General features: G+C 66.5%; 47 protein-coding genes. 22 read left to right on the top strand and 25 right to left on the bottom strand.

What is annotated here, in order from left to right:
- Nucleotides 1-344: 344 nt before the first annotated feature.
- The 6 genes from ACFOLG_RS07985 to ACFOLG_RS07960 all read left to right on the top strand — a co-directional run bounded on the left by ACFOLG_RS07985 (nt 345) and on the right by ACFOLG_RS07960 (nt 6,896).
- Nucleotides 345-1,034 (top strand): energy transducer TonB, encoded by a 690-nt coding sequence (locus ACFOLG_RS07985; protein ID WP_386090505.1) that lies wholly within the window; start codon nt 345-347, stop codon nt 1,032-1,034.
- A gap of 2 nt (nt 1,035-1,036) precedes the next feature.
- Nucleotides 1,037-1,711, top strand: coding sequence for a MotA/TolQ/ExbB proton channel family protein (locus ACFOLG_RS07980; protein ID WP_386090502.1), 675 nt, complete (start codon nt 1,037-1,039; stop codon nt 1,709-1,711).
- A complete protein-coding gene (locus ACFOLG_RS07975; RefSeq protein WP_386090499.1) occupies nt 1,698-2,108 on the top strand; it encodes an ExbD/TolR family protein in 411 nt (136 codons plus the stop codon). The genes ACFOLG_RS07980 and ACFOLG_RS07975 overlap by 14 nt, the downstream gene beginning before the upstream one ends.
- Before the next feature lie 93 nt (nt 2,109-2,201).
- Nucleotides 2,202-4,445, top strand: coding sequence for a TonB-dependent receptor (locus tag ACFOLG_RS07970; protein WP_386090497.1), 2,244 nt, complete (start codon nt 2,202-2,204; stop codon nt 4,443-4,445).
- A 147-nt stretch (nt 4,446-4,592) separates the two neighbouring features.
- Complete coding sequence (locus tag ACFOLG_RS07965; protein WP_386090494.1) at nt 4,593-5,273, top strand: Fe2+-dependent dioxygenase; 681 nt, start codon at nt 4,593-4,595, stop codon at nt 5,271-5,273.
- A 729-nt stretch (nt 5,274-6,002) separates the two neighbouring features.
- Nucleotides 6,003-6,896, top strand: a complete 894-nt coding sequence (locus ACFOLG_RS07960) for a LysR substrate-binding domain-containing protein (RefSeq protein WP_386090492.1) — start codon at nt 6,003-6,005, stop codon at nt 6,894-6,896.
- 71 nt (nt 6,897-6,967) lie between these two features.
- Here ACFOLG_RS07960 and ACFOLG_RS07955 read toward each other — a convergent pair whose 3' ends face one another.
- The 3 genes from ACFOLG_RS07955 to ACFOLG_RS07945 form a co-directional block, all read right to left on the bottom strand.
- Nucleotides 6,968-10,054: an efflux RND transporter permease subunit gene (locus tag ACFOLG_RS07955; RefSeq protein ID WP_386090489.1), complete on the bottom strand. Its 3,087-nt coding sequence runs from the start codon at nt 10,052-10,054 to the stop codon at nt 6,968-6,970.
- Nucleotides 10,054-11,310: an efflux RND transporter periplasmic adaptor subunit gene (locus tag ACFOLG_RS07950; protein WP_386090487.1), complete on the bottom strand. Its 1,257-nt coding sequence runs from the start codon at nt 11,308-11,310 to the stop codon at nt 10,054-10,056. Before ACFOLG_RS07950 ends, ACFOLG_RS07955 begins: the two co-directional genes overlap by 1 nt.
- A gap of 193 nt (nt 11,311-11,503) precedes the next feature.
- The gene (locus tag ACFOLG_RS07945; RefSeq protein WP_349591046.1) at nt 11,504-11,683 is read right to left on the bottom strand and encodes a hypothetical protein; all 180 of its coding nucleotides are present in this window, start codon (nt 11,681-11,683) and stop codon (nt 11,504-11,506) included.
- Nucleotides 11,684-11,874: 191 nt separating this feature from the next.
- Here ACFOLG_RS07945 and ACFOLG_RS07940 point away from each other — a divergent pair, with 191 nt between their 5' ends.
- Entirely contained in the window at nt 11,875-12,270 is a 396-nt protein-coding gene (locus ACFOLG_RS07940; protein ID WP_386090484.1) for a YidB family protein, read from the top strand.
- A gap of 103 nt (nt 12,271-12,373) precedes the next feature.
- On the opposite strand, the gene ACFOLG_RS07935 is transcribed toward ACFOLG_RS07940, so the two are convergent.
- The 4 genes from ACFOLG_RS07935 to ACFOLG_RS07920 form a co-directional block, all read right to left on the bottom strand.
- Entirely contained in the window at nt 12,374-12,883 is a 510-nt protein-coding gene (locus ACFOLG_RS07935; protein WP_386090481.1) for a DUF1993 domain-containing protein, read from the bottom strand.
- A gap of 98 nt (nt 12,884-12,981) precedes the next feature.
- Complete coding sequence (locus tag ACFOLG_RS07930; protein ID WP_386090478.1) at nt 12,982-13,698, bottom strand: GntR family transcriptional regulator; 717 nt, start codon at nt 13,696-13,698, stop codon at nt 12,982-12,984.
- A gap of 167 nt (nt 13,699-13,865) precedes the next feature.
- The gene (locus tag ACFOLG_RS07925; protein WP_386090476.1) at nt 13,866-15,293 is read right to left on the bottom strand and encodes an aldehyde dehydrogenase family protein; all 1,428 of its coding nucleotides are present in this window, start codon (nt 15,291-15,293) and stop codon (nt 13,866-13,868) included.
- A 134-nt stretch (nt 15,294-15,427) separates the two neighbouring features.
- Nucleotides 15,428-16,330 (bottom strand): dihydrodipicolinate synthase family protein, encoded by a 903-nt coding sequence (locus tag ACFOLG_RS07920; protein ID WP_386090473.1) that lies wholly within the window; start codon nt 16,328-16,330, stop codon nt 15,428-15,430.
- 314 nt (nt 16,331-16,644) lie between these two features.
- Between ACFOLG_RS07920 and ACFOLG_RS07915 the strand changes: the two genes are divergently transcribed.
- The 5 genes from ACFOLG_RS07915 (at nt 16,645) to ACFOLG_RS07895 (ending at nt 22,474) form a co-directional block, all read left to right on the top strand.
- Complete coding sequence (locus ACFOLG_RS07915; RefSeq protein ID WP_386090471.1) at nt 16,645-17,646, top strand: 4-hydroxyproline epimerase; 1,002 nt, start codon at nt 16,645-16,647, stop codon at nt 17,644-17,646.
- Nucleotides 17,646-18,914 carry an NAD(P)/FAD-dependent oxidoreductase gene (locus tag ACFOLG_RS07910; RefSeq protein ID WP_386090469.1) on the top strand — a complete coding sequence of 423 codons (1,269 nt, stop codon included), beginning with the start codon at nt 17,646-17,648 and terminating at the stop codon, nt 18,912-18,914. The genes ACFOLG_RS07915 and ACFOLG_RS07910 overlap by 1 nt, the downstream gene beginning before the upstream one ends.
- A gap of 216 nt (nt 18,915-19,130) precedes the next feature.
- A complete protein-coding gene (locus ACFOLG_RS07905; protein WP_386090466.1) occupies nt 19,131-20,279 on the top strand; it encodes a branched-chain amino acid ABC transporter substrate-binding protein in 1,149 nt (382 codons plus the stop codon).
- A gap of 270 nt (nt 20,280-20,549) precedes the next feature.
- Nucleotides 20,550-21,479: a bifunctional Delta(1)-pyrroline-2-carboxylate/Delta(1)-piperideine-2-carboxylate reductase gene (gene lhpI, locus ACFOLG_RS07900; RefSeq protein ID WP_386090463.1), complete on the top strand. Its 930-nt coding sequence runs from the start codon at nt 20,550-20,552 to the stop codon at nt 21,477-21,479.
- Nucleotides 21,476-22,474, top strand: coding sequence for a proline racemase family protein (locus ACFOLG_RS07895; RefSeq protein ID WP_386090461.1), 999 nt, complete (start codon nt 21,476-21,478; stop codon nt 22,472-22,474). The genes lhpI and ACFOLG_RS07895 overlap by 4 nt, the downstream gene beginning before the upstream one ends.
- A 121-nt stretch (nt 22,475-22,595) precedes the next feature.
- Here ACFOLG_RS07895 and ACFOLG_RS07890 read toward each other — a convergent pair whose 3' ends face one another.
- The 5 genes from ACFOLG_RS07890 to ACFOLG_RS07870 form a co-directional block, all read right to left on the bottom strand.
- The gene (locus tag ACFOLG_RS07890; RefSeq protein WP_386090458.1) at nt 22,596-23,012 is read right to left on the bottom strand and encodes a hypothetical protein; all 417 of its coding nucleotides are present in this window, start codon (nt 23,010-23,012) and stop codon (nt 22,596-22,598) included.
- A gap of 115 nt (nt 23,013-23,127) precedes the next feature.
- The gene (locus ACFOLG_RS07885; protein WP_386090455.1) at nt 23,128-23,505 is read right to left on the bottom strand and encodes a hypothetical protein; all 378 of its coding nucleotides are present in this window, start codon (nt 23,503-23,505) and stop codon (nt 23,128-23,130) included.
- Nucleotides 23,506-23,942: 437 nt separating this feature from the next.
- Nucleotides 23,943-25,664, bottom strand: coding sequence for a thiamine pyrophosphate-binding protein (locus ACFOLG_RS07880; RefSeq protein WP_386090452.1), 1,722 nt, complete (start codon nt 25,662-25,664; stop codon nt 23,943-23,945).
- Nucleotides 25,665-25,817: 153 nt separating this feature from the next.
- On the bottom strand, nt 25,818-28,862 hold the full coding sequence (gene ydiJ / locus ACFOLG_RS07875; protein WP_386090449.1) for a D-2-hydroxyglutarate dehydrogenase YdiJ: 3,045 nt from the start codon (nt 28,860-28,862) through the stop codon (nt 25,818-25,820).
- 183 nt (nt 28,863-29,045) lie between these two features.
- Entirely contained in the window at nt 29,046-30,092 is a 1,047-nt protein-coding gene (locus ACFOLG_RS07870) for a DUF1338 domain-containing protein (RefSeq protein ID WP_386090446.1), read from the bottom strand.
- 150 nt (nt 30,093-30,242) lie between these two features.
- On the opposite strand from ACFOLG_RS07870, the gene gcvA reads away from it, so the two are divergent.
- Complete coding sequence (gene gcvA / locus ACFOLG_RS07865) at nt 30,243-31,151, top strand: transcriptional regulator GcvA (protein WP_386090443.1); 909 nt, start codon at nt 30,243-30,245, stop codon at nt 31,149-31,151.
- 177 nt (nt 31,152-31,328) lie between these two features.
- On the opposite strand, the gene ACFOLG_RS07860 is transcribed toward gcvA, so the two are convergent.
- The 9 genes from ACFOLG_RS07860 to ACFOLG_RS07820 form a co-directional block, all read right to left on the bottom strand.
- On the bottom strand, nt 31,329-31,676 hold the full coding sequence (locus tag ACFOLG_RS07860) for a hypothetical protein (protein WP_386090440.1): 348 nt from the start codon (nt 31,674-31,676) through the stop codon (nt 31,329-31,331).
- A gap of 140 nt (nt 31,677-31,816) precedes the next feature.
- Entirely contained in the window at nt 31,817-32,098 is a 282-nt protein-coding gene (locus tag ACFOLG_RS07855) for a hypothetical protein (protein ID WP_386090437.1), read from the bottom strand.
- A gap of 66 nt (nt 32,099-32,164) precedes the next feature.
- The gene (locus ACFOLG_RS07850) at nt 32,165-32,665 is read right to left on the bottom strand and encodes a GNAT family N-acetyltransferase (protein WP_386090434.1); all 501 of its coding nucleotides are present in this window, start codon (nt 32,663-32,665) and stop codon (nt 32,165-32,167) included.
- 571 nt (nt 32,666-33,236) lie between these two features.
- The gene (gene astD, locus ACFOLG_RS07845; RefSeq protein ID WP_386090431.1) at nt 33,237-34,703 is read right to left on the bottom strand and encodes a succinylglutamate-semialdehyde dehydrogenase; all 1,467 of its coding nucleotides are present in this window, start codon (nt 34,701-34,703) and stop codon (nt 33,237-33,239) included.
- Nucleotides 34,704-34,761: 58 nt separating this feature from the next.
- Nucleotides 34,762-35,787, bottom strand: coding sequence for an arginine N-succinyltransferase (astA, locus tag ACFOLG_RS07840; RefSeq protein WP_386090429.1), 1,026 nt, complete (start codon nt 35,785-35,787; stop codon nt 34,762-34,764).
- A complete protein-coding gene (locus ACFOLG_RS07835; RefSeq protein ID WP_386090426.1) occupies nt 35,787-36,827 on the bottom strand; it encodes an arginine N-succinyltransferase in 1,041 nt (346 codons plus the stop codon). The genes astA and ACFOLG_RS07835 overlap by 1 nt, the downstream gene beginning before the upstream one ends.
- 58 nt (nt 36,828-36,885) lie before the next feature.
- Nucleotides 36,886-38,121, bottom strand: coding sequence for an acetylornithine/succinyldiaminopimelate transaminase (locus ACFOLG_RS07830; protein ID WP_386090423.1), 1,236 nt, complete (start codon nt 38,119-38,121; stop codon nt 36,886-36,888).
- 436 nt (nt 38,122-38,557) lie between these two features.
- On the bottom strand, nt 38,558-39,526 hold the full coding sequence (locus ACFOLG_RS07825) for a GlxA family transcriptional regulator (protein ID WP_386090420.1): 969 nt from the start codon (nt 39,524-39,526) through the stop codon (nt 38,558-38,560).
- A 28-nt stretch (nt 39,527-39,554) separates the two neighbouring features.
- Nucleotides 39,555-40,322, bottom strand: a complete 768-nt coding sequence (locus ACFOLG_RS07820) for an ABC transporter ATP-binding protein (RefSeq protein WP_386090417.1) — start codon at nt 40,320-40,322, stop codon at nt 39,555-39,557.
- 964 nt (nt 40,323-41,286) lie between these two features.
- Between ACFOLG_RS07820 and ACFOLG_RS07815 the strand changes: the two genes are divergently transcribed.
- The 4 genes from ACFOLG_RS07815 to ACFOLG_RS07800 all read left to right on the top strand — a co-directional run bounded on the left by ACFOLG_RS07815 (nt 41,287) and on the right by ACFOLG_RS07800 (nt 44,976).
- On the top strand, nt 41,287-42,444 hold the full coding sequence (locus ACFOLG_RS07815) for a Re/Si-specific NAD(P)(+) transhydrogenase subunit alpha (RefSeq protein WP_386090414.1): 1,158 nt from the start codon (nt 41,287-41,289) through the stop codon (nt 42,442-42,444).
- The gene (locus ACFOLG_RS07810) at nt 42,437-42,733 is read left to right on the top strand and encodes a proton-translocating transhydrogenase family protein (RefSeq protein ID WP_386090411.1); all 297 of its coding nucleotides are present in this window, start codon (nt 42,437-42,439) and stop codon (nt 42,731-42,733) included. Before ACFOLG_RS07815 ends, ACFOLG_RS07810 begins: the two co-directional genes overlap by 8 nt.
- Nucleotides 42,734-42,745: 12 nt before the next feature.
- Entirely contained in the window at nt 42,746-44,116 is a 1,371-nt protein-coding gene (locus ACFOLG_RS07805) for an NAD(P)(+) transhydrogenase (Re/Si-specific) subunit beta (protein ID WP_386090408.1), read from the top strand.
- A 215-nt stretch (nt 44,117-44,331) separates the two neighbouring features.
- A complete protein-coding gene (locus ACFOLG_RS07800; RefSeq protein WP_386090405.1) occupies nt 44,332-44,976 on the top strand; it encodes an META and DUF4377 domain-containing protein in 645 nt (214 codons plus the stop codon).
- A 76-nt stretch (nt 44,977-45,052) separates the two neighbouring features.
- Here ACFOLG_RS07800 and ACFOLG_RS07795 read toward each other — a convergent pair whose 3' ends face one another.
- Nucleotides 45,053-45,964 (bottom strand): DMT family transporter, encoded by a 912-nt coding sequence (locus ACFOLG_RS07795; protein ID WP_386090401.1) that lies wholly within the window; start codon nt 45,962-45,964, stop codon nt 45,053-45,055.
- Between the two features lie 137 nt (nt 45,965-46,101).
- On the opposite strand from ACFOLG_RS07795, the gene ACFOLG_RS07790 reads away from it, so the two are divergent.
- Nucleotides 46,102-46,566, top strand: a complete 465-nt coding sequence (locus tag ACFOLG_RS07790) for an Lrp/AsnC family transcriptional regulator (protein ID WP_386090398.1) — start codon at nt 46,102-46,104, stop codon at nt 46,564-46,566.
- Nucleotides 46,567-47,347: 781 nt separating this feature from the next.
- Here ACFOLG_RS07790 and ACFOLG_RS07785 read toward each other — a convergent pair.
- On the bottom strand, nt 47,348-47,944 hold the full coding sequence (locus ACFOLG_RS07785) for a CBS domain-containing protein (protein ID WP_386090395.1): 597 nt from the start codon (nt 47,942-47,944) through the stop codon (nt 47,348-47,350).
- Between the two features lie 283 nt (nt 47,945-48,227).
- On the opposite strand from ACFOLG_RS07785, the gene ACFOLG_RS07780 reads away from it, so the two are divergent.
- Nucleotides 48,228-48,623, top strand: a complete 396-nt coding sequence (locus ACFOLG_RS07780) for a ribonucleotide reductase subunit alpha (protein ID WP_386090392.1) — start codon at nt 48,228-48,230, stop codon at nt 48,621-48,623.
- A gap of 165 nt (nt 48,624-48,788) precedes the next feature.
- Here ACFOLG_RS07780 and ACFOLG_RS07775 read toward each other — a convergent pair whose 3' ends face one another.
- On the bottom strand, nt 48,789-50,177 hold the full coding sequence (locus ACFOLG_RS07775) for an aminopeptidase P N-terminal domain-containing protein (RefSeq protein WP_386090390.1): 1,389 nt from the start codon (nt 50,175-50,177) through the stop codon (nt 48,789-48,791).
- Nucleotides 50,178-50,303: 126 nt separating this feature from the next.
- Complete coding sequence (locus ACFOLG_RS07770) at nt 50,304-51,521, bottom strand: benzoate/H(+) symporter BenE family transporter (RefSeq protein ID WP_386090387.1); 1,218 nt, start codon at nt 51,519-51,521, stop codon at nt 50,304-50,306.
- Between the two features lie 260 nt (nt 51,522-51,781).
- Here ACFOLG_RS07770 and ACFOLG_RS07765 point away from each other — a divergent pair, with 260 nt between their 5' ends.
- From ACFOLG_RS07765 to ACFOLG_RS07755, 3 genes are all read left to right on the top strand, one after another.
- Nucleotides 51,782-53,260 carry an aminotransferase-like domain-containing protein gene (locus tag ACFOLG_RS07765; protein ID WP_386090384.1) on the top strand — a complete coding sequence of 493 codons (1,479 nt, stop codon included), beginning with the start codon at nt 51,782-51,784 and terminating at the stop codon, nt 53,258-53,260.
- Nucleotides 53,261-53,304: 44 nt separating this feature from the next.
- Nucleotides 53,305-54,222, top strand: a complete 918-nt coding sequence (locus ACFOLG_RS07760; RefSeq protein WP_386090381.1) for a LysR family transcriptional regulator — start codon at nt 53,305-53,307, stop codon at nt 54,220-54,222.
- A gap of 67 nt (nt 54,223-54,289) precedes the next feature.
- Complete coding sequence (locus tag ACFOLG_RS07755) at nt 54,290-55,519, top strand: FAD-dependent monooxygenase (RefSeq protein WP_386090378.1); 1,230 nt, start codon at nt 54,290-54,292, stop codon at nt 55,517-55,519.
- Nucleotides 55,520-55,727 lie beyond the last annotated feature (208 nt).

The following is a 55,727-nucleotide window of genomic DNA, read 5'->3' as shown; positions in this document are numbered from 1 at the left end:
TATCGGTTATTTGGTTTGTTAAAGAGCGGGCTGACTTCGTTTCGTTGCGTCGTCAGCAGAGGAGGCGAACTATACCCACCAGCCTTACCCCCGTCAACACCCGAAACCGCAAAAAGTGCAACGAATTCGACAAGTCATTGATCTGCAAAGCCACCAGAATCACTGAAACGCCCCGTCACACAGCCACTCTGCGATGAACATCGCCCCATCATGCCGCCAACTACAGGTGCCCCGCCCCGGATTTCGCGATTTTTACCGGATTGTATGGTGAATGTTTTGACAATGAATCCAAGATAACAATAATATAAATGCGAATAGTTCTTATAACTACCAGCAAATACTTTATGGAACACCGTGCTTTCCACTATGGCGCCCTGACTGTGATCGGTGCGGCGCACTTGGGGCTGCTACTGCTGACCCCCAGCCACGCCACACCGGTAACACCCCCGGTGCTGCTCCCCATCGAGATGGTAAGCATTAACGATGCGCCGCAGCCGGCCCCGGCGGCGGTGCAGCCTCGCGTCACACCGGCGAAACCCAAGCCGCTCAAGACCCAGCCTACCCCGCTCAAGCCAACGCTGGCACCCAACGTACCGCGCCAGCTGGCGAGCAATGCCCCCAGTGTGCAGGCGCAGAGCCAGCCGGCGCCGACGCCGCCCAGCAGCAACACCACCGCCGCCAGCACCGACAGTGCGGCCAACGTTGAGCGCACCGCCGCGCCGGAAAAGGTCGCCGTCACCCCGCCGTCCTACGAGAAGGGTGGCTATCTGAACAATCCGAAGCCGGAATACCCGCCGCTGTCGCTGGAGCTGGGCGAGGAAGGCACCGTGTTCCTGCGCATCTCGGTGAACACCAGCGGACGGGCTACCGCGGTCAGCGTGGCCCGCTCCAGCGGCTTCCCGCGGCTGGACAGTTCCGCGCGCCGCGCCGCCGCCGGCTGGCGCTACAGCCCGGCCATGCGCGGCGATGAGCCGATCGATGACACCTTTACCGCCCCGATCAAATTCGTCCTTCCAAACAAGACTAAAGCCTGAACATGAACCTGATGCACACCTTCGAACAGGGCGACGCCATTCTGGTGTCGGTTTTCCTGAGCCTGATCCTGATGTCGGTACTGACCTGGTACTTCATCGTGCTGCGCGGCTGGCGCGCCTGGCGCACCCTGCGCCTGAACCGACAATCCGAAAGCCAGCTGTGGGCCGCCGACAGCTGGAAACAGGCGGAAGGTGAATTGACCGCCACGCCGGCCCCGGTGTCGGCGCTGCTACGCGACGGTCTGGCGGCACTGCGCCAGTACCAGCAGCACAGCAGCAGCGCGCTGGGCCAGGCATGCTCGCTGGACGACTACCTGACCCGCGCACTGCGCAAACGGCTGTCGCAGGAACAACAGAAGCTGGAAGGCGGCATGACGGTGCTGGCCACCATCGGCTCCACCGCACCGTTCATCGGCCTGTTCGGCACCGTGTGGGGCATCTACCACGCGCTGGTGAACATCGGCGCCCAGGGCCAGGTGTCGATCGCCACCGTGTCCGGCCCGATCGGCGAGGCGCTGATCGCCACCGCCGCCGGTCTGGCCGCCGCCATTCCGGCGGTACTGGCCTACAACACCTTCACCCGCCTGAACCGGGTAATCAACCAGGAAATGGACCACTTCACCCATGACCTGCATGCCCACCTGCTGACCCACGGAGGCAACGATGGCGTTCGGTAGTTTTGACAAGGGCGCCGATGCGCCGATGTCCGAGATCAACACCACGCCGCTGGTGGACGTGATGCTGGTACTGCTGGTGGTGTTCATCATTACCGCGCCGCTGCTGACCAACGCGGTGCAGGTCAACCTGCCGCAGGCCAGCGCCGCGCAGCATGAAGAGAAGCCGGAGGCGATCCGCCTGGCCATCAATGCCGATGGCAAGCTGTTCTGGAACGATCTGCCGATCGAGCCGGGTCGGCTGAAGAGCCGCTTTGCCGAAGCCGCCACCGCCAACGCCGCGGTGGAACTGCACCTGCGCGCCGACAAGGCGGTGCGCTACGAGGTGGTGGCCACCACCCTGGCCGCGGCGCAAGGCAGCGGCATCAACCGCATCGGCTTCGTCACCGAAGCCCAGTAATTCCCCAGCCCTTTCCCCCGCCGTGCGGCCCACCCAGGTTGGCCGCAGGGGGAGGCTTTTGCCCGTTTTTACGCACAACGACACATTAGACATATGAAAAAGACCGCTTCCATCGTTGCCACCCAGAGCGCGCCCAAGCGCCTGCCGCACACCATGCTCGCCAGCATGCTGGCCGCCAGCCTGGCACCGGGCCTGGCCATCGCCGCCGATGCCAGCACCACCGCCAGCAGCGACAGCAGCACCACGCTGGAAACCGTGGTGGTGACCGGCGAACAACCCAAGCGCGGCAGCTACCAGGCCGGCACCACCACCCTGGGCAAGCAGAAGCAGGCGTTGAAGGATGTACCGCAGGCGGTATCGGTCATCACCCGTCAGCTGATGGAAGACCAGGGCGACGTGAACCTGAAGGACGTGCTGAAGAACGTGTCCGGCATCAGCTTCGCCGCCGGTGAAGGCGGTCGCAGCGGCGACCAGGTCTACCTGCGCGGCTTTGCCATGTTTGCCGACACCTACCGCGATGGCCAGCGCGATGTGGCGCAGTACAACCGCGATCCGTTCAATGACGAAAAAATCGAAGTGCTGAAGGGCGCCAGCTCCATGCTGTTCGGCCGTGGTTCCACCGGCGGCGTGCTGAACCAGGTCAGCAAGACGCCGTTCGCCGGCGAACAGGTGGAAGTCACCGGCACCGTGGGCACCAACGATTTCTACCGCACCACCACCGACGTCAACCAGGCGCTGTCCGACACCAGCGCCATCCGCCTGAACATGATGGCGGTCAACGATGGCAGCCCGAACAACATCAGCGAAGCGGAGCGCTTCGGCTTTGCCCCGTCCATCGCCTTCGGCCTCGGCGAGCCCACCACCGTGGTGCTGTCGCACATGCGGCTGAAGGAAAACAACACCCCGATGCTGGGCGTGCCGTACAACCCCAACACCAACCAGCCGATCGACGTGCCGCTGGACCGCTTCTACGGCCTGCAGGGCATGAGCAGCGAAGACATCACCAGCGATATCAGCACCGCCCGCGTCACCCACAAGCTGGATGCCAATAACGAGATCAGCAGCCAGCTGCGCGTAGCGCGCTACGACCGCTGGCTGGTCACCAGCCAGCCGCAGCTGCGCAACAGCACCAATACCGGCGGTATCAGCGCCGGCACCGCCGTCACCGACGACACCCTGCTGCGCTATTCCGGCAAGAACCGCGGCTCGCTGAACGAAGTGCAGGCGCTGACCACCGACTACACCGGCAAATTCGCCACCGGCGACCTGCGCCACAACCTGCTGGCCGGCGTGGAGTTCGTGCGCGAAACCCAGGACGCCTTCACCATCACCGCCAACAGCAGCATCACCAACCTGACCACCACCGTGGGCGACCCGAGCAGCATCAGCTACACCGGCAGCTACAGCGAATCGCCGTCCAACAGCTATGTCACCCGCAACCTGGCCGCCTACCTGACCGACACCGTCGAGCTAGGCGCCAACTGGAAAGTGATGGGTGGCGTGCGCATGGACACGCTGGAAGGCAACTACAAGAGCTACAGCAACGGCAGCGTCAGCCGCACCAACACCCGCGACGACAAAGGCCTGAGCTACCGCACCGGCCTGATCTGGCAGCCGACCAACGAGTCCAGCTACTACCTGGGCTACAGCAGCCTGCTGAACCCGTCCGGCGAGGCCTACCAGTTCGACGTCAACAGCGGCACCGGCACCGACAAGCTGAAGGCCGAGCGCAACAACCACTACGAGCTGGGCGCCAAGTGGGACCTGGCCGACGGCGATGCCACCCTGCGCGCCGCCATCTTCCGCACCGTGAAGCTGTACGAGCGCAACACCGACGCGCTGTCGCCGGACATCAGCATCCTGTACGCCAAGCGCCACACCAACGGTATCGAAGTGGAAGCCGCCGGCCGCCTGAGCGAACGCTGGGAACTGTTCGCCGGCGCCGCGCTGATGGACCCGAAGATCGACAAGGGCTGGAACTCCACCACCAACACCGAAACCAGCGTCAACACCGGTGCGGTGCCGAAGTACACGCCGAAACGCACCGCCAACCTGTGGGCCACCTATAAGGTGGACGAGAACATCCGTGCCGGTGTCGGCGCCTACTACGCCGCCAAGCGCTTTGCCGCCGACGGCAGCACCGATCAGTCCAAGACCAACTACCTGCCGGCCTATGTGCGCTACGACGCCATGCTGGCCTACGAAGCGCGCAAGTACAGCGTGAAACTCAACGTCAACAACCTCACCAATGTGAAGTACTACGACTCGGCGTACAGCGGCCATGCCTCCGCCGCCGCGCCGCGCGAGTACCAGCTCACCGTCGGCTACAAGTACTAAGCCGCGTGCCTTGCGGCCAACCTGGGCAACAGCAAAGGTTGGCCGCAAGGCCGTTTTGGCGATGATGGCAGCGCCATCGCCAAAACGCTGGCAGGATGCACCACCCCATCTTGCGCGTCTGCCAACCCGTTTTGCTCAGGAATCCCCATGCTGCTGCACATCCCCGAAGTACTGACCCGCGAAGAACTGGCCCACGCCCGCATGCTGCTGGCCAATGCCGACTGGCAGGACGGCCGCGCCACCGCCGGCCACCAGGCCATCGACGTCAAACGCAACCTGCAACTGCCGGCCACCGGCGACACCGCCCGCGAGCTGGCGGCGCTGGTGCAGCGCGCGCTGGCGCGCCAGCCGCTGTTCATGTCGGCGGCGCTGCCCAAGGTGGTGATGACGCCGATGTTCAACTGCTACCAGCGCGGCATGACCTACGGCGACCACGTCGACAACGCGGTACGCAGCGACCCGCTCACCGGCCAGTACGTGCGCACCGACGTCTCCAGCACGCTGTTCTTCAGCGAGCCGCACGAATACGAAGGCGGCGAACTGGTGGTGGAGGACACCTACGGCAGCCACCGCGTGAAACTGCCGGCCGGCGATCTGATCGTCTATCCGTCCACCAGCCTGCACCGCGTCGAGCCGGTGCACAGCGGCGCGCGGCTGGCCTCGTTCATGTGGACGCAGAGCATGGTGCGCGACGATGCGCAGCGCGCGCTGCTGTTCGAGATGGACATGGCCATCATCAGCCTGCGGGAAAAGGTGGGCAACTGCCAGGAACTGGTGACGCTGACTGCCAGCTACCACAACCTGCTGCGGCAGTGGGCGGAGCTGTAACGCCAGACGTTGGCCGCACGGGCAAAAAAAACCCCGCCGGACATAGCCGGCGGGTCACCGTGGGACAGAGCAAAACCCTGATAATCAGGATTTACAGCCAGTTGGCAGCACGCTGCCAACCGTCGGGTACTGCGTAGCAGCCGGCAGGCAGACCATGCCCGTGACAGTTCGGCTACTGCACACCACCCTACCGCGCCCCCGTTGCCGGGAGGGGTTCTTGCGGCGACCTTGCGGTCGCGCATTCCTGCATCGCTGCTGCCAGGCGGCAACAGCCGATAATTCGGGCATCCAGTATCTGCGTAAAGCAGAACCGATACCAGCAAAACTTGCATCCTTGCAATCAGCTGTCGTGCCGTTGCGGCAGCGGCACAGCACCGCAACAGACTACGGCTGGCGGCGGAAGTTGCATCCACCAGCACAAAGCCTACCAGCCCAAGCTTTCTGTTTGCTTACAAGCCGGCACCAACCGGCATCCGCCCGCGGCAGCCATGCCACAAACCACATTAAATGCGCGTTTTAATTGCCCAGTCTATTTCCATGAGCATATTGCATTGCTGGATTGTGTTAAGTCTTGATACAAAACAGTACAATGCTGCGCCACAGAAAATTTAACGTGCTATTGCAGCAAGGATTTTTGCCATGACTCGCGCAAGCTTACCCAGCGGCCCCAAGATTGACAAAGCATTCTTACGCATGTTTACCATGCAAAAAAATCATGGGATATATGCAATGAAATTGCCGCCGCTGAATGCCCTGCGCGTGTTCCTGGTTGCCGCCGAGCAGCACTCGTTCACCAAGGCCGGAGAAACCCTGCACCTGACCCAGGGCGCGGTGAGCCGCCATATCCAGACCCTGGAGGCGCACTACGGCCTGCCGCTGTTCGTGCGCCAGGCGCGCGGCTTGGCCTTGACGCCGGAAGGCGCCGCGCTGCTGCCGGCGGTGCGCGACGCCTTTGCCCGCATCGAGGCCGCCAGCGACGCCATCTCGCGCCGCTCGCGCGAGCTGCGGGTCAAGGCCAGCCCGTCGATCGCCTCGCGCTGGGTGCTGCCCAAGCTCACCCGTTTCCGCAACCTGCACCCGGAGCTGACGGTGTTCCTGGTTACCGTCACCGCCTTCGACCCCAACTTCAAGAGCCGCGAGTACGACATCTCGTTCCAGGCCAGCATCAGCAAGGAACCGGGGCTGATCTACCACCGCCTGCGCAGCGCGCGCTTCGTGCCGGTGGCGTCGCCGTCGCTGTTCCAGGGCAAGCCGCTGCCCACGCCGGCCGAGTTCCGCAACTACCCGCTGCTGCACCCGTCGCACGAGGACCCGTTCTGGGCGGAGTGGTTCGCGCTGGCCGGCGAAAGCGCCGGCGGCAACCCGGAAGCCTACGCCTTCGACACCCTGGACCTGGCCATCGTCGCCGCCAGCCGCGGCATGGGCATCACCCTGGCCGAGGAAAGCATGATCGCCGACGACCTGGCCGGCGGCACGCTGCTGCAGCTGTCGGACATCGCGCTGGTCACCGACTGGGCCTACTACCTGATCTACCCGCAGGAACTGGCCACCCTGCCCAGCGTGATCGCCTTCCGCGACTGGGCGCTGGCCGAGTTCAGCGACACGCCGCCCGCCGCCTCCTGACGCGGCGGCAGCGCGCACGGCACAAGGCCCGGCATTGCCGGGCCTTGTCGTTTGCTGCGGCCAACCTTGTCTCAGGCGTCCGCGTGCGCCACCGCCGGCTTGCGCCAGCGCGCGGCCAGGCCGTCGAACCACAGGTACAGCACCGGGGTGATGTACAGCGTCACCAGCTGCGAGAACAGCAGGCCGCCCACCACCGCCACCCCCAGCGGCTGGCGCAGCTCGGCGCCGGCACCCAGCGCCAGCGCGATCGGCAGCGCGCCCATCATCGCCGCCAAGGTGGTCATCAGGATCGGCCGCAGCCGCAGCAGGCAGGCGCTGCGGATGGCGTCGTACGGCGCCATGCCCTGCTCGCGCTGCGCCACCAGCGCGAAGTCGATCATCATGATGGCGTTCTTCTTGACGATGCCGATCAGCATCAGGATGCCGATGCCGGCGATGATGGTCAGCTCCTGCCCCATCAGCATCAGCGCCCCCAGCGCGCCCATCGCCGCCGACGGCAGGCCGGCGAGGATGGTCAGCGGGTGGATGTAGCTCTCGTACAGCACCCCCAGCAGCACGTAGATCACCACCAGCGCCACCAGGAACAGCGTGTTCTGGCTGCTCTGCGATTCGGCGAACGCCGCTGCGTCGCCGGCATAGCTGGTGAACACGCTGGCCGGCAGCGCGATGTCCTGCTGGATCGCCTTCAGGTGCTGCTCCACCTCGCCCAGCACCACCCCCGGCGGCAGGTTGAACGACAGCGTCACCGCCGGCAGCTGGCCCTGGTGGCTGACCGACACCGGCCCCACCGTGCGGCGCACGCTGGCGATGCTGGACAGCGGCAGCAGCGTGTTGTCGCTGCCGCGCACATACAGCCGGGTGAGGTCGAACTCGTTGATGCGGTAGGCGGCGTCCAGCTGCAGCAGCACCGAATAGCTGTCGGCGGCGGTGTAGATGGTGGCCACCTGGCGCTGGCCGAAGGCGGTGTACAGCGCGGTGCGGATGCTCTGCATGCCCACCCCCAGTTGCGCCGCCTTGTCGCGGTCGATCACCAGCTCGGCCTGCAGGCCCTTGCGCTGCGCATCGCTGCTCACGTCCTGGAACATCGCATCGGCCCGCATGCCGCGCTCCAGCTTGTCGGCCCAGTCATACAGGCTGGCGGCATCCACGCTCTGCAGTACGTACTGGTAGCGGCTCTTGCTGGCACGCCCGCCCAGGCGCAGGTTCTGCACCGGGGTCAGGAACACGCTCAGGCCGTTGACCTTGCGCAGATCCTTGCGCAGCGCCTCCACCACCTGCTGCACGTCGGGACGTTGGCCGCGCGGCTTGAGGGTGACGAACATGCGCCCGCCGCTGTCGCTGATCGACGAGGTGATCGCTGCTACGTGCGGGCTGTGCTGCACGATGTCGGCGGCGCGCGCCTGCAAGGCGGCCAGCCGGTCGTAGGACACATCCTGCGCCACCTCGGTGTTCACCGTGATCTGGCCGGTGTCCTCCACCGGGAAGAAGCCCTTGGGAATCACGCTGAACAGCCACGCCGAGCCGGCCACCGTGCCCAGCGCCAGCAGCAGGGTGAAGCGGCGATGATGCAGCGCCAGGTCCAGCGTGCGCTCGTAGCCGGCCAACAGCGCGTTGAAGCCGCGCTCGAACAGCCGGGTGATGCCATGGCCCTGCCCGGCGCCGGCATGGTGCGGCATGTGCTCGGCGCGCAGGAAGCGCGACGCCAGCAGCGGGATCAGCGTCAGCGACACCAGCGCCGACACCAGCACCGCCAGCGTCACCACCACCGCGAACTCGTGGAACAGCAGGCCGATCACGCCGCCCATGTAGAAGATGGGGATGAAGATCGCCACCAGCGACAGCGAGATGCTGATGATGGTGAAGCCGATCTCGCGCGAGCCGCGCAGCGCCGCCGCCAGCGGCTTCTCGCCCTGCTCCATGTAGCGCACGATGTTTTCCAGCACCACGATGGCGTCGTCCACCACCAGCCCCACCGCCAGCGTCAGCCCCAGCAGCGAGATGTTGTCGATGGAATAACCCAGCAGATACATCAGCCCCATGGTGCCGATCAGCGAGATCGGCAGCGTCAGCGCCGGAATCACCGTCGCCGCCAGCCGCTGCAGGAACATGAAGATCACCATGATCACCAGCGCCACCGTCAGCAGCAGCGTCAAGTTCACGTCATGCACTGCCTCGCGGATCGAGGTGGAACGGTCGGACATCGGCGCCAGCCGCACCGAGCCGGGCAGCTGCGCCGACAGCTTGGGCAACATGCTGCGGATGGCGTCCACCACCGCCACGGTGTTGGCATCCGACTGGCGAAACACCGCCAGCACGATGGAGCGCTCGCCGTTCACCCAGCTGCCGGTCTTCAGGTTCTCGATGCTGTCTTCCACCCGGGCCACGTCGGCCAGGCGCACCACCTTGTCACCGTTGCGGCCAACCGCCAGCCGCGCGAACTCGGCGGCATTGCGATACTGGCTGTCGCTCTGCACCGTCAGCACCTGGGCGCGGCCTTCCAGCGTGCCCAGCGGCGTGTTGCCGTTGGCCGCACGCAGCACGGTGGCCACCTCGTCCAGCGTCAGATTGCGGGCAGCCAGCTTCTGCGGATCGGCCTGCACCCGCACCGCGTAGCGCTTCTGGCCGAAGATCTGCACCTGCGCCACGCCGTTGATGGTGGACAGCGTCGGCGACACTAGGTTGTCGGCGTAGTCGTTCAGCTCGGTCAGCGACAGCGCCGGCGAATTCAGCGCCAGCAGCAGAATCGGCGCATCGGCCGGGTTCACCTTGCGGTACGACGGCATGCTGGTCATCTCGGTCGGCAGGCTGCGCTGCGCGCGCAGCAGCGCGGCCTGCACGTCCAGCGCCGCGCCGTCCAGGCTGCGGCCGGAGACGAACTCCAGCGTCACCGAGGTGCTGCCCAGCGTGCTGTTGGAGCTGATTACCGCCACCCCGGGAATGGTGGCGAACTGTTTTTCCAGCGGCGTGGCCACCGAGGTGGCCATGGTTTCCGGGCTGGCGCCCGGCAGGCTGGCCGACACGTTGATGGTGGGCGTTTCATAGCTGGGCAGTGCGGCGATCGGCAGGCGCCCCATCGCCAGCAGGCCGCCGACGATCAGCGACAGGCTCAGCAGCACCGTCATCACCGGACGGCGGATGCACAGTTCGGAAATATTCATCACTGCGCTCCGCTGGCCGGCCGCCGCCCGGCGGCGTTAACGTTGGCCGCAGCGCCGCAACCGGCCGGCGCACCCTTGCCGCCGCGCGGTGTCGCACCCGCCGCGGCACTGGCCGCGTAGTTGCCGGCCGCCTTGGCCGCCGGCTTGCGCGGCGGCAGCGGCTGCACCGTCTCGCCCGGACGCACGTTCTGGCCGCCGCTGACGATCACCTTCACCCCCGGCTGGATGCCGCGCACGATGGCCTGCTCGTTGGCGATGCCCAGCAGCGTCAGCGGCACCGGCTGCGCCTTGTTGTCGGCGCCCACCGCGTAGGCGAACTGGCCGTCCGGGCCGGTGATCAGCCCGGCCACCGGCAGCGCCGCCGCATCGCGGTATTGCCCGGCCTGCAGCTGCACGCTGACGAACTGCCCCGGCCACAGCGCGGCATCGCGGTTGTCGAAGCGCGCCTTCAGCAGCACGTTGCCGCTGGCGCTGTCCACCGCGCTGTCGATGAAGCTCAGCTCGCCCTGGCGGCAGACGCTGCCGTCACCGCTGTGCGCCAGCACCGCCAGCGGCGCCGCCGCCTGCGCCTGGCGCACCGCCGTCAGCTGTTGTTCCGGCAGGGTGAAGCTCACCATCACCGGGTTCATGCGGGTGATGGTCAGCACCGGCTCGGCCATGCCGGTGGTCACCAGCGCGCCCGGCGCCAGGCTGATGGCGCCGATGCGGCCGGCCACCTGCGCGCGCAGCTGTTTCTGCTGCAGCGCCACCTGCGCGGCCTGGATCTGCGCGCGGTCGGACGCCAGCGTGGCGCGGCGGCTGTCGGCGGTGGCCTGCAGCGTATCCAGCGCGCTTTGCGAGATGAACTGCTGCCGCAGCAGGTCGCGGCCGCGCGCCAGCTCGCGCTCGGCGCTGGTCAGCTGCGCCTGGTCGCTGGCCAGCTGCGCCCGCGCCTTGGCCAGCGCCGCCAGCTCGCTGGCGTCGTCCAGCTGCACCAGCAGCTGCCCCGGCTGCACCATGCTGCCCTCGGTCACCAGCAGCCGCGCCACCACGCCGTTGGCCTGCGGCCGCAGCTCCACCCGCTCCAGCGCGGTAACGCTACCGTTGGCCGTCAGCACCACCGGCTGCTGGCTGGCCCGCACCGTGGCCAGTTGCACCGCCGTGGCCCGCTTGGCGCGGGCCTGCTCGCCAGCCGGCGGCTGCCGGGCACCCTGCCACCACACCCCGGCGGCCAGCGCCGCCACCAATGCGCTACCGATCACCATCTTCTTGTTCATTGCCGTCGTTCTGCGTCAACACGATTTTCGATCCTGCAAGCCTAACCAATTCCAGCGGCAAGCATGTGACCAAGTTGATTAATGAGTATGAATGTCTGGCGGCGCAAAACCATGGCCGCCGGCAGCGCACAAAACAAAAGCGGCCCCGTAGGGCCGCTTCATGCGCGGGAGGCTGCCGGCGGGCAGCCGGCGCTTATTTCTTGCTGTCGTCGACATGCTGCTGCAGCAGCTTGCCCAGCAGCGGGTTGTCCAGCTTCTTGCCGTCCTTGGCATTGGAATCCTTGCCGAAGCGGTCCGGCGAGCCGGCCTTGCGCAGGTTCTCGCGTACTTTCACCGCCTCGAAACGGTTCAGATCGTAGAAGTTGATCGGCATGGAAGGCTCCTGAATGGCAAAGCGCGGCAGTATGCGCTGCGACGCCGGGGCTGTCCAGAAAAAACCGTTGCGAAAACAGACAGTTAATCGCCATGCGCGGCTTGAATTTCTTGCTGCGCGGCACAAATACTATGTTTGTCATGTCGATGCGTCTTTAATGGACAGGTAGCAACCACCTCAAGGAGTGCACTATGAGCTTGTTTGATCAACTGGGCGGCCTGCTGGGCGGCGAAGGCAACGGCGGGCTGCTGCAGAGCGCGCAGACACTGCTGAACGACAACGGCGGCGTGTCCGGGCTGGTGGAGAAATTCCAGCAGGGCGGGCTGGGCGAGATCGTGTCGTCGTGGGTCGGCACCGGCGACAACCTGGCGATCAGCGCCGAGCAGATCCAGTCGGTGCTGGGCAACGAGCAGATCGCCGGCCTGGCCGCCAAGCTGGGGCTGGACAGCAACCAGGTGGCGCAGCAGGTGGCCGAGCACCTGCCGACGCTGATCGACCGCCTGACGCCGAACGGCGAAGTGCCGCAGGGCAACGATCTGCTGTCGCAGGGCGCCAGCCTGCTGGGCGGGCTGTTCGGCAAGTCCTGAACGCCGGCGCAGCACAACAAGGCGGCCTATGGCCGCCTTTTGTTTTGCCTGCCCGCCAGCCGCAGCCGGCTGGCGGCCAACCTTTCCGCGCCGGCCAGCGCTTTCAGCCGCCGCTGCCCAGGTAATCGGCCTTGCCCAGCGGCACGCCGTTGTGGCGCAGGATGTCGTAGGCGGTGGTGAGGTGGAAGTAGAAATTGGGCAGCACGAAGCCCTGCAGGTAGTCCAGGCCGTTGAAGGTCATGCTCTGGTGCGGAAACTTCAGCACGATGTCGCGGCTTTCGCTGCCGTCGAACTGCGCCGGCGGCAGGCCCTGCAGGAACAGCACGGTGCGGGCGATGCGCTGCTGCAGCTCCTCGAAACTGCTCTCGCTATCGGCAAAGCTGGGAATCTCCACCCCGGCCAGCCGCGCGCCGCAGCCCTTGGCGGTGTCCGATACCACCTGCACCTGGCGCAACAGCGGAAACATGTCCGGCGCCAGCCGCGCCTGCAGCAGCACCGCCGCGTCGAAGCGGCGCTCCTCGGCATTCAGCAGCGCCTTGTTGAGAATGGCGGACAGATTGGCCAGCCCGTGCAACAGCGGCGGCACGGCGGCCTGATACATCGACAGCGACATGGTGCGTCTCCCGGCAGGGTGCAGCGGCCAGGGTTGGCCGCAGGAACAACCTCACCATAGCCGATGGCGGGCGGAAGCACAGCCGTACTTGCGCTGCCTCAGCCGGCGCTGTCGTCGCCCTTGCGCTTGCGGCCGCGCTTGCCCTGCTGCGCCAGCGCCTGGGCGCGGTACCACGCCTCCAGCGCCTCCTCTGCATTCAGGATGTGCTGGCGCAGAAACGCCGCCGCACTGATGGCGTCCTTCTGCTTGCAGAATGCCAGCAGCTGGCTGTGCTCCTGGTGCGCGCGATCGCTGAAATCGGCCAGCAGGATCTGCATGCGGGTGTAGCGGTCGGTGCGGTTGTGCAGCTGCTCGATGATGGCCAGCGTCTGACCGCGGCCGGCGGCGCGGTACAGCGCCATATGAAACTGCGCGTTGAGGATGCCCCAGGCGCTGATGTCCTTGTCGCGCAGCGCCACTTCGAACTGCGCCAGCAGCGCCTCGGCCTCGGCAATGTCGGCGCTGCTCTGACGCGGAATCGCCTCCAGCAGCACGTCGCACTCCAGCAGCACCCGCACCCGCAGCAGCTCGACGATCTCCGGCAGCGACAGCTGCGACACCACCGCGCCCTTGTTCTCGATGATGTTGACCAGCCCTTCCGCCTCCAGCTGGCGCAGCGCCTCGCGGATCGGCACCCGGCTCATGCCCAGCTCACGCGACAGCGCTTCCTGCCGCAGCTGGCTGCCATCGGCCCACTCCCCGGCCAGGATGCGCTGGCGGATGGCCTCGGTGGCGACAACGGTAAGACTCTGCGGGGTTTCGGCGGCTTGGTTCATGGTGGTCTCTCGCAACGGCGGCGCTACCTTACCACAGCGCACGCGCGGTTTCAGGCGCGGCCGGGCAAGGTTGGCCGCAGGCCATGGTTATGGTGTCGCCGCGGCGGCCAACCCTGCCGCCGGCCGCGCGCTAAAAAAAAAGCCCCCGTCAGGCGGGGGCGACAGCATCACACACCGAGATAGGCGGTTTTTACCGTGGTATAGAACTCCGCCGCGTAGCGACCCTGCTCGCGCGGGCCGTGGCTGGAGCCTTTGCGGCCACCGAACGGCACGTGGTAGTCCACCCCGGCGGTGGGCAGGTTCACCATCACCATGCCGGCTTCGCTGTGGCGGCGGAAGTGGGTGGCCAGTGCCAGCGACTGGGTGCAGATGCCGGCGGCCAGGCCGAACGGGGTGTCGTTGGCGAGCCGGAGCGCGTGCTCGTAGTCGTCGGCGCGCAGCACCGCCGCCACCGGGCCGAAGATTTCCTCGCGGCTGATGCTCATCTGTGGCGTGCAGCCGGCAAACAGCGCCGGCGACTGGTAGTAGCCGCGCGTGGCCAGCTGCAGGCGCTCGCCGCCGCACAGCAGGCTGGCACCCGCGGCCAGACCCTGCTCCACGTAGCCGAGGTTGCCGGCCAGCTGCGCTTCGCTGGCCACCGGGCCGATCTGCGAGTCCGCCGCCAGCGCATTGCCCACCCGCAGCGCGGCAGTGCGTTCGACCAACCGGGCAACGAAGGCATCGTGGATACCGCTGCACACGATCAGCCGGCTGCTGGCGGTGCAGCGCTGGCCGGTGGAGTAGAACGCGCCGTTGATCGCGCATTCCACCGCCTGCTCCAGTTTGGCGTCGTCGGCAATCAGCAGCGGGTTCTTGCCGCCCATCTCCAGTTGCAGCTTGATACCGCGCGCCGCGCAGTCTGCGGCCAACCTCTGGCCGGTGGCCTGCGAGCCGGTGAAGCTCAGCGCGTCAATGCCGGCATCCAGCATGGCCGGGCCCAGCACGCGCCCCGCTCCCATTACCAGGTTGAACACGCCGGCCGGCAGGCCGGCGCGCTGCAGGATGTCGGCCAGTGCCCAGGCGGAGCCCGGCACCAGTTCCGCCGGCTTCATCACCACGGTGTTGCCGAAGGCCAGCGCCGGGGCGGCTTTCCACGCCGGAATGGCAATCGGGAAGTTCCACGGTGTGATCAGCCCCACCACGCCCACCGGCTCGCGGCTGATCAACACCTCCACGCCGGGACGCACCGAATCCAGCAGCTCGCCCTGCGGCCGCAGCGCCTCGCCGGCAAAGAACTTGAAGATATGCCCGGCGCGGGTCACCTCGCCGATGGCTTCCGGCAGCGTCTTGCCTTCCTCGCGCGCCAGCAGGGTGCCCAGCTCCTGCTTGCGGGCCAGGATCTCGCTGCCGGCGGCGTCCAGAATGTCGGCGCGCTGCTGCGGCGTGGTGCGCGACCAGGCCGGGAAGGCGGCGCGGGCGGCGGCGACCGCCTCGCGCATGTCGTCGGCAGAGGCGCTGGCGTATTCGCCCACCACGTCGTCGAGGTCGGAGGGGTTGCGGTTGACGATGGCAGGCTGGCCGCCGCGCCATTCGCCGTTGATGAGATTGCAATGCATGCTGACTCCTGCCGGCTGCCGGCCCATGCCGCCACAGCCGAAAAAAATCGCCCTCCCGCCACGGGCGGGAAGGCAGCGGTGCGGCAAGGGTTGGCCGCAACAAGATCAGAGAGAGGGAGTACTGCTGTGCAGGCTTAGACGGCCGGCAGCTGCGGGCGGGCTTCCAGGCCGGCCTTGATCACCGCGGCCACGCGCTCGCGTTCGGCGCCGGCCAGCGGCAGACGCGGGGCGCGTACATGCTCGGTGCCCACGCCGACCATGGCTTCACACAGCTTCAGGTTCTGTACCAGCTTCATCGACACATCCAGGTGCAGCAGCGGCGCGAACCAGCGGTAGATGGCGCGCGCTTCTTCCAGGCGGCCTGCCTTGGCCAGCTTGTAGATGGCCACGGTTTCTTTCGGGAACGCCACCACCAGTCCGGCTACCCAGCCGTCGGCGCCCATCACGATGCTTTCCAGTGCCAGGTCATCCACACCACTGAAGATAGCGAAGCGGCTGCCCACCGCATTGATCACATTGGTCAGGGTGCGGATGTCGCCGCTGGACTCCTTGATCGCCACGTATTTCGGCTCTTTCGCCATTTCTACGTACATTTCCGGGGTGATGTTCACGCCGTAAGCGATCGGGTTGTTGTAGATCATGATCGGCAGCGGGCTGGCATCGGCCACGCGCTGGTAGTGATTGATGGTTTCGCGCTCGTCGGACACGTAGCGCATGGCCGGCAGCAGCATGATGCCGTCGGCACCGGCAGCGTGCGCGGCCTGGGCCAGCGCGCAGGCGGCGCGGGTGCTGTCTTCGGCCACGGTCAGCAGCACCGGCTTGTTGCCGGCCACTTCCTTGGCGGCCTTCAGGATGGCGATCTTCTCGTCGGCGGTGAGGGTGGACGCCTCGCCCAGCGAGCCGCAGACGATGATGCCGTCGGCGCCGCATTCCAGCTGCCACTTGATGTGCTTCACGGTGCCGGCCAGATCCAGCGATTCGTCAGCGTTGAACTTGGTGGTAACGGCGGGGAAAACGCCAGTCCAGAGATGTGCCATGGTGTTGCTCCTTCAGGGGGTAGGGTGCAGCCGGATGCGCTGCGGTCCATTCCATGCTAGGGCTTTTTGAATACAAAACTCAATAGTTTTTGCATGCAAAATTCACATCTCGGTGCAGCATGCACTTATCCAAAATCGCCGGTGATTTTTTACAACACCAGCCTAAATGCTTGATTTACAAGCCTATCAAGCACAAATCAGGCATATACATAGCCGCATGCACGGTGTGGCGTTTTGGCAAAATTGCATCCAATTATTGTATTCAAAACGGCGAAATCCTACAGTAAAGCCAACGCAAGCCAAGGAGCACAGCGATGGCAGTAACCGAATTTGAATGCATAGACGGCCACACCTGCGGCAACCCGGTGCGGCTGGTCACCAAGGGTGCACCGGAGCTGAACGGCACTACTCAGGCCGAACGGCGGCTGGATTTCCTGCAACGCTATGACTGGATGCGCACCGGCCTGATGTACGAACCGCGCGGCCATGCGCAGATGTCCGGTGCCTTCCTGTACCCGCCCACCCGCGACGACTGCGACGTGGCGGTGCTGTACATCGAAACCAGCGGCTGCCTGCCGATGTGCGGCCACGGCACCATCGGCGTGGTCACCATGGCCATCGAGCACGGCATCGTCACCCCGAAGACCCCGGGGGTGCTGAACCTGGACACCCCGGCCGGCAAGGTGGTGGCCGAGTACACCCAGGTTGGCCGCAAGGTGAAATCGGTGAAGCTCACCAATGTGCCGTCCTTCCTGCTGCTGAAAGATGTCGAGGTGGAGATCGCCGCGCTGGGCAAGCTGACAGTGGACATCGCCTACGGCGGCAACTTCTACCCCATCGTGGAAGCGCAGCAGAACTACCGCGACATGGCCGACTACACCCCGGCGCAGCTGGTGGCGATGGGCAACGAGCTGCGCGATTACATCAACGCGCACTACGACATCGTGCATCCGCTGGATGCCAATATCCGCGGCGTGCGCCATGTGCAGTGGACCGGCGCACCGAAAACCCCCGGCTCGCATGCGGCCAACGCCGTGCTGTACGGCGCGGCGGCGCTGGACCGCTCACCGTGCGGCACCGGCACCTCGGCACGGCTGGCGCAGCGCTACGGCCGCGGACTGATGAAGAAGGGCGACGTACTGGTGCACGAGAGCATCATCGGCAGCCAGTTCACCGGCAGCATCGAAGCGGAAACCGAAGTCGCCGACATCCCGGCCATCATCCCCGGCGTGGCCGGCTGGGCGATCACCACCGGTTACAACCGCATCCTGCTGGACGACGCCGACCCCTACGTACACGGCTTCGTGGTGGGCTGATGATGAACGCACGCGCACAACATCGCCCCGAGCACGTAATCGTGGTCGGCGCCGGGATCGTCGGCATCGCCAGCGCGCTGCAGCTGCGACTGGCCGGCTGCCGCGTCACCCTGCTCGATCGCGGTGAACCGGCGATGGAAACCAGCTACGGCAATGCCGGCGCCTTCGCGGTCAGCGACATCATCCCGCTGGCCGAGCCGGGGGTGCTGCGCAAGGTGCCGGGCTGGATGTTCGACCCGCTGGGGCCGCTGGCACTGCGCTGGCGCTACCTGCCCAGCCTCACGCCGTGGCTGCTGCGCTTTCTGGCCGCCAGCCGCCCGCGCAAGGTGGCCGCGCTGACCACGCAGCTGAGTGCGCTGCTGTCGCGGGTGAACGCCGACTACGCGCCGCTGATCGAACGCGCCGGGCTGAATCATCTGTGGCGCCGCCACGGCAACCTCACCCTGTACCGCAGCGAGGCGGAATTCCGTGCCGCCGAAGATGGCTGGCTGACCAAGCGCGCCCACGGCGTGGCCTGGCGCAAGCTCGACCGCGCCCAGCTGGCCGCCGCCGCGCCGCAGCTGGGCGAGGAATGGCAGGTGGCGGTGGAAGTGCCGCAGTGGTCGCACGTGGACGACCCGTACACCTTCAGCCGCGGCCTGTTCGATGCCTTCATCCGCGAAGGCGGCCATTTCATCCAGGACGAGGTGCTGGCCACCGCGGCCAACGTTGGCCGCATCGTCGGCGTGGACACCGCCAGTAACGGCCGGCTGGACGCCGACTGCGTGGTGATTGCCTGCGGCGTGTGGAGCGACCGCTTTGCCCAACAGCATCACTGCCGCCTGCCGCTGGAAAGCGAGCGCGGCTACCACGTCACCCTGCCCAATGCCGGCGTGGCGCTGCATCACTTCATCCAGTGCGCCAGCGAAAGCTTCGTGATCCTGCCGATGGCGAACGGCGGCCTGCGCCTGGCCGGCACCGTGGAGCTGGCGCACCGCGACGCGGCGCCGAACTGGCAGCGCGCCCACATCCTGATCGACAAGGCCAGACGCATCGTCGGCGATGTCGACACCCGCGATATGCAGGTGTGGATGGGCAACCGCCCGTCGTTGCCGGACACCATTCCGGTGATCGGCCCGGCGCCGGACAGCCCCGGGCTGTACTTCGCCACCGGCCACGGCCACCTCGGCCTGACGCTGGCGGCCACCACCGGCGCGCTGCTGGCGGAGCAGATCTGCGCGCTGGCGCCCAGCCTGGATGCGGCACCCTTCCGGCCGGACCGCTTTTGAGCCGCACCGTTTTTGCCGCCGTGCCACGGCATGGCGGCTGGTTTGTAGTAGATGAGGAGTCGCTAACAACCGCACCTGAGACAAGGCGGCGCAACGCCGGATCAGGGATGTTGGTAGTGACACCAAACGCGGCAACAAGACCGCAACACAGCTCTTAGGCAACAAACAGCCGCCCTGCGGCCAACCTTCCAGTAGTGAACACAAAGGAGAAACAGCATGAAACCTTCCATCGCACCGCGTACGCTGCATCTGGTTCTGGCCCTGGGCGGCATGATGGCCCCGTTCGCCATCAATGCGGCACAGGCCGACACCGTGGTGAAACTCGGCTTTTCCTCGCCGCTGTCCGGCCCGCAGGCGCACTACGGCAAGGACAATGAAAACGCCACCAAGCTGGCGATCGACGACCTGAACGCCAAGCCGATCACCGTCGGCGGCCAGAAGGTGAAGTTCGAACTGGTGTCCGAGGACGACCAGGCCGACCCGCGCGTCGGCACCCAGGTAGCACAGCGGCTGGTGGATGCCGGCGTGAAAGCCGTCATCGGCCACTTCAACTCCGGCGTGTCGATTCCGGCCTCGCGCATCTATTCCGATGCCGGCATCCCGCAGCTGTCGGTGTCCACCAACCCGGCCTACACCACCGCCGGTTACAAGACCGCCTTCCGCCTGGTCGGCAGCGACAGCCAGGTCGGCGGCGCGCTGGGCCGCTACGCGGTGATGCAGCTGAAGGCACAGAACATCGCGGTGATCGACGACCGCACCGCCTACGGCCAGGGCATTGCCGACGAATTCATCAAGTCCATCGCCGGCATGGGCAAGAAGCCGATCAAGCGTGAATACACCAACGACAAGGCCACCGATTTCACCGCCATCCTCACCGCGCTGAAGGCGCAGAAACCGGACGTGGTGTTCTACGGCGGCGCCGATGCGCAGGCGGCACCGATGGCGCGGCAGATGAAGCGTCTGGGCATCAACGCCAAGCTGATGGGCGGCGACATGCTCAGCACCCCGACCTTCATCCAGCTGGCCGGCCCGGATGCCGTCGGCCACTTCTCGGCGGTACCGGGTGGCGAGCTGGGCTCGCGCCCGGCCGGCAAGGACTTTGAAAGCCGCTACAAGGCGCGCTTCAAGCAGGACGTGGTGCTGCTCGGGCCGCAGTTCTACGACGGTGTGATGATCGTGGCCGACGCGATGAAACGCGCCAACTCCACCGAGCCGGCCAAGTTCCTGCCCTTCATCGCCAAGACCGGCTACAAGGGCGTTACCGCCGACTTCAGCTTCGACGGCATGGGCAACCTGAAGAAGGCGCCGGTGACCATCTCTGCGGTGGAAGGTAACGACTGGAAGGTGAAGTCCGTCGTGCAGTAAAAGCGTGCTCACGATCTCGCGAGCCAAGGTGAGACAAGGCGAAAACGGCTGAGGAAGCGGAGTTGCCATGACGTCAATGAGCATTCCGAAGCTGTTTTCAACGCCGTATCGCCGACGTGCAGCAGATCGTAAGCAGGCTGGTAGCACTCCCGGTCGTTTTGTAGTCGCAGTTGCGGCCGGCTCACGCCGGCCGCTTTTTTCACTTTCCCAGCACGCCCAGCCCACTGCCGGCGCGCTGCCTAGCGCCCCCTGATGCACGGAGCAACCACGATGTCCACCACCACCCCGCCGCTACTCGACGCCGCCGCCACCCAGGCGCGCTTGCCGATGGCGCAGCTGTGCCGCCAGCTGGCGCAGGCCGCCGCCGAACTGGCCGCCGGCCACATCCACTGCCCGGAACGGCAGGCACTGCCGCTGCCCGAGGGCGGCACCCTGCTGTCGATGCCGGCCAGCGCCGCCGACATCGCCATCCACAAGCTGGTGAATGTCTGCCCGCAGAACACCGGCCAGGGCCTTGCCACCATCCACGGCGTGGTCGGCGTCTACGACGCGGTGAGCGGCGTGCCGCAGCTGCTGCTGGACGGCCCCACCGTTACCGCGCGCCGCACCGCCGCGGTATCGCTGCTGGCGATCCAGACCCTGCTGCCCGCCGAGCTGCGCCACGTGGCGCTGGTCGGCACCGGCAAACAGGCGCGCGCCCATGCCGCGGCACTGGCCGAGTGCTACCCGGGACTGCGGGTGGACATCCACAGCCGCAGCACAGACAGCGCCGCCAGCACCTGCCGGCAACTGGCGTCGCTGCCACTGCAACTGACGCCCAAGGTTGGCCGCATCGACGACGGCGCCGAGGTGGTGATCCTGCTCACCACCAGCCGCAGCCCACTGTATGACCAACCGGCGCGCGCCGGCCGGCTGCTGATCGGTACCGGCGCTTTCCGCCCGGAGATGGCCGAGCTGGGGCCGACCAGCATCGCCGGCAGCCAGCTGTTCTGCGACGACGTGCCCGGCGCCCGCCACGAAGCCGGCGACCTGATCCAGGCCGGCGTCGACTGGGCGCAGGTGCACAGCCTGGCCGACGCGCTGGCCGGCCGCCTCGACCCCGCCGCGCCCAAGCTGTTCAAGAGCGTGGGCAGCGCCGCCTGGGACCTGGCCGCCGCGCGCTGCGCACTGGCCGCCATCAGACAGGAGCAAGAGGCATGAACTGGCAAAGCCGCAGTTTCGACACCATCGAGATGCACACCGGCGGCGAGCCGGTACGCATCATCCCCGGCCTGATCGACGACATCCACGGCGCCGACATCCTGGCCAAGCGCCGCGACATGCGCGAGCGGCTGGACGGCGTGCGCCGGCTGCTGATGTTCGAGCCGCGCGGCCACTACGATATGTACGGCGCAGTGCTGGTGCGCCCCAGCCTGCCGGGCGCCGATCTGGCGGTACTATTCATCCACAACGAGGGCTACAGCACCATGTGCGGCCACGCGGTGATCGCGCTGGCGCGCTACGCGGTGGAGCACGGCCTGGTGGCGCGCAGCGCGCAGCTGACGCGGGTCGGCATCGAATGCCCATGCGGGCTGGTCACCGCCTGGCTGGCAGAGGACGGCAGCGTCAGCTTCGACAGCGTGCCGGCGTTCGCCTTTGCGCTGGATCACGAGGTGCATGTGGCGGGGGTTGGCCGCATCCGCGTCGACATCGGCTACGGCGGCGCCTTCTACGCGGTGACGTCTGCGGCCAACCTTGGCGTATCGCTGGACGGCCGCCTGCGCGACGTGGTGGATGCCGCCAGTGCGCTGAGCGAGGCGGTGCGACGCAGCATCGGCGTGCGCCACCCGGCGGCCGAGGACCTGGGCTTTCTGTACGGCAGCATCCTCACCGACGGCAACGAACGTGCCGGCGACGGCCCCAGCCGCAATGTGTGCGTGTTCGCCGATGCCGAAGTGGACCGCAGCCCCACCGGCTCCGGCGTCACCACCCGCATGGCCCTGCGCCACGCCCGTGGCCTGGTGGCAGCCGGCGAAGCCTGCCAGTTCGAAAGCCTCACCGGCGCCCGCTTTAGCGCCAGCGTCAACGGTGCGGCCAACCTGCCCGGCCACGACGCGGTCACCGTGCGCGTGTCCGGCCGCGCCCACTACAGCGGCAAAGCCAGCTGGACGCTGGAGGCGGATGACGACATCGGGCGGGGGTTCTTGTTGCGGTGAGGCTGACGACCCTATCGACAGCCACAATAAAAAAACCGGCCTGCTGGCCGGTTTTTTATTGTGGATATGTAGGAGGAAAAGGTCTCCCTACATACAACTCCAATTTCACAAGCACAAAGTGCTACTGATCTGCCACACCTTTTTGAGCGAAGACATCACCGAAAGTAAGCTGACCATTAGACAACTGATATGGGAAGAAAACAGTAACCGAATAATTTTCACGATGGTTAAGTGATACGGCTATGGCGTCAGACTTCATACCAGTTGAGGGCAAGACAACAATCACGTCGTAAATCAAAGCGGATGCTTTGTATTCACCTGAATTTTTCCCTTTCACAAAGCCATCCTTCAAAAGACGAATGACATCGTTAGATGACGGTTGCTCGCGACCGTCATCGCCAGCAACACTCACTATCTCTCCGCTGGTTTTGAGAGCGAAACCATAAGGAAAAAATTCCCCATACTTATGGAGCATTTGCTCCGCAAATGGGATAGCAGCGTTCATTAGATTTTCACACTCAGCCTTCGGCGTGGTCATATCATGCGCTCCCACTGTCAACGAATACAGCAGCAAAAGAAGAAACCGCAAATATTTCATACTGGATAACATCAAAAATAAGAGGTGCCGTTATGTGTCCAACTTTAATGATGGGCTAGGTGGGATTGAGAACAAGACAAACATCCTTTGCAGTAATCCAAACATCACCGAAATCGCCGGACAACCCAAATGCATTGCCGACCCACGAAAGTGTGTCGATGTGCCCATAGTCATACTCCCCGGCAGCATCAATAAAAGGGCGAACCTTAGATTGATCCGGCAAGCCAGCCAGCATCTGAACCTCTCGGAAAACCAGTGTACCGGGATGGAAGCAAGCCCATTCATTTGGTTTGGGCTCGTGATACATGGCGTGACCTTGGCAAAGCAAGACCTCCAATTGAAACACCACAGAGTCGCGCGAGATATTCCATCCGAGCACAAATGACTCGGTGAGATCAACTTCGAAGAACTCTGGCATTTCGGACCAGTTCATGTGAAGCCTAACATTTGACGTCATGGGCCAGCTTTCGCCGGCCCCGGGTGCTTGAACTGTATAAGGGACAAGAGTCATTCGGCCTTGACGCAGCAGCTTCCGTACCAAAACTCCATATTCCGAATGGATTTATCGCTTTAATTCTGCCTCATGGCAAGCAGCATTCTGTATGGATGGGGAGCAAGAGTTGATGGCACGCTTGCATCACTTGACTGGAGAACGGCAGTAGTGCTGCATAAGCCAGCTTGTACGCACGCCAGGCTAACCCCACCCGCCTGACCATATTTCCCCAGATGCGCTGCGCTTATCCGGCTACCCCTTGGCGAAGCGATGCCCGCACGTCGCTGGCAGATCGCCCTGCGGGCATCCGCCCTCCCTCCAATACCCACAACAAAAAACCGGCCCGCAGGCCGGTTTTGTCATCTCAGGAAACCACCTCAACCGCGCGCCACTGCCGCCGCGGTGATGGTGGACAGTGTGGCGCGGGTGCTGATGATGTCCGGCGGCAGGCGGATTTCCAGCAGCGTACCGTTGGGGCGTGCCAGTGCCCGTTCCAGCGCGGCGTCGAACTCGTCGTTGCTGGCGATGCGCTCAGCGGCGTAGCCGTAGGCGCCAGCCAGCTGGCAGAAGTCCGGGTTGCCAAGCTGGGTGCCGCTGACGCGGTTGGGGTACTCGCGCTCCTGGTGCATGCGGATGGTGCCGTACACGCCGTTGTTGAGCAGCAGGATGATGGATTTGCCGCCGTGTTGCAGCGCGGTGGCCAGTTCCTGGCCGTTCATCAGGAAGTCGCCGTCGCCGGCGATGGTGAAGGCGGTGCGGCCGGTGGCAAGGTTGGCCGCAATGCCGGCCGGCACGCCGTAGCCCATGGCGCCGTTGGTGGGCGCCAGCTGGGTTTTGTGGCCTTTGGCCACGCCGTGGTACTGGAAGTAGCGGTGAATCCAGCTGGCGAAGTTGCCGGCGCCGTTGGTGATTACCGCGTCGGCCGGCAGCTGGCGCTGCAGGCTGGTAATCACGCGCGGCAGGTCAATGTCGCCGCTGATGCCTTCGTTCAGCCCGGCCAGGCGCTGCGGCACCAGGTTGGCGCGGTAGTCGGCGTTCAGCTGCTGGCTCCAGGCCTGCCAGCGCGGCGCGGCAGCCGGGGCCGGCAAGGCGGCCAGGGCCAGCGCGGCGGCGTTGACGCCGGACTGGATCGCCACGTCGGCCTGGTAGACGCGGTCCAGCTCGTCGCCCTGCGGCAGGATGTGCACCAGTTGCTGCTGGCTGCGTGGCGCCTGCAGCAGGGTGTAGCCGCCGGTGGTCATCTCGCCGAGGCGAGCGCCGATGGCGATGATCAGGTCGCTGTTGCGGACGCTGGCGGCCAGCGCCGGGTTGATGCCGATGCCGACGTCGCCGGCATACAGCGGGTGATGGTTGTCGAAGGTGTCCTGGAAGCGGAAGGCGTTGCCCACCGGCAGCTGCCAGCGCTCGGCAAAGGCCTGCAGCGCGGCGGCACCCTCGGCATCCCAGCCGCTGCCGCCGGCAATCAGCAGCGGGCGTTCGGCCTGCTCCAGCAGGCGCTGCAGCGCGGCGATGCCGGCCGGGTCCGGGTACGGCGTTACGGCGTCCACCCGTGGCAGCGGCTGCAGGCTGTCGGCCACCGGCTGCACCAGCATGTCTTCCGGCAACACCAGCACCACCGGGCCGGGGCGGCCGTTCATGGCGGTGGCGAAGGCGCGGCTGATGTATTCCGGGATGCGGTTGGCGTCGTCGATGCGCTCCACGCGCTTGGCCATGCCCTTGGTGGACGGGCCGAAGTACACGCTGTAGTCCATTTCCTGGAATGCTTCGCGGTCGCGACAATCGCTGCCCACGTCGCCCACCAGCAGCACCATGGGGGTGGAATCCTGGAACGCGGTGTGCACGCCGATGCTGGCGTTGGTGGCGCCGGGGCCACGTGTCACCAGGCACACGCCGGGGCGGCGCGTCAGCTTGCCGTGCGCCTCAGCCATGAAGGCGGCGCCGCCTTCGTTGCGGCAGGCCACGAAGCGGATCTGCTCGCGGCTGCGATAGAAGCCGTCCAGTACCGCCAGGTAGCTTTCGCCCGGCACGCCAAAGGCGATGTCCACACCCTGTGCCACCAGGCACTCCACCAGCAGATGCCCTGCCAACTTGCTGTTCATGCATTACCCCCTTGTCGGTGGTGAGTTGTCCTCGCGCGGCCAACGTTGGTGGCCACACGTCTGGCGGGCCGCTTTGGCCCACCGCAAAACAGTCACGGCCGGGAGCCTAGCTCCCAGCAAAATGCAGTACAACGGCGCTGGCAGGGCCTGCGGTCAGGCAGCCGGCGTCAAAGCCCTCAACAGCGCACTGGCCGGATGCGGCAGCGCCACGTCGTCCATCAGCGCCACCTGGCAGCGGCAGGAGTAGCCGGTGGCCAAGAGCGGGCTGTCGTCGCGCTGGCCGGCCACGATGCCCTGCCAGCTCTGGCGATAGATGGTTTCCGACAGCGCGCGCTTGTCGGCCTCGTGGCCGAAGGTGCCGGCCATGCCGCAGCAGCCGCTGGCGCGGGTGGCGAGCTTGAGACCACAGGCAGCAAACACTTTCTGCCAGTCGCCCGCCGCCGCCGGGGCATTGGTTTTCTCGGTGCAGTGCGGCAGCAGGGTGAAGCTTGCGCTCATGCTGGCACGCGCGTCTGCCGGCAGCTCGGCCAGTCGGCTGGCCAGCCATTCCTGCAGCAGTTGCACCTTGGGCAGTTCGCCCATTGCCGGCAGCTTGGCGTATTCGCTGCGGTAGGTCAGCGTCATCGACGGGTCGATGCCCACCAGCGGCAGGCCACTGGCCGCCAGCTGTTGCAGGCTGGCCACGTTGGCCGCAGCCACTTTCTCGAAGCGGGCGAGAAAGCCATGCACGTGCAGCGGTTTGCCGTTGGCGCGGAATGGCGCCAGCAGCGGCACGAAGCCCAGCCGCTGCAGCAGCGCGAACACGTCCAGCAGCAGCGGGGTTTCGAAGTAGCTGGTAAATGCGTCCTGCACCACGATCACCGCGCGGGCGCGCTCCGTCGCCGGCAGGCTAGCCAGTACCTGCGGGCTGGCCACGGCCACGCCGCGGCGGGCCAGCTCGGCTTGCAGATTGATGCCGGACAGCAATGGGCTTTCCACCAGGTTGAGCCGGCGCATCAGCATGCGGCCAACCTTGCTGCCGATCACGCCGTTGTACAGCCACGGCAGGCGCGCTGCCAGCGGCAGGGTATGTTCCAGCCCGCCGATCAGGTAGTCCTTGAGCGGGCGCAAGTAACGGCCGTAATACAGCTCCAGGAACTTGGCGCGGAAGCTCGGCACGTCCACCTTCACCGGGCACTGGCCAACGCAGGACTTGCACGCCAGGCAGCCGTCCATCGCCTCCTTCACCTCGTGCGAGAAGTCGGCAGCGCCGCGGCGCTTGCCGAGGGTGTTGGCGATGCGCGCCGGCAGGCCGGCGACAAAACCGCGCGCGCGCAGCGCGCGGCTGGCGCTTACCGGGTCGCTGCCCTGCGCGGCGAGCTGGCGCAGCCACTCGCGCAGCAGCGAGGCGCGGCCTTTCGGCGAATGGCGGCGCTCGCGGGTGCCCTTCCACGACGGGCACATGGCGTCGTCGGGGTCGAAGTTGTAGCAGGCGCCGTTGCCGTTGCAGTGCAGTGCCTCGTCGTAGTGCGCTCGCACGGCGATGGGGATGGTGCGGTCCAGCTGGCCGCGGGTGGTGACGCCGTCCACCTTCCACAGCCCGTCCGCCGCCGGCGCGGCGATCTTGCCGGGGTTGAGCTGGTTGTACGGGTCGAACGCCGCCTTGATCTGCTGCAGCCGCGGGTACAGCGGGCCGAAGAAGGCCGGCGCGTACTCCGAGCGCACGCCCTTGCCGTGCTCGCCCCACAGCAGGCCGTGGTACTTCCGGGTGAGCGCCACCACGCCATCGGTGATGCTGCGCACCAGGCCTTCCTGCGCCGGGTCTTTCATGTCGATGGCCGGGCGCACGTGCAGCACGCCGGCATCCACGTGGCCGAACATGCCGTAGCTCACACCGTGGCTGTCCAAGAGCGCGCGGAATTCGGCGATGTAGTCGGCCAGGTGTTCCGGCGGCACCGCGGTGTCTTCCACGAAGGGAATCGGCCGCCGGCTGTCGTTCACGTTGCCGAGCAGGCCCACCGATTTCTTGCGCATGCCCCAGATGCGGCCAACTGCGGCGCCACGCGCCACGGTGTGGCCCTGGCGGCCATGGTTGCTGCCTTCGCTGTCCAGCTGCGCGCCGATGGCGGCCAGCGTGGCTTCCAGCGCCGCATCGCTGTCGGCGAGGAATTCCACCAGGTTGATGCCCTGTGCCGGGGTGGCGTCGTCGGGGAAGAACTCGCGCACGCCGTGCCACACGATGTCCTGCCGCGCCAGGTTCAGCACTCTGGAATCCACCGTTTCGATGGAGGCGGCGCCCAGGCGCATCAGCGCCGGCGCATCGCGCAGCGCGGCATCGAAGCTGGCGTAGCGCACGTTCACCAGCGCGCTGGCGCGCGGGATCGGCAACACATTCAGCCGGGCCTCGACGATGAAGCCCAGCGTGCCTTCCGAGCCGCACAGGATGTTGTTGAGGTTGAAGCGGCCGGCCTCGTCGCGGATGTGCGCCAGGTCGTAGCCGGTGAGGCAGCGGTTGAGCTTGGGAAACTTCTCGGCGATCAGCGCTGCGTCTTCGCGCTGGATGTCGTCCAGCAGGCGGTGCACCGCGCCAACGCGGTCGTCGCGGCCGCTGATGGCAGCGAATTCGGCCTCGTCCAGCGGCGCGGAGTGCCACAGCGTGCCGTCCAGCAGCACGGTGTCCAGCTCCAGCACGTGGTCGCGGGTCTTGCCGTACAGGCAGGAGCCCTGGCCGCTGGCGTCGGTGTTGATCATGCCGCCGATGGTGGCCCGGTTGGAGGTGGACAGCTCCGGGGCGAAGAACAGCCCGTGCGCCTTCAGCGCGGCATTGAGCTGGTCTTTCACCACGCCGCCCTGCACCCGCACCCAGCGCTCTGTGGCGTTGATTTCCAGGATGCGGTTCATGTGGCGCGAGATGTCCACGATCACACCGTGGCCCAGTGACTGGCCATTGGTGCCGGTGCCGCCGCCACGGGCGTTGAAGCTCAGGCCCTGGAAGCGCGGCTCGCCCGCCAGGCGGGCGATGCGGATCACGTCGTCGTTATCGCGCGGGAAGACCACCAACTGCGGCAGCACCTGGTAGATGGAGTTGTCGGTGGACAGCACGGTCCGGTCGGCATAAGCGTGGCTGATCTCGCCGGCAAAGCCGCGCACGGCCAGTTCGGCCGCGAAGTCGAGGTACAGCGCATCGCCTGGTGGGTGGGAATGCAGACGGGGAATCATGTGTGTTCAGGCTCGAAGTTGGCCGCAAGCGCGGGTGAAAAAATGGCTCGCACCGGGGTGCGAGCCTAAGCAGGCGACCATGCTCAATGAGCAAAAAGGCGCCCCCCACGATCTGTAGAGCCACAAGCAGGCGTGGTGCAGCAGGGTGCGAGGCCAGGGCATCGGCGACCCGCTGCGCGACGCTTAGCAGGCGGCAGCGGTCATCTTGAAAATGCCCTGCGCATTGGAGCTGTCGAAACGCAGATCCAGCTTGTTGTTGCCCGCTTCGTCAGTGTAACGGTCACGGGTGATGAATTCGTAGAACGAGCCCGGCACGATGCGGCTTACGCGCTGGCCGTCGGCGTCGATGAATTCGCGCTCCACCTGCGCCGCCTTGAACGCGGTCTGGCGTACGCGGCCGCTGGCGGATACTTCCACCTTGTCCTTGATCGGCTGGCCCTTGGCGCGCAGCTCGTCGGCGGTGGCGAACACGTCGGCTACGTGGTCGGTGGCGTGGTTGAAAGCGTTGCCCTCGGTGGAGATCCACGCCATTTCGGCGGATTCCTGCAGCAGGGTGTGGTAGTCGGCCAGTGCCGGGGTGGCGTGCTGCACATCGAAGCAGCCAACCAGCTTGGGCAGCAGGCGGGCGGCGTCGGCGAACGGCAGTTCACGGTTGTCGGCCAGGGTGGCCAGCAGCGCCTTGTCCTCGGCGGACAGCGGGTCGCGCGAGGTGGATACCACGCTGTTCACCGCTGCCTGGAAGGCCGGCGAGAACTGGTCCACGTGCAGCTCGGACACGAAGAACTGCGCCACCTGTTCCGGTGCATCCTGGTGGCAGTAGGCGCGGCCGGTCATCTTCAGGCGGGCCAGCGGGTACACGTCGGCCACGGCAAAGCCCAGCGGCTCCAGGAAGCGCTTGAACGCCAGCTCGCCCTGCGGCAGCGCGCCGGTGTTGGCCGCCGCCACGGTGCGCAGCGCGCCGTGGTCGAATACCACCTGGCCGCCGGCGGCCAGTTTTTCCGCCACGTAGCGTTTGCCTTCCGGCACCGCTTCCAGGTTCTTCGCGAACAGCAGCATGTTCATCGCCTGCGCCAGGGTCAGGCGCGATACCGCGTCGCCAGCCTGGGCGGCCAGCAGTACGTCGTCCACCTTGATCATGGTGAACAGGTCGGCGGCGGTGTGTTCACCGGCTACCGCTACCAGCAGCTTGTTCAGTTGGCTGCCGGCGATGCTGGCGTGAGCTTGTGTCATTTGCGAATACCTTTTCCGTGGTGTGAGTTTTGCGCGTCGCGGTTTTTTCGTGCTGGCGACGGCTTTGTATGAGGCAAAGTTTCCGGCCTTTCCGCCCCTGGCTCAAGCGATGTATTCTGCTGACTTCATTCCGGAAACTCATGAACTACCATGCGCCGCACCCTGCCCTCGCTGATGGCCCTGCAGTGCTTTGAAGCTGCCGTGCGCCACCTGAGCTTTACCCGTGCCGCCGAGGAACTGAACCTGACGCAAAGCGCGGTCAGCCGGCAGATTCGCGGCCTGGAAGACTTCATCGGCCGCCCGCTGTTCGAGCGTGTGAAGCAGCGGCTGGTGCTTACCGTGGCCGGCGAAGCCTACGCCGCCGCCATACAGGACGTGCTGGACCGCGCCGAGGCCGCCACGCTGCAGCTGATGGCCTACCGCGGCGAAGGCGGCGTGCTCACCGTGGCCATGCTGCCCACTTTCGGCTCGCGCTGGCTGGTGCCGCGGCTGGTGGATTTCAGCGCGCGCTACCCGGACATCCAGCTCAACCTGGTCACCCAGGTGCGGCCGTTCGACTTCGACAAGGTGGAAGCCGACGTGGCGATCCACTTCGGCCCGGCGCTGTGGCCCGGCGCCATCTGCCACCGGCTGATGGGCGAGGATATCGTGGCGGTGTGCGCCCCCGGCCTGCTGAAAAAACCGCTGGCCGACGTGCGCGAGCTGCTGGACTACACCCTGCTGCAGCACACCACCCGACCACAGGCGTGGAACGACTGGCTGTCCGCCGCCGGCCTGCAGGACATGGACGCGCAGCAGGCCAGCCTGCTGAGCGGCCCGCGCTTCGAACATTTCTTCATGGTGATCCAGGCCGCGGTAGCCGGCCTCGGCATCGCGGTGCTGCCGCAGTTCCTGGTGGCGGAGGAGCTGGCCAGCGGCCGGCTGCTGCTGGCGCTGGACAAGCCGGTGCGCAGCCAGCACGCCTACTACCTGGTGCACCCGGCCACCCGCACCGATGTCTACAAGGTGCGCGTGTTCCGCGACTGGCTGCTGGCGCAGGCGGCGCAGGAAGAGGCGTGAAACGTAGGGCGGGCAAAGGCCATGAGCCGTGCCCACCGGCAAGGCGACGCTGGTGGGCACGCTACGCTTTGCCCACCCTACGACTGCAGCGGCGCTTTCGTCACCCGGTGGCAACGCCAAAAGGTTGGCCGCAACACCGCCCGGTCATGCGGCCAACCTTATTACGGCAAGTGACCCTCAGTGCATGAAGGTAAGGAAGCTCCACGCCACCATGATGTTGGACATCAGCGCCACGCCCACCGAGAAGCTGATGCCGGATAACACTGCCCAGGTGTGGAACAGCTGCTCCCAGTCCGGCACCGCCGCCGCCAGCTCCTTGGCCAGATGGTGGCTGGCCAGCAGCAAGGCGCACAGGATCGCCCACTTCAGCAGATAGCCCGGCAGGTATTTGCGCTGCTCGCGGTTGTAGCGATAGTTCTGCTCGCGCAGCAGTTGATCGCCGCGGGAGACATCGCGAAACAGCCAGTACGGGATGAAGTAGAGGTACAACAGGTGCAGCAAGCCGGGTTCTGGTGTCGTGGCCATGATGGTGTCTCCTGCGGGTAGCAACACGGCTTGCGCCGCCTTGCCGCGCCAAGCTGTCTGTTGTTGCGGTCACCTTGCTCACACTATAGCCGCCGCCATCCCGCCCCGGCGCCCGCATGCGGCGCGGGCAAGGCCACTGGCTAGCGGCTGCCCGGCCGATAGAACACCGACGCCAGCAGCAGCACCGCCAGTGCCGGTGTCAGCACGCTGCTGATCCGGTACAGGCCGAGCGCGAGTTTCGCGTCGCCCTGCCCCTGCGCAACTTCCGCCTGCAGGAAAGCCACAATCTGCCGCCGGCTGGAAAACGACGTCATCTGCCGCCACGGCCGGCCCAGCCGCCGCAGCACCTGCAGGAAGCAGATCAGGTAACACAGGTTCAAGGCAAATACGGCGAAAAACGCCAGTGGGATCAAGTCCTGCATGCGGTCATTCCTTTCTGCTCATGTTTGCCGGCAGAGGCTGCCAGGCAACGCTGCGGGGCCCGCCACTCAGCGCAGTTGCAGCACCATCTCGTGCCAGCTGTGGCCGCCATAGGCGGATGCCGACGGCTGCTGATAAGCAAAGCCGAAGCGCTCATACAGCGCGATATGCTGCTCGCGGCACACCAGCAGCATGCTGTGCTTGCCCAGCCGGCGCATGCGCAGGATGAAGTTGTGCAGCAGGATCGCCGCCAGCCCCTGCCCCTGGAAATCCGGGTGCACCACCACCGACATGATCACCACGTGGCGGCCGTCCGGATGGTGCCCCACCAGCTCCTTGAACGCGCTATCCGACAGCGCCACCTGGTCGGCGCAGCCGGAATTGATGAAGCCGGCGATGCGGCCATCGATCTCCAGCAACATGAAACCGGCCGGGTACTGGCGGATGCGCAGCGCGATCTTCTCCAGCGTGGCCGCCTCATCGCCTTCATAGGCGCTGGTTTCGATGGCGTAGCAGGCATCGGCATCGGCGGGCGTCGGGGTGCGCAGGGTGTAATGCGGTAGCAGCATGGTGGTTATCGATCGGCAGGCAAAGACGGCAGCATAGCGGTTGGCGGGCATTAGAGGTAGGGCGCGCCGGTGTGCCGGGCGGCCCGCAAGGTTGGCCGCATGGTGCTGGCATGCCGCGGCCGCCGCGCTTCCGTCCTGCAGGCGTAGCTTATGGCCCGACACATCGGAGCCTAACGTTTACCGCGCTATCTGGTTTGGTATCCGCTACGCGGATGCTATTTGCAGTCGCCGGTTTCGCCCGGCGCACGAGGAAGGGGCCGACCGCCGGCCCCTTTCCAATCCCCGCCTCCCCGATGGCTGCTCGAAACCCCGTGCAAAACGGCATGCCCCAGGCGCCGCCGAACTCGCCGCGCGCTAACGTCGCGCGGCTCAAACATGCGGCGGCTTAACACCTGGGGCGCACCCTTTTGCCCGGCTCGCGCCAACGGGTTTGGGGCAAGTCACGACCGCTCTATATCAAAGCCGCGCGTGCAATTTCTTAAGTGGACGCCATTACAGTGTCACCAAGCTTCCACCCCACCACGAAAAAAGGCCCGCACGCGGCGGGCCCAAGCAGGAGCAACGAAAACAATCAGAAGGTCATGCCCGGCGACAGCTGGGCCGGCAGCGCCAGGCTGCCTGCCTCCACCGATGCCATCGGGTAGGCGCAGTAGTCGGCGGCGTAGTAGGCGCCCGGGCGATGGTTGCCGGACAGGCCGGTGCCACCGAACGGTGCGGCCGAGGAGGCGCCGTTGGTCGGCTTGTTCCAGTTCACCACGCCGGCGCGGATGTCCTGGTTGAAGCGCTGCCACAGCGCCTCGTCGTCGGCCAGCAGCGCGGCGGACAGGCCGTACTGGGTGTTGTTGGCGATCTGCAGCGCTTCGTCGAAGTCGTGGTAGCGGATGATCTGGCTCAGCGGGCCGAAGTATTCCTCGTCCGGCAGCTGGCCGGCGATGGCGGTCACGTCCAGGATGGCCGGGGTGACGAAGGCCTTGCCGTCTTCCAGCTGACGCATGGCCAGGATGGACTTGGCGCCCATGGCCAGCAGCTTGTCCTGTGCGGCCAGCATGCCCTGCGCCGCCTTCAGCGACACCATGGCGCCCATGAACGGCTGCTGCTCGGCATCGTAGTCACCGATGGTGAGCTTGGCAGCCACTTCGGCAAAGCGGGCGATGAAGCGGTCGCCGAACTCGCCGTGCGGCACCAGCAGGCGGCGCGCGCAGGTGCAGCGCTGGCCTGCCGACAGGAAGGACGACTGGATGGCGTGGTGCACGGCGCCGTCCAGGTTATCCACCTCGGCCACCAGCATCGGGTTGTTGCCACCCATTTCCAGCGCCAGCATGAAGCCCGGGCGGCCGGCGAACTGCTTGTGCAGCGCCACGCCGGTGGCGGAGCTGCCGGTGAACAGCAGGCCGTCGAGCTGCGGGTGCTGCGCCAGGGCGATGCCGGTATCGCGCTCGCCCTGCAGCAGGTTGATCACGCCAGCCGGTGCGCCGGCCTTTTCCCACAGTTTGATGGTGAGTTCGGCTACCAGCGGGGTGAGTTCCGACGGCTTGAACAGGATGGTGTTGCCGGCGATCAGCGCCGGTACGATGTGGCCGTTCGGCAGGTGGCCGGGGAAGTTGTACGGGCCGTACACCGCCAGCACGCCGTGCGGACGGTGGCGCAGCACGGTGGTGTCGCCGGCCAGCTCGCCGCGCTTTTCGCCGGTGCGTTCCTGGTAGGAGCGGATGGAGATGTCGATCTTGCCCACCATGGCGGCCACTTCCTGGCGCGATTCCCACAGCGGCTTGCCGGTTTCCACGCCGATGGCGCGGGCCATGTCTTCCTTGTGCTCGCCCAGCACTTCGGCGAAGCGGCGCACCAGCGCGATGCGCTCGTCCAGCGAGCGGCGGCGCCAGTCGTCAAAGGCGCGGCGCGCGGCGGCGAAGGCCGCGTCGATGTCGGTGGCAGAGGCCGAGTGGCCTTCCCATACCGGCTGACCGTTGGCCGGGTTGAGCGATACGAAGGAGGCGCCGCGACCGGTGGTCCAGGCGCCGTCGATGAACAGTTGGCTCATTGCTGTATTCCTATTCAGTTGGCCGGCAGCACATGGGCTGCCGGCAGGTGTCTTTGGCTTATTTGCCCGGGTTCTGCAGCATCACGCGTACGCGGTCGCCGGCTTTCACCTGCAGCGCGCGCGCCTGTTCGGCGGTGAGATGCACCACGCCGTCCACCACCTTGGCCGCAGCCAGAATCACACGGAAGTCGGCCAGCTCGCCGTTGGCCACCAGCTGGCGCGGGGCGTCGGCGGCGGCTTCGGCCACGATTTCCACCTGGCACAGGCCGCTGTCGCGCATCACGCGCAGGTCGTCGATGCGCGCTTCCAGCACCGGGCCGCCTTCGAAGATGTCCACATGCTGCTCCAGGCGCAGGCCTTCCACTTCCAGCAGGCGGCGTGCCGGCTCGGTTTCCTTGTGCACCTTGCCGATGCAGTCGCGGGCGTCCTGCGGCAGGAAGTCGATGTACACCGGGTAGCGCGGCATCAGCTCGGCGAGGAAGGATTTCTTGCCCAGTGCCACCAGGCGGTCGGCCTCGTGGAAATCGATGCGGTAGAAGTGCGCACCCAGCGCCTTCCAGAACGGCGATTCGCCGTTGTCGTCGAAGTAGCCGCGCATTTCGGCGCAGATGCGCTCGGCAAAACGCTCGCGGAACTGGCCGATGAACATGAAGCGCGCCTTGGACAGCAGCGAGCCATTGCCGTTAACGCGGAAATCCGGGTCGAGGAACAGCGTGCACAGCTCGGAGTAGCCGGTCAGGCCGTGCGACATGTGCAGCTTGTCCATGCGCGTCCACAGCCCCAGCTCGCGGCTGGCGTGCACGAAGGTATCCATGCGGTAGGTCCAGAACGCCTGGTCCAGGCCCACCGCCACTTCGATGCCGCACACCCCCACCACCTTGCCGCTGGCAGTGTCTTCCAGCACGAACAGATAGCCCTGCTCCGGCAGTTCGGCGGCACCGGCGATGGTGCGCTGCACGCGCTGCAGGCGCGCGCCTTGCGCCACCGGGTCGGGTTTCAGGGTGGTGAGGCCGGGGCCAGCCTTGTGGCCCAGTTGTACCAGCGCATCTACGTCATCCGGCCGGCTCATACGCAATACGAACATCAGCGGGCCCCTTCGCTATTCAGCGGGACGCAACGCACGGCGTCGCCATCCACGATTTCCAGTGCATCCGCCACTTCCGGCGGCAGTATCACTTCGTCGCCCATCAGCGGCGGCAGGTCCACCAGCAGGCAGCGGAAGTCGGCGGTCAGCGTGTTGCTGACCAGGTGCGGCACGGTGTCGCCGCTCACTTCGCCACGGCGGGCGGTGTGCAGGCGGCTGTAGCGCACCGAGCGGCATACATCCAGCTGGGCGGTCAGCACCGGGCCGGCGTCGAACAGGTCGACGAAATGATCCGGCTCCAGGCCTTCGGCCAGGTGGCAGCGGTAGTTGATGCGCGCGCCGCTGTGCGGCTCGCCCATCACCCGCTGCGCTTCTTCGGCGATCAGCGGCACGTACAACGGGTCCACCTGCATCATTTCGGCAATGAAGGTGCGGCTGCGGCCACCGGAGGCCAGCTCCATCTCGGCAAAGTCGCGACGGAAGAACTTGAAGCCGACTGCGTCCCAGAACGGCGAGCGGCCGTTGTCGTCGGTGACGCCCGGCAACACCGAGAAGATTTCGTTGTTGAAGCGTTCGCGGTGCTGGGCAATGAACATCATGCGTGCGCGCGACAGCAGCTGCGGCAGCGCCATGCCGCGGCCCAGCGCGGCTTCGTCGTAGTAGAAGCCGGTGAGGCGGGTGCGGCCGGTCAGCTCGTGTGAGGTCACCAGCGCATGCACGCGGTGGTTCACCTTCAGTTCGCGCGAGGCATGCACCAGCACTTCGTTGCGGAAGGCGTAGAACGGCTCGGAGTAGCCGGCCACCGCCATGATGCCGGCGGTACCGTGCAGCTGGCCGCTGACGGTGTCTTCCAGCACGAACAGATAGCTTTCCTCGCCGGGGCAATCGACATCGGCGCGCAGCGAATGCACGGAATCGTTCACGCGCTGCTGCAGGCGCTCGCGGTCGGGCGGCAGGGAGTGCAGTACCGGGCCGTCGGAGCGCGCCATGCGCTCGATCTGCGGCAGGTCGGACAGCTTGCTGGGGCGGACAAGAAGCATGGATCTTCCTCGGGTAACAAAAAACGGCGGCGATACAGGATCGCCGCCGCGAGGCGCATTAGGCCGGTTGTGCCTGTTTGGCGTTGGCTGCCACCAGTTCGGCCACGGCAGCTTCCAGACGGGCCAGGCCTTCCTGCAGATCGGCTTCGGCGATGATCAGCGACGGCACGATGCGCAGCACGTTGGTGCCGGCTACCAGTACCAGCAGGCCGTGCTTGGCAGCGGCGTTGACGATGTCCTTGGCCTTGTTCACGAACTCACCCTGCAGCTCGGCGCCCATCAGCAGGCCCATGCCGCGCACGTCCTTGAAGATGCCGTACTTGGCGTTGATGCGCGCCAGGCCGGCCTTGATCAGCTCATGACGCTGCTGCACGCCAGCCAGCACGGCCGGGGTGTCGATCAGTTCCAGCACCTTGTCGGCCACCACGCAGGCCATCGGGTTGCCACCGTAGGTGGAACCGTGGGTGCCTACCACGAAGGAGGCGGCTACCTTGTTGCTGGTCAGCATGGCGGCTACCGGGAAGCCGTTGCCCAGCGCCTTGGCGCTGGTCAGGATGTCCGGGGTCACGCCGTAGGCCTGGTAGGCGTACAGCGCGCCGGAGCGGCCAACACCGATCTGCACTTCGTCGAAAATCAGCAGCGCGTTGTGCTGGTCGCACAGCTCGCGCAGCTTCTGCAGGTAGGCCTTGGTAGCCGGCAGCACGCCGCCTTCGCCCTGTACCGGCTCCACGATCACCGCGCAGGTGCCGGCGTTGATGGCAGCCTCGGCGGCTGCCAGGTTGTTGAATTCGATGTGGTTCAGGTCACCCGGCAGCGGGGCGAAACCTTCGGTGTACTTCGGCTGGCCGCCCACCGACACGGTGAACAGGGTACGGCCGTGGAACGCCTGCTTGCAGGACACGATGCCGGTCTTGCTGCCGCCGAAATGGTCGAAGGCGTAGCGGCGGGCCAGCTTCAGCGCGGCCTCGTTGGCTTCGGCGCCGGAGTTGCAGAAGAACACCTTCTCGGCGAAAGTGGTTTCGGTCAGGCGACGCGCCAGGCGCAGTGCCGGCTCGTTGGTGAAGGTATTGGACAGGTGCCACAGGCGGTCTACCTGCTCGTGCAGTACGCGGGTAAGTTCCGGGTGCAGATGGCCCAGGCTGGTCACGGCGATACCGCTGGCGAAGTCGATGTATTCCTTGCCCTGCTGATCCCACAGGCGCGAGCCTTCACCCTTTACCGGTACGAACGCGGCCGGGGCGTAGTTGGGAACCATTACTTCATCAAAGGTTTGGCGGGTAACAGGAGCGGACATCTGGGAATCCTTCGTCTGGCGTTGAGATGAAGCCATTCTAGGGACGGGCGTCAATTTTTCCTTCCAGAATCAAGACACGCAGCTTTCTGTTTGGGCCAGTTCCGGGCCAGCGCCGGGGTTGGCCGCATCAGTACGTGTGAAGCATGCGGCCAACCTTTTTGCCCGGCTGGCGCCAACGGGATTCGGGCAAGCCGGTTCGGTGCTGCTACGTGTTCTGTTGAGCGGATTGCTGAATGCGGCTCGTAGGGCGGGCTGGCCGCAGGCCATACCCGCGCAAAGCAGACGGCCCGCGCGGGTATGAGCCGCTGGTTCAACCAGCCCTACCGTTGGCGGCTACGCCCGCAGGATGGGAGCCTGGCAAGGTCGTCATCAAGGTATAAGGTTGGCCGCACGGCGGCGGAACGCCCCGGCGGGGCTTCCGCCCTACCTGGCGCCCTCACTCCCCGTCGGCGAACTCCGCTTCACCCGGGAAGCGCTCTTCGCGCGGCGAGATATTGAAATAGGAACGGTACACGGTGGAGAAATGCGGGCCGGAGGAAAAGCCGCACAGCAGCCCGATCTGCACCACCGACTTGCCGGTGTTGCGCAGCAGCTGGCGCGCGCGTTCCAGCCGCAGCTGCAGGTAGTAGCGCGACGGGGAGTCATCCAGATACTGCTTGAACAGCCGCGCCAGCTGGCGGCGCGACTGGTTGGTGAGGGTGGCGATCTCGTCGGTGGTGAGCGGCTCTTCGATATTGGCTTCCATCAGCATCACCGCCTCGGTGAGCTTGGGATGCTTCTCGCCCACCCGTGCCAGCAGCGGCACGCGCTGGCGTTCGTCGCTGCTGCGCACGCGCTCGGCGCACAGCACCGCGGCGATGGCGTCCACCAGTTCCACGCCGTGCTGGCGGCCGATCAACGCCAGCGCGCCGTCGATCTGCGCCACGCCGCCGGCGCAGGTAAAGCGGCCGCGGTCCAGCTCGTACACGTGCTGCGACGCCACCACCTTGCCGAAGCGGTCGGCAAACGCCGGCTGTTCCGCCCAATGGATGGTGGCGTGATGGCCGTCCAGCAGCCCGGCGCTGGCCAGCCACCAGGCGCCGCAGTGCACGCCGCCGACCAGGCTGGCGCGCGCCGCCAGCGCCGCCAGGGTGTGGCAGCACAGCGCGGCGTCGGCAAACGGCAACACGCCTTCGCTGAGCACGAACAGCTGGTCGATGTGGCCGGCATCGCGCAGGCTGCCGGCCACCGGATAGCTCATGCCGCCGCTCAGCGGCAGCGACTGGCCGTTCCAGGAATAGAACTGCAGCTGGTACAGCGTCTTGCCGGCCAGACGGTTGGCCTGCAGGAACGGCTCGGCGAAGCAGCCGATGCCGAACGGCGAGCACGGCGGCAGCAGCAGCACCGCCAGCTGCTGCACGCTCATGCGGCCAACCTTGCGAGCCAGCCGTGGCTCACTTCAGGCTGCCCTGCAGGAACTGCTGCAGCCGTTCGCTCTTGGGCTGGCGCAGCACCACTTTCGGGTCGCCCTGCTCTTCCACCCGGCCCTGGTGCAGGAACACCACGTGGTTGGACACCTCGCGGGCGAAGCCCATTTCGTGGGTGACCACCAGCATGGTGCGGCCTTCTTCGGCCAGGGTCTGCATCACTTTCAGTACTTCGCCCACCAGCTCCGGGTCCAGCGCCGAGGTCGGTTCGTCGAACAGCATCACCTCCGGCTCCATCGCCAGCGAGCGGGCAATGGCCACCCGCTGCTGCTGGCCGCCGGACATGTGCGACGGGTATTTGCCTTCCACCTCCGGCGGCAGGCCGACCTTGGCCAGGTATTTGCGCGCCCGCGCCACCGCCTCGTCGCGGCTTATGCCCAGCACGTGCATCGGCGCCTCGATGATGTTTTCCAGCACCGTCATGTGTGCCCACAGGTTGAAGTGCTGGAACACCATCGCCAGCTTGGTGCGCATCTGCTGCAGCTGCTTGTGGTCGGTGACCCGCAGCGCGCCCTTCTTGTCGTGGTGGGTGCGGATCAGCTCGTCGTTCAGGGTGATGCTGCCGGCGCACGGCTGCTCCAGGAAGTTGATGCAGCGCAGGAAGGTACTCTTGCCGGAGCCGGACGAGCCGATGATGCTGATCACGTCGCCGGCACGGGCCTTCAGCGATACTCCCTTGAGCACTTCGTGCTCGCCGTATTTCTTGTGCAGGTCGTCTACGACTAGTTTGTACATGGTCACCTCCTGGTGCGGCTGCGGCTGGATGCACGCCGGCAGCCGAATGCCGCCCGACGACAGCGCCCCCGTAGCCAGGGTGGGCCGGACTGCCGCCAGCCGCACGAGCGCGAGGCGATCATTTCAGCATTCGCGCCGCGCCACAATCTCTGCGGCCAACCTTTGCCGCAGCGCAGCACAGCGGTGCAAACAGCCATTATCTATGCAAAATCAACAGCATAGTCTGTAAACGGTCGCCACGGCCGGGCCGCGGCTGTGGCCGCTTCTATACATCGATGTCACCTTTGCGCAAGTGCGCCGCAGCCGCCGGCGCGGCGCTGGGAGTGGCGCCAGTGGCCGCCGTGCGCTGCCCGCACCGCCGCCCCGCATGGCGCCGAGGTCAGGCGCAGCGCCGCGGCGGCTTGCCATCCGGCTGCAACAGACTATCGTCATGCTGATGGCCTCCGGTTTCGTCGCCAGTGCGTGGCGCAGCGCTTGCCCGCTGCCGGCGGCGCTGGCGGGCGCGGCCCTAAGGTAATCCCTTAAGCGTAAGCCCTCGTTTACAGCCCGATGGGTAAAAGGTTTACTGAATCGGCCATTACCGGCCAATTGATGCCTATGGCATAGACATGCGACCTAGGTCGCATCGCCTTAGCACGGCAGGCTGTGGTATCACCACCATGTTGCGTTGCAGCAACGTACAAAATTGACAACAGTTCCCTAAGCAGAACGCGTAGTTCTGAAATTACTTCGTTAAATCATTTGCTTAAAAAACTGTCAGACAGTATTCATAGACCAAACCCAGCACGGCCGCGCCAGTATTTCGATCGAATCGATGTCGCGTTTTTGTAAAAGCGTTGCGCCAAATCAAGAGTCGTGCTTAATTACCAATTCAAACGCTCGTTCGAAATCAAGCCTCGCACGGGCGTTCGCTATCTCCGCAGTTTTTAATTTTTCATTTGAACCATTTGCAGAAAGGAAGACCATGCAAATCGCTATTGCCACCGAACGGCTGGCAGGTGAAAGCCGCGTGGCCGCCACACCGGAAACGGTGAAGAAACTCGTCGCCATGGGTCACTCCGTGGTGGTCGAGGCCGGGGCCGGGCGGCATGCCGCGGTGCCGGATGCGGCCTATGTGGAAGCCGGCGCAACGTTGGCCGCATCGCGCGCCGAGGTGCTGCGCCACGGCGACATCGTGCTTACCGTACGGCCACTGCCCGCCGAAGCCATCGCCGAGCTGAAGGACGGCGCGGTGCTGATCGGCCAGCTCGCGCCGTACCACAACGATACCTTCCCGGCGCTGGCCGCGAAGAAGGTGTCCGCCTTCGCCATGGAGCTGCTGCCGCGCACCACCCGCGCGCAGAGCATGGACGTGCTGTCCAGCCAGAACAACATCGCCGGCTACCGCGCGGTGCTGCTGGCCACCCACTACTACCCGCGCTTCATGCCGATGCTGATGACCGCCGCCGGCACGGTGAAACCGGCGCGGGTGCTGATCATGGGCGTCGGTGTCGCCGGGCTGCAGGCCATCGCCACCGCGAAGCGCCTGGGCGCGGTGGTGGAAGCCACCGACGTGCGCGCCGCCACCAAGGAGCAGGTGGAGTCGCTGGGCGGCAAGTTCATCGAGGTGCCGATGAGCGCGGAAGAGCAGGCCGCCAACAACGGCGTGTACGCCAAGGAAATGTCCGACGACTACAAGCGTCGCCAGGCCGAGCTGGTGGCCAAGCACGCGCGTCAGGCCGACATCATCATCACCACCGCGCTGATTCCGGGCAAGAAGGCGCCGACGCTGCTCAGCGCCGACATCGTGGCGGCGATGAAGCCGGGCAGCGTGATCATCGACCTCGCGGCGGAGGCCGGCGGCAACTGCGCGCTGACCCGTAGCGGCGAGGTGTTCACCACCGACAACGGCGTCACCGTGGTGGGCAGCAGCAACCTGCCGGGCATGGTGGCGGCCGACGCCTCCAGCTTGTATGCCAAGAACCTGTTCACCTTCCTGAGCCTGATGCTGAGCAAGGAAGGCTACACCCTGAATCTGGAAGACGACCTGCTGGCGGCCACCCTGGTGACCCACGCCGGCGAGGTGCGCTTCCCCGCGGCCCAGGTGGCCCCGGCAGCCAAGAAGGAGACCACTCATGGTTGATCCGTTCATCTCCAGCTTCACCATCTTCGTGCTGGCGGTATTCGTCGGCTACCACGTGGTGTGGAACGTGACCCCGGCGCTGCATACCCCGCTGATGGCGGTGACCAATGCCATCTCCGGCATCATCATCGTCGGCGCCATGCTGCAGGTGGTGGACATCGGCGGCAGCCAGCTGACCCTCACCTCGGTGCTGGGCGCCATCGGCATCTTCCTCGCCAGCATCAACATCTTCGGCGGCTTCCTGGTCACCCAGCGCATGCTCGACATGTTCAAGAAGAAGAAAAAATAAGGAGCACCATCGATGGAAAACCTCTCTGCTGTGCTGTATCTGGTCGCGGCGGTGCTGTTCATCCTGGCACTGAAAGGGCTGTCCTCGCCCACCTCGGCAATCCAGGGTAACCGCTACGGCATGCTGGGCATGCTGATCGCGGTGGCCACCACCTTCCTGATCATGGACAAACCGGTGCTGGCGCTGATCGCCGGTGCCATCGCCGCCGGCGGCGCCATCGGCGCCTACAAGGCCAAGACCGTGGAAATGACCGGCATGCCGGAACTGGTGGCGGCGATGCACTCGCTGGTCGGCCTGTCCGCAGTGCTGATCGCGGTGGCGGCCATCTTCCACAGCGGTGTCGAGCACACCGGCGTGCAGAAGATCGAGCTGTTCATCGGCGCCTTCATCGGCGCCATCACCTTCACCGCCTCGGTGGTGGCCTACGGCAAGCTGTCCGGCAAGTTCGGCGCCAAGGCGGTGAACTTCAGCGGCCAGCACCTGCTGAACCTGCTGCTGGCCATCGCCATGGTCGGCTTTGGCGCGGTGTACTTCTTCAGCGACAGCCACGCCGCCTTCCTGGCGATGGTCGCCATCGCACTGGTACTAGGCGTGACGCTGATCATCCCGATCGGCGGCGCCGACATGCCGGTGGTGGTGTCGATGCTCAACAGCTACTCCGGCTGGGCGGCAGCGGGTATCGGCTTCACGCTGAACAACCCGGTGCTGATCATCGGCGGCGCCTGCGTCGGCTCCTCCGGTGCCATCCTGTCCTACATCATGTGCAAGGCGATGAACCGTTCCATCGTCAGCGTGCTGCTGGGCGGCTTCGGCGCCGAAGTGGCCGCCGGCGGTGCCGCCGCCTCCGGGCCGAAGAACTACAAGTCCGGCTCCGCCGACGACGCCGCCTTCCTGATGGGCAATGCCGACTCCGTGATCATCGTCCCCGGCTACGGCCTGGCGGTATCGCGCGCGCAGCATGCGCTGCAGGAGTTCGCCGAGCTGCTGCACGAGAAGGGCGTCAACGTGCGCTACGCCATCCACCCGGTGGCCGGCCGCATGCCGGGGCACATGAACGTGCTGCTGGCCGAGGCGGAAGTACCGTACGAGCAGGTGCAGGAGATGGAGGAGATCAACTCCGACTTCTCCAACACCGACGTGGTGCTGGTGATCGGCGCCAACGACGTGGTGAACCCGGCGGCGCAGAAGGACAAGGCCAGCCCGATCTACGGCATGCCGATCCTGGAAGCGCACAAGGCGCGCACGGTGATCGTGGTGAAACGCTCGATGAACGCCGGCTACGCCGGCCTCGACAACGAGCTGTTCTACCTCGACAAGACCATGATGGTGTTCGGCGACGCCAAGAAGGTGGTCGAGGACCTGGTGAAAGCCGGCGCGCACTAGACCCGCGCGCCACGCAGCAAACGCCACGGCCCCGCAAGGGGCCGTTTTTCTTGCCGCCGCGCCGGGCGTGACCATGTGTGACCGCGTTCACAAAGCTTAATCACGCTGCGATTGACGCTGGCATCGGCGGCTCGCTAGCCTTGCAACATCCGCGCGCGCCGCCGGGCGCCGCCCCTTCCCCCGCCCCTGCCGGGGGACGCCTGCAAGGAATTCCCATGAGTCTGCGTCATACCTCGCTGTTGATCACCACCGCGCTGCTGGCCGCCTGCGCCAGCACCACCCCGCAACCGGACGGCCGCTGGCAAAGCGGCGACAACGACGACAAGCCGCCACTGGAGCTGGAGCTGAAGGCCGGCCGCCTGTCGCTGCACGGCGGCTGCAACCGCCTGTTCGGCACCGCGCGGGTGGAAAACGGCGTGCTGGTGGTAGACCAGCTGGCCAGCACCATGATGGCCTGCGACCCGGTATCGATGGCGCGCGAGCGCGAGCTGTCGCAGCTGCTGCAAAGCCGCCCGCCGGTGCGGCGCGACGGCGACCGCCTGCTGCTGGGCCAGCCGGGGCAGCAACTGGTGCTGCGCCAGCAGGCAGACCTGTCCGCCGCGCCGACGCGGCTGATCTACGTCGCCGCCGAGCGCCAGCCGTGCAGCGGCGTGGCACGGATGATGTGCCTGCAGGTGCGCGACGACAAGAATCAGCCATGGCAGCTGCACTACGGCGAGATCGAAGGCTTCAAACCCGAGCCGGGCATTGCCTACCGCCTGCGCATCAAGGAAGTGAAAGTGGCCAACCCGCCGGCCGATGCGCCGTCAGTACGCTGGGTGCTGGACATGGTGCTGGAACAAGAACTGGTGCGATCGTAAGCGCGGTACACCCCCACAAAACAATGCGGCCAACCTGCAAAGGTTGGCCGCATTGTTTTTTTAAGACAGCGTAGGATCAGCGCCGCGCGATCAGCACGATGCCGGCACCGATCAGCAGCATGCCGAGCAGCTCGTCCGGGCGCGGCCATTCGCCCAGGCTGTAGGCGGCCATGCCTACCGCCAGCACCGGGATCACCAGCGCATTGAAGCTGAGGGTGGACGCCGGCAGGCGGCGCAGCAGCCATAGCCAGGCCAGCCAGCCCACCGCGCTGGAGAACACGCCGGAGTACACCATGCCCAGCACGAAGGCCGGCGACCAGTGGATGCCGGCAAAGTCGGCAAACGGCAGCAGCAGCGGCAGCGGCAGCAAGGCCACCAGCGCCTGCCAGCCGGAGAAGTTCAGGCTGTCCAGCTGCCCGCGCAGGCTGGCGCGCTTGGACAGCACCGAGCCCAGCGCCCAGAACAGGCCGGCCAGCACCGCGCACAGCATCGGCAGCATGCCGCCGTGCAACTGCCACGGCGCCACGATCAGCATCAGCCCGGCAAAACCGGCGGCCATCGCCCGCAGCGCATTGCGCGAGAACGGTTCGGCCAGCAGCCAGCGCGACAGCAGCGCCACCCAGAACGGCATGGTGAACACCAGCACCGAGGTGCGCCCGGCGGCGCCGGCCACCAGCGCCAGCGTTACCGCCAGCCCGTACAGGAAGTTGCTGGACAGCCCCACCTGGCAGACCTCGCGCAGCCGCTGCGGGCGCAGGCCGTGGCCGCGCGCCAGCAGCACGCCGAACAGCGTCAGGCTGCCGATGGCGGTGCGAATGATCAGGTGGGTGATCGGCGTGGCGGCCTGCAGCGTCACCTTCATCACCACGTAGTTGTAGGCCCACATGGTGACCAGCCCGGCAAACAGCGCGTACGGCAGCCAGCGGCTGGCGGCCAGGCTGGAGGAAAGGTTGGCCGCCAGGCGGCGGGCGGGGGTGAAGGTGCTCATGCTGCGGCTCCGGTAGCGGGCGTGGCCCGATGCGATGCTCACAGTGTAGAAAGCACGCCGCTACCGCTTGCTGCGTTATCATGCGCCAAACTGCAGCCAAGCTGCTTTTCGCGGCCAATCAACGCAGGAATCCTGACATGCTGGATGCTTACGACCGCAAACTACTGGCGCTGCTGCAAGACGATGCGCGCCAGACCCACGACCAGCTGGCCGAGGCGGTGAGCCTGTCGCCCACCGCCGTCACCCGCCGCCTGAAGCGGCTGCGCAGCGAGGGCCTGATCCAGCGCGAGGTGGCGCTGGTGGATCCGGCACTGTTCGGCCGCAGCCTGCGGCTGGTGGTGAACGTGATGATGCAGCGCGCGCAGGCGCCGCTGGTGGATGCCTTCAAGGCGGCGATGGAGGCGGCGCCGGAGGTGATGGAGTGCTACAACGTCACCGGCCGCCCGGATTTCGTGCTGATCGTGCTGGTGCGCGACATGGGCGACTACGAACGCTTCGCCCGCGCCCACCTGATGAACAACCCGCACGTGCGAGAGTTCGAATCGCTGGTGGTGATCAACACCTGCAAATACCGCACCGCGGTGCCGCAGGACGAGGGCTGAGCCCGAGGTTGACCGCATAACGCAGCACAAAGGATGCGGCCAACCTTTCAATTGCTGGCACTGAACCTCCGTGCCCCAACCCCGTTGGCGCGAGCCAGGCGAAATGGAGAGGCTCGCAGGGCGGGTTGAACCAGCGGTTCATACCCGCGTGAACCGATAACTATCCGCACAGCGGATACAACGCCAGACGCGGTAAACGTTGGGCTTCGCTACGCTCAACCCAACCTACGTGCTGCGGCCAACATCACACTGGTGGGCACGCTGCGCTTTGCCCACCCTACGAGCCGGCTGAACCGATCCGACTCGCCCCAATCCCGTTGGCGCGAGCCGGGCAAAATGGTGCGCCCCAGGTGTTAAGCCGCCGCTTTGTCTGAGTCCCGAGCCGTTCGCGAGGAACGAGTTCGGCGGCGCCTGGGGCGTACCTTTTTGCACGGGGTTTCGAGCAGCCGCCGGGGAGGCGGGGATTGCAAAGGGGCCGGCGGTCGGCCCCTTCCTCGTCCGCCGGGCGAAACCGGCGCCTAATCATCATCCGCGCAGCGGATTCCACACGACCAAAACACGTTGGCCGCAAACCGTTATGGCTTGCGGCCAACCTTCGCCTTGCGCGGTAAACGTTGGGCTTCGCTACGCTCAGCCCAACCTACGTGCTGCGCCGGGCCCCACCTGCATGCTAGCGTTGCGCAACCCGCCGTGACCCGGTCGGATAAGCGCCGCGCAGCCGGGAAAACAATGCGGCCAACCCGCAAAGGTTGGCCGCATGTTTATCGGGAAAGGCTGACGCTCAGCTCTCGTGCAGCAGCGCGTGCTCGATCTCGGAGAAGGCGCGCGGCACGCGCAGGAAGTTCAGCGAGATCCCCAGCCGCCGCGCGATGGTGGAGGTGGAAAACAGCCCGCACACCTCCAGGTGGCCGCTGCTGCTGTTGCGTTCCACCACCAGCGCATGCTGGCGGCCCTGCTCTTTCAGCGTGGCGACGATGTGGCCGACGCTGGCATGCAGCACGTCGCCCATGTTCAGCGCCTCCAGCTGGTTGCGCGGCGTCATCACGTCCGCCACCAGCAGCTCCTTGCGCTGCTTGCCGCTGCCCTGCATGCAGCGCAGCGGGCGCTCGCCCAGCACATCGCTGGCGGTGAGCAGGCCGGTGAACGCCCCGGCATTGTTGCTGACGAACAGCAGGCGGATGCCGTGGTTGACCATGCGCGCGTGTGCTTCTTCCAGCGCCGCGTCGTCGTGGATGCTGATCGGGTCGATGATGCGCAGGTCGGTCAGCACCTCGATCGCCGGGCTTTTCAGCGACAACGGCCGTTGCGGACGCTGCTCGACGTGGATGAGATCGGTGCTGGCCGGCAGGCTGATACCGGGGAGGGCGTGATAGTCCATGATGCGGGGCTCCTGTACGGCGGGTAGCGCCCGCGCTGCGGGCGGCTCCCGTGTTTTACTTTTTGCCGGCCCGGGCGGCGGGCCGGTACACGGCCGGGCGCTGCGGCGACACCCCTTGCATGCCCGGTCTTTTCATCTAAGCACGCGGCGGCGCGGCTTGCCGCCATTTCGTGTAACCGAATTTACCCGCCTCAACCGTTTGCCCGCTGCGGCTCCTCCTTCCGGCGTATCGCGCACCGGCCCCTGCCGCGCCTAGACTGAGCTTTTTGCTGCGGAGTCCGCCATGCTTCCGATCACCGATTTTGCCAGCCTGCTGGCCGCCGCCCGTGCCCAGCCCGCGCCGCAGCGCCTGCTGTTCGCCTTCTGCAACCGTCGCCTGCACGACGACCACAGCCCGGCCGAAGCGGCGCGCTTTGCCGCCGGCGAGGGCGGCATCCTGCAGCCGGTGCTGTGCGTGGACAAGTCGGTGCTGGAGCTGGCCGAGTTCGCCGCGCTGGCCGCCCAGGCCGACAGCATGGACAGCAGCTGGCAGGTGGTGTTCGTCGCCGCCATCGACGACAGCGGCAGCCAGGATGCCGACGCGCCGCTCAAGCGCATGGTGCAGACCATCCAGACCGGCGGCGACGTGGCCCGCTACCTGGCGTTCAACCGTCACGGCGAGCTGCTGCAGTTCCTGTAGCTCCTGCCCTGCTTGCAAACGCCTGCGGCCCAGCTTGCGCTGCCGCAGGCGTGTTGCCTTGTGCCGCCCTGGCGGCGGGCAAAAAAAATCCGCCCCGAAGGGCGGCGCAAGGATGGAGTATTGACGATGAAACAGCCGGCTGCGCCCGCAGCCGGTGGCGGGATGTCAGCCCGCCATCGCAGCCTCGACCTCGTCGGCAGTACGGGCGATGGGGTCGCCCAGCACGCGGCTGCCGGTGCTGGTGACCAGCACGTCATCCTCGATGCGGATGCCGCCGAAGTCGCGGTATTGGTTGAATCTGGCGTAGTCGATCAGCCCGGCGTGGCGGCCTTCGGCCTGCCAGGCGTCGATCAGCGCCGGGATGAAATAGATGCCCGGCTCCACGGTAATCACCATGCCGGCCTTCAGCGGCTTGCCGAGGCGCAGGTAGCCCAGGCCGAACAGCGCGCTGCGTTCGCTGCCGTCGCCATAGCCCACCAGATCCTCGCCCAGGCCTTCCATATCGTGCACGTCCATGCCGATCTGGTGCCCGAGGCCGTGCGGGAAGGCGATGGCGTAGGCGCCGCTGTTGACGATCTCGTCGGCATCGCCGTGGAAGAAGCCCAGCGCGCTCATGCGCTGCACCATCACCTTTGCGGCCAACTTGTGGATGTCCAGATACGGCACGCCGGGGCGCACCGCGTCGATGGCCGCCTGCTGCATTGCCAGCACGGTGTCGTACAGCTCGCGCTGGCGCGGGCTGAACTTGCCGCCCACCGGAATGGTGCGGGTGATGTCGCTGGCGTAGCCGGCGGCGGAGTTGGCACCGGTGTCGTTCACCACCAGGTCACCGGCCTGCAGCAGCTGGTCGTGATGGTGGTTGTGCAGCACTTCGCCGCGGCGCGAAAAGATGCTGGGGTAGGCCAGCTGCAGGTCATGGCGGCGCACGATGCCTTCCATCTCGCCCACCACCGCATGCTCCACCACCCCCGGCTTCGCCGCGCGCATGGCGGCCAGGTGCATGTCGCGGGTGATGCGCAGCGCGGCTTCCATCTCGGCGATCTCTTCCTCGCCCTTGATTTCGCGCAGGCTCACCACGGCGCGGGTCAGCGCGGCGCTGTAGCCGGCGCGGGCGGTAGCCGGCTCACAGCGCAGCAGGCGCGCCAGCTCCAGCACGCTTTCGCCGCGGTAGGGTTGCAGGTAGTGCACGGCGCGACCGGCGGCCTGCGCGGCCGCCAGCACATCCGCCAGCGCGGCATACGGCTGGCTGCGGCCAACCTTGGCTCGCGCCGCACGCTCGGCCAACGTCGGCAGCTCGCCGGTCCACACGATGTCGGCCACCTCCGGGTCATTGCCGAACAGCGTGGCCTCGCCGCTGGCGGTGTCGATAACGCCGGCCAGCCCCGGCTCGTTGAGGCCGAAGAAGTAGCGGAACGAGCTGTCCTGCACGAAGGGGAAGATGTTGTCGCGGTAGTTCATCGGCGAATCGACGTTGCCGAGCAACAGCAGCAGGCTGTCCGGCAGCAGCGCGGCCAGGCGCTGGCGGCGTTGCAGGTAGATGTCGGGCTGGAACATGGCGACTTCCTCGGGTGGGCGGGAAAGTGCGCATTTTTGTATACAATCGCCCATCTTGTATAGCAAAACCCCCGTCTGGTCCGGGCGGACGAGGCGGGGGTGTGGCGATTGTGTTGCAGCGGGCGCTCAGCGTGTCTCGGCAACCGCCTTGAGCTTGCGGCCAAGTTTGGGCTGCCAGCGCAGGATCAGCCCGGCGGCCACCCCGGCCAGCAGCGCCCACAGCGGCGCGCCGATGCCGGCGATGGTGACGCCGGAGGCCGCCACCACGAAGGTGAGCAGCGCCGCCTCGCGGTGGGTATCGCCGGCCAGCGCGGCGGTGAGCGAGGAACCCAGGGTGCCAAACAGCGCCAGCGCCGCCGCCGCCATCACCAGCGCCTTGGGCAGCACCAGCAGCAGCGCCACCAGCGCGCCGCCCAGCAGCGCCACCAGCAGGTAGCACACGGCGGCCACCATACCGGCCTTCCAGCGCTGGTTGCGCTCCGGGTGCGCCTCCGGCCCGGTGCACATCGCGGCGGTGATCGCTGCCAGCACCACACCGTGGCAGCCGAACGGCGCCAGCAGGGTGGACACGCCGCCCAGCACGCTCACCGGCACCCGCGCCGGGATGTCGAAGCCGTCGTTCTTCAGCACCGCCATGCCGGGCAGGAACTGGCCGGTGAGCGCCACTAGCGCCAGCGGCAGCGCGATATTGCTGATACCGGCCAGGCTGAACGCCGGCGTGGTCCACAGCGGACCGCTGGCCGTGCTTGCCAGCGACGGCGCCGCCACGAAGCCGCCCTGCAGCAGCAACAGGCCGCAGCCCAGCAGCAGCGCGCCCATCAGCGCGTAGCGCGGCCACAAGCGGCGGCCAAGGAAGAAGGCGATCGCCATCGGCAGCACCAGCGCGGTCTGCTCACGCATCGCCGGCACCAGCTCCACCACGAAGCGGAACAGGATGCCGGCCAGCAGCGCGGCGGCCAGCGCCGGCGGAAAGCGCTTCATCAGCGCGTCGAAGGCGCCGGTGACGCCGATCAGCCATACCGCCAGCCCGGCCAGTACAAAGCCGCCCACCGCCTCCGGGTAGCTGACCGTGGGCAGTGCCGCCAGCAGTACGGCGGCGCCCGGGGTGGACCAGGCGGTGATGATGGGCATGCGCCATTTCCACGACAGCCACAGCCCGGCGATGCCGGAGCCGAACGACACCGCCCACATCCACGACGCCAGCTGCGCCGGGCTGAGGCCGGCCTGCTGCGCGGCGTGCACGATGATCAAAAAAGGGCCGGTGTAGCCCACCGCAATGGTGAGTACACCGGCGATCAGGGTAGAGGGAGGCAGCTGCTTGAGCATGGTGGGGGTGCGCCACATAAGAGCCTGTTTAATGGCTCGCGAGCAACGGCGAGACAAGGCGGAAACGCCTGAAGAATCGGAATTTACACAGCGTAAACGCGCATTCTGCAGATGTTTTCAACGCAGTATCGCCGCAGCGCAGCAGACATTAAACGGCTCGAAGGTTGGCCGCAGAGGCGGCGAATGATTCCCAGCATAGGGGTAAGCGGCGTGGTGCGCCTGCCACAGCCGGCTATAACAGGCTGGCGCTGTTATGCCCTGTTATATATAACAGCAGGATGACTAGCTCCCCCCTGCCCCGCTACCAGCAGATCGCCGCAGAGTTGGCCGCACAGCTGGAAAACGGCGACTACCCGCCCGGCAGCCGCCTGCCGGCAGTGCGCCAGCTTGCCGCCCGCTACGGCGTCAACAATCTCACCGCACTGGCCGCCTACCGGCTGCTGGAACAGCAGCACCAGGTGGAGGCGCGGCCGCGTGCCGGCTTCTTCGCCGCCTGGCCGCCCAGCCCGCAGCCGGCGAGCCACACCGCCGCCAGCCTGCCGTTGCCGTCCGCCGCCGCGCTGGTGGATCTGCACAGCCGCATGTCCACCCTGCTGCTGCTGGCCGACGACCGCATCCCGCTGCAGCTGCACATGGCCGAGGCGGCACCGGCGCTGTACCCGTCGGCCGAGCTGGCGCGGCGACTGCAGCAGACGCTGGCGCGGCAGCCGGAGCTGATCGGCGCGCATCTGCCGGGCAACACCCAGCGCCGCCTCACCGCCGCGCTGCAGCAGCTGGCGCAGCAGCGCGGCATGGCGCTGAGCGCCGACGGCATCCTGCCTTGCCACGGCATCACCGAGGGCATCAGCCTGGCGCTGCGCCACCTCACCCGCCCCGGCGATACCGTGGCGGTGGAAACGCCGGTGTACTTCGGCCTGCTGCAGACGCTGCAGGGGCTGGGGCTGAAGGCGCTGGAGATTCCGTGCACGCCGGATCAGGGCCTGTCGCTGCCGGCGCTGGAATTCGCGCTGCGTCATGGCCCGGCGGTGCGCTGCCTGGTGTGCGTGCCCAACTTCCAGAACCCCACCGGCGGGCTGATGCCGGACGAGGGCAAGCGCGCGCTGCTGCAGCTGGCGCGCCGCCACGGCCTCACCCTGATCGAGGACGACGTGTTCGGCGACCTGTACTACGGCAGCGAGCGCCCAACGCCGATCAAGGCCTGGGACCGCGACGGCGAGGTGATCTACTGCTCGTCGTTCACCAAGAGCTACGCGCCGTCGTTCCGCCTGGGCTGGATCGCCGGCGGCCGTCACCACGCGGCGCTGGCGCGGCTGCAGGCCAGCAGCACGCTGGCGGTGTCGCCGCTGCTGCAGGCGGTGCTGGCCGAGGTGCTGGAAAGCGGCGACTACCAGCGCAGCAGCCAGCGCATCCGCCAGCAGTTGGCCGCACAGATGCACGCCACCGCCGACGCGGTGCTGCGCCACTTTCCCAAGGGCACCCGCGTGCGCAAGCCGCAGGGCGGCATGCTGCTGTGGGTGGAGTGCCCGGAAGGCAGCGACAGCACCCGTCTGCTGCAGCAGGCGCTGCACGCGGGCATCAGCTTCGCGCCGGGCCTGGTGTTTTCCGCCGAGCCGCGCTTCGGCCACTGCCTGCGCCTCAGTTGCGGCCAACCATTCACCCCGGCGCTGGATGCGGCGCTGGCCACGCTGGGGCGGCTGCTGAGCCGGCAGCTGTCGCAGGATAAAGATGTACCGGCAGCCAGCTTGCCGCCGCTTTAAGCGGTGATACACTGCCCGATTCCGTCCCACACCAAGCACTCATCATGAAATCCGCCCAGAGCCTGCCACCCGACGCCCTGCTGGCCTTCGATGCCCTGGCCCGCTGCCTGAGTTTTACTGCGGCGGCCAACGATCTGGGCTGCGCCAAGAGCCGGATCAGCCAGCTGGTGAAAGAGCTGGAACAGGAGCTGGGCACCGTGCTGGTGCTGCGCAATACCCGCCGCGTGGTGCTGACCGAAAGCGGCCAGCGCCTGGCCGCGCACGCCGCCAAGCTGCGCCTGCTGCTGGCCGGCATCCGCACCGACATCGAGGAGAGCAAGGACAAGGTGGAAGGCATGCTGCGCATCGGCTGTTCCGCCGGTCTGGCGCAGCAGCTGGTGGGGCCGCTGCTGGGCGAGCTGGTGGCCGAGTTTCCGGAGCTGCAGGTGGAACTGCAGGTGGAAAACCGCGTGCTCGACCCGGTCAGCGAGGGACTGGATTTCACCTTCCGCACCCGCAATGTGCACGACGATCGCCTGGTGGCGCGCCCGGTGGGTTTGGTGTGGGAGAAGCTGTACGCCGCCCCCGCCTATCTGGCGCAGCACGACCAGCTGCAGGCTCCGGAGCAATTGCCCCAGCACCGGCTGATCAGCAATGCCTACTACAACGACAACGGCCGCGAGTGGCGGCTGGAATACCGCGACCAGCCGCTGAACCTCAAGCTGCGTCCGGCCATCATCGTCGATCAGTACGCGGTGGTGTCCAACATCCTGCAGGAAGGCCACGGCGTCGGCCTGCTGCCCAGCTATATGGGCCAGCCGCTGGTGGAGAAAGGCCTGCTGGCCGAGGTACTGCCGGACTGGCGCGCCGCCGGCTGGCCGGTATTCCTGGTGTTTGCCTACCACCAGCCGCTGCCGCGCAAGTACCAGGCGTTCATGAGCTTCATCGTGCCACGGCTGCAGACCGCGCTGGCCAGCGTTTGACGCAGACCAAGGCCGCGGCCGCCGGCCGCTGCTACAGTCAGCGCTTTGCCGAATACGGGAGCGCAGCATGATGGAACACGTGGACATCTTCATCGTCGGCGGCGGCATGGTCGGCAGCGCCATCGCCGCCCGACTGGGTGGCAGCGGGCTGCGCATCGCGGTGCTGGAGCAGAGCCCGCCGGCGCCATTCGACCCCGCCAGCGCGCCGGATCTGCGCGTCTCCGCCCTCAGCCCCGCTTCCATCCGCCTGCTGCAGGACATCGGTGCCTGGCCGCACATCAGCGCCATGCGCACGGCTCCGTACCAGCGCATGCAGGTGTGGGAACAGCGCCGCGAAGACGGTACGCTGTTTGACGCCAGCGAGATCGGTGCGGCCAACCTTGGCCACATCGTGGAAAACCGCATCGTGCAGCTGGGCTGCAGCGCTGCTCTGGCGGCGCATGACAATATCGAACTGATCTGCCCGGGCGAGATCAGCACGTTGCAGCGGCACGACGGCATCAGCCAAATCACGCTGCACAGCGGCCGCCGCTTCACCGCCCGGCTGCTGCTCGGCGCCGACGGCGCCCGCTCGCGGGTGCGCGAGGCCGCTGCCATCGGCCTCAACAGCCACGAATACCCGATGCACGCCTTCGTCGCCACCGTCGGCATCCGCGGCGGTGCGCGCGACATCACCTGGCAGCGCTTCACCCCGCAGGGGCCGCAATCGCTGCTGCCGCTGCCCGGCGACTATGCCTCCCTGGTGTGGTACCGCCCGGCAGCGCTGGTACAGCAGTTGCAGCAATTGGACGATGACGCGCTGATCGCCGCCTTCCGTGCCGAATTCCCAGACGCGCTGCCGGATATCAGCCACATCGTGGCGCGTGGCAGCTTCCCGCTAATCCGCCGCCATGCGCAGGACTACGTGCGTCACGGCATCGCGCTGGCCGGCGATGCCGCCCACACCATTCACCCGCTGGCCGGCCAGGGTGTCAACCTCGGCTTCCAGGACGTCGCGGCGCTGTGCGAGGTGCTGCTGGCGGCGCAACGGCAGGGCGAGGACATCGGCAGCCCGAGCGTGCTGCAGCGTTACCAGCGCCGCCGCCAACTGGCCAACCACGCCATGCAACGGCTAATGGACCTGTTCTGCTACGGCTTCAGCAACGACATCGCCCCACTGCGGCTTGCCCGCAACCTGGGGCTGAAACTGGCCAACCGCAGCGGTCCGCTGAAAAAGGAAGTGATCCGCTACGCGCTGGGGTTGCTCACGCCGGAACAGCTGTTGTCGCCACCTTTACGGCTGTTCGCCGCACGTTGACGACAGTTGACCGCAATAATACCAAAGCCCGCTTGCGCGGGCTTTTTGCTTGTCGGTGCACTGGCCAGGGCCGGCCTGCGGCCAACGTTGGCCGCACGGGCATGGGAGCGGGTGTCGTGCTGGCCAGGCCAGCGGCTTGGGTTCCGGCCCGGTACGGCACTTGCGCATCGGGTGGGCGCACGCCACAAAGCACAAAGCCCAGCTTGAT

It is taken from the genome of Vogesella facilis (assembly GCF_042648525.1).
Lineage (GTDB): Bacteria > Pseudomonadota > Gammaproteobacteria > Burkholderiales > Chromobacteriaceae > Vogesella > Vogesella facilis.
This window is presented reverse-complemented; position numbering and strand designations above follow the sequence as displayed.

Excerpts from the sequence above, each read along its gene's own strand:
- ACFOLG_RS07895 (WP_386090461.1), top strand. The coding sequence starts at position 21,476 with ATGAACTGGCAAAGCCGCAGTTTCGACACCATCGAGATGCACACCGGC.
- ACFOLG_RS07825 (WP_386090420.1), bottom strand. The coding sequence starts at position 39,526 with ATGAGCGTGCAGCAGCTGGCGGTGCTGCTGCTGCCGCCGTGCTCGCCG.
- astA (WP_386090429.1), bottom strand. The coding sequence starts at position 35,787 with ATGTTCGTATTGCGTATGAGCCGGCCGGATGACGTAGATGCGCTGGTA.
- ydiJ (WP_386090449.1), bottom strand. The coding sequence starts at position 28,862 with ATGATTCCCCGTCTGCATTCCCACCCACCAGGCGATGCGCTGTACCTC.
- ACFOLG_RS07905 (WP_386090466.1), top strand. The coding sequence starts at position 19,131 with ATGAAACCTTCCATCGCACCGCGTACGCTGCATCTGGTTCTGGCCCTG.
- ACFOLG_RS07870 (WP_386090446.1), bottom strand. The coding sequence starts at position 30,092 with ATGACACAAGCTCACGCCAGCATCGCCGGCAGCCAACTGAACAAGCTG.
- lhpI (WP_386090463.1), top strand. The coding sequence starts at position 20,550 with ATGTCCACCACCACCCCGCCGCTACTCGACGCCGCCGCCACCCAGGCG.
- ACFOLG_RS07915 (WP_386090471.1), top strand. The coding sequence starts at position 16,645 with ATGGCAGTAACCGAATTTGAATGCATAGACGGCCACACCTGCGGCAAC.
- astD (WP_386090431.1), bottom strand. The coding sequence starts at position 34,703 with ATGAGCCAACTGTTCATCGACGGCGCCTGGACCACCGGTCGCGGCGCC.
- ACFOLG_RS07805 (WP_386090408.1), top strand. The coding sequence starts at position 42,746 with ATGGAAAACCTCTCTGCTGTGCTGTATCTGGTCGCGGCGGTGCTGTTC.
- ACFOLG_RS07935 (WP_386090481.1), bottom strand. The coding sequence starts at position 12,883 with ATGTCGCTGTCGATGTATCAGGCCGCCGTGCCGCCGCTGTTGCACGGG.
- ACFOLG_RS07940 (WP_386090484.1), top strand. The coding sequence starts at position 11,875 with ATGAGCTTGTTTGATCAACTGGGCGGCCTGCTGGGCGGCGAAGGCAAC.
- ACFOLG_RS07955 (WP_386090489.1), bottom strand. The coding sequence starts at position 10,054 with ATGAATATTTCCGAACTGTGCATCCGCCGTCCGGTGATGACGGTGCTG.
- ACFOLG_RS07800 (WP_386090405.1), top strand. The coding sequence starts at position 44,332 with ATGAGTCTGCGTCATACCTCGCTGTTGATCACCACCGCGCTGCTGGCC.
- ACFOLG_RS07815 (WP_386090414.1), top strand. The coding sequence starts at position 41,287 with ATGCAAATCGCTATTGCCACCGAACGGCTGGCAGGTGAAAGCCGCGTG.
- ACFOLG_RS07970 (WP_386090497.1), top strand. The coding sequence starts at position 2,202 with ATGAAAAAGACCGCTTCCATCGTTGCCACCCAGAGCGCGCCCAAGCGC.
- ACFOLG_RS07960 (WP_386090492.1), top strand. The coding sequence starts at position 6,003 with ATGAAATTGCCGCCGCTGAATGCCCTGCGCGTGTTCCTGGTTGCCGCC.
- ACFOLG_RS07945 (WP_349591046.1), bottom strand. The coding sequence starts at position 11,683 with ATGCCGATCAACTTCTACGATCTGAACCGTTTCGAGGCGGTGAAAGTA.
- ACFOLG_RS07910 (WP_386090469.1), top strand. The coding sequence starts at position 17,646 with ATGATGAACGCACGCGCACAACATCGCCCCGAGCACGTAATCGTGGTC.
- ACFOLG_RS07985 (WP_386090505.1), top strand. The coding sequence starts at position 345 with ATGGAACACCGTGCTTTCCACTATGGCGCCCTGACTGTGATCGGTGCG.
- ACFOLG_RS07975 (WP_386090499.1), top strand. The coding sequence starts at position 1,698 with ATGGCGTTCGGTAGTTTTGACAAGGGCGCCGATGCGCCGATGTCCGAG.
- ACFOLG_RS07770 (WP_386090387.1), bottom strand. The coding sequence starts at position 51,521 with ATGTGGCGCACCCCCACCATGCTCAAGCAGCTGCCTCCCTCTACCCTG.
- ACFOLG_RS07890 (WP_386090458.1), bottom strand. The coding sequence starts at position 23,012 with ATGACCACGCCGAAGGCTGAGTGTGAAAATCTAATGAACGCTGCTATC.
- ACFOLG_RS07860 (WP_386090440.1), bottom strand. The coding sequence starts at position 31,676 with ATGGCCACGACACCAGAACCCGGCTTGCTGCACCTGTTGTACCTCTAC.
- ACFOLG_RS07790 (WP_386090398.1), top strand. The coding sequence starts at position 46,102 with ATGCTGGATGCTTACGACCGCAAACTACTGGCGCTGCTGCAAGACGAT.
- ACFOLG_RS07775 (WP_386090390.1), bottom strand. The coding sequence starts at position 50,177 with ATGTTCCAGCCCGACATCTACCTGCAACGCCGCCAGCGCCTGGCCGCG.
- gcvA (WP_386090443.1), top strand. The coding sequence starts at position 30,243 with ATGCGCCGCACCCTGCCCTCGCTGATGGCCCTGCAGTGCTTTGAAGCT.
- ACFOLG_RS07880 (WP_386090452.1), bottom strand. The coding sequence starts at position 25,664 with ATGAACAGCAAGTTGGCAGGGCATCTGCTGGTGGAGTGCCTGGTGGCA.
- ACFOLG_RS07965 (WP_386090494.1), top strand. The coding sequence starts at position 4,593 with ATGCTGCTGCACATCCCCGAAGTACTGACCCGCGAAGAACTGGCCCAC.
- ACFOLG_RS07780 (WP_386090392.1), top strand. The coding sequence starts at position 48,228 with ATGCTTCCGATCACCGATTTTGCCAGCCTGCTGGCCGCCGCCCGTGCC.
- ACFOLG_RS07980 (WP_386090502.1), top strand. The coding sequence starts at position 1,037 with ATGAACCTGATGCACACCTTCGAACAGGGCGACGCCATTCTGGTGTCG.
- ACFOLG_RS07920 (WP_386090473.1), bottom strand. The coding sequence starts at position 16,330 with ATGGCACATCTCTGGACTGGCGTTTTCCCCGCCGTTACCACCAAGTTC.
- ACFOLG_RS07930 (WP_386090478.1), bottom strand. The coding sequence starts at position 13,698 with ATGAACCAAGCCGCCGAAACCCCGCAGAGTCTTACCGTTGTCGCCACC.
- ACFOLG_RS07755 (WP_386090378.1), top strand. The coding sequence starts at position 54,290 with ATGATGGAACACGTGGACATCTTCATCGTCGGCGGCGGCATGGTCGGC.
- ACFOLG_RS07950 (WP_386090487.1), bottom strand. The coding sequence starts at position 11,310 with ATGAACAAGAAGATGGTGATCGGTAGCGCATTGGTGGCGGCGCTGGCC.
- ACFOLG_RS07830 (WP_386090423.1), bottom strand. The coding sequence starts at position 38,121 with ATGTCCGCTCCTGTTACCCGCCAAACCTTTGATGAAGTAATGGTTCCC.
- ACFOLG_RS07765 (WP_386090384.1), top strand. The coding sequence starts at position 51,782 with ATGACTAGCTCCCCCCTGCCCCGCTACCAGCAGATCGCCGCAGAGTTG.
- ACFOLG_RS07810 (WP_386090411.1), top strand. The coding sequence starts at position 42,437 with ATGGTTGATCCGTTCATCTCCAGCTTCACCATCTTCGTGCTGGCGGTA.
- ACFOLG_RS07925 (WP_386090476.1), bottom strand. The coding sequence starts at position 15,293 with ATGCATTGCAATCTCATCAACGGCGAATGGCGCGGCGGCCAGCCTGCC.
- ACFOLG_RS07850 (WP_386090434.1), bottom strand. The coding sequence starts at position 32,665 with ATGCTGCTACCGCATTACACCCTGCGCACCCCGACGCCCGCCGATGCC.
- ACFOLG_RS07785 (WP_386090395.1), bottom strand. The coding sequence starts at position 47,944 with ATGGACTATCACGCCCTCCCCGGTATCAGCCTGCCGGCCAGCACCGAT.
- ACFOLG_RS07855 (WP_386090437.1), bottom strand. The coding sequence starts at position 32,098 with ATGCAGGACTTGATCCCACTGGCGTTTTTCGCCGTATTTGCCTTGAAC.
- ACFOLG_RS07820 (WP_386090417.1), bottom strand. The coding sequence starts at position 40,322 with ATGTACAAACTAGTCGTAGACGACCTGCACAAGAAATACGGCGAGCAC.
- ACFOLG_RS07885 (WP_386090455.1), bottom strand. The coding sequence starts at position 23,505 with ATGAACTGGTCCGAAATGCCAGAGTTCTTCGAAGTTGATCTCACCGAG.
- ACFOLG_RS07835 (WP_386090426.1), bottom strand. The coding sequence starts at position 36,827 with ATGCTTCTTGTCCGCCCCAGCAAGCTGTCCGACCTGCCGCAGATCGAG.
- ACFOLG_RS07795 (WP_386090401.1), bottom strand. The coding sequence starts at position 45,964 with ATGAGCACCTTCACCCCCGCCCGCCGCCTGGCGGCCAACCTTTCCTCC.
- ACFOLG_RS07760 (WP_386090381.1), top strand. The coding sequence starts at position 53,305 with ATGAAATCCGCCCAGAGCCTGCCACCCGACGCCCTGCTGGCCTTCGAT.